The sequence below is a fragment of the Lentilactobacillus sp. TOM.63 genome (assembly GCF_030361045.1).
Classification (GTDB): Bacteria; Bacillota; Bacilli; order Lactobacillales; family Lactobacillaceae; genus Lentilactobacillus; species Lentilactobacillus dabitei.
This window is the reverse complement of record NZ_JAUCAP010000009.1, coordinates 1-57,671: the sequence shown is the minus strand read 5'-3', so window position 1 is coordinate 57,671 and position 57,671 is coordinate 1. Positions and strand designations below refer to the sequence as shown.

The following is a 57,671-nucleotide window of genomic DNA, read 5'->3' as shown; positions in this document are numbered from 1 at the left end:
AGCGTTAGATCACGAGCTTCACTGAGCATATCTGCTGTAATACCGAACGCTGTGTTCCCTTTTTCTGAACCAGCAATAGATTGGAAACAAAGTCCAACAGGTGCCCCACGCTTGAGAGCTTCCATTTGAGTTGTAACATGCGCTAAAACTGAACATTGTGTTGGGACATCCCACTGTGCCCGGAATTCTTCAAATTTGTTCAGGATCTTAACAACATTATCTACTGAGTCATCATTAGGGTTTAAGCCGATAACTGCATCCCCAATGCCCATACTCAATCCTTCCATCACTCCGGCCATAATACCGTCAATATCGTCAGTTGGATGATTTGTCTGAAGTCTTGAAGAGAATGTACCTGGACGACCAATCGTTGTATTAGCAGTCTTCTCAACATCAATTTTCTTTGCTGCAACAACCAAATCCATATTTGTCATTAGTTTCGTAACTGCAGCCGCCATTTCAGACGTAATCCCTTGGCGAATTCGTTTGATTTCGTGATCTTGCGTATTATCATCCAAAATCCATTCGCGGAAATCTGAAACCGTCCAATTCTTAATTTCTTCGTAGATGCGCTTATTAACACCATCAATAATAATCCGAGTAACCTCATCATCTTCATACGGAACAACTGGATTGTTATATATGTCTTGAAGTGTTAAATTACTCAACACGACTTTTGCAGCAACTCGTTCAGTTGCGTCTGTCGCAGCTACACCAGCTAACTCATCTCCTGATTTAACCTCGTTGGCTTTTGCCAGGACTTCCTTTACTGATCCAAAACTATACAAATGATCAAATAACTTCGTCTGTAAAATCATTCTGTTGCCTCCTTTTACTACTTAATATTTGTTAACCGAAAACTAAAGTCTTCACGATAACCGGCAATACCTCTCCCCCAGCAATTGGTTCTCCAATATCGATGTAATCGCCATTTTCAACTTTGACACTATCAATGCATACAAACGGGTAATGCGCCGGTAATCTCGCAAACATACTATGCCCTAAAGCCTTTGCCATATCTTCATGGATCATGATAATCAGTGGCTCATGTTTAGCTATCAATACCTGAGCGCCTTTAACAATCCCTGCAGCATAACGCTGAACATCATCGAATGATGGGCTATGTTTCCCAACTAATGCAATTGCCACGTTATTGAGTTCGTTTTCAACCTGATACCAGCTAATCTTTTCACTTATTTTTTCTGATAGGTCCTCAGACTCTAGTAGCTCATCACTCTGAGCAATTTTGAGAATTGGTAAATTCCGTAAGGGCAGGATACCGTCTGTATAAGCAATTGTGCTACCAGTTACGTCAGTTGTATGAGATCCTGCACCAACAACTGTTGCCCTAATTGTTTCAATCGATGGATAAACTGTTTTCTCTTTGAAAATGAGAGAATTGCGAACGCCACTTCCCAATAGCAACCCAATATCCCCATATCGAAACTCATCGGCAGGCATTGTTTCATTCAAACAATCGGCTACACCTCCTGAGAATGTAACGCCGTCAATCCTATTTTCAGGATGAAGAGGATGATTGGTGATGAACGTATCAAAGTATGGGCTCTTGGTTCCTAAGCCGATTGAATTTTCTAACACTTGAACTAAACAATTGATAATTGGCTTTAGCTCATCAGCAGTTACAATCATTTCTTCTTGGATATTTAATTCAAGAGAACTGATTAATTCCTTTACCTTAGGAGAAATATAGGTAATTCTGTGTTCTTTAGGTGTAACTTTTATAAGTCGTCCGCCAACGTCAAAGCACGCGGTATCAATAATGTCTTCATCGCTGAACAACCCCAGGTTACTTGTTCCACCCCCAATATCCATATTGACAATATTTTTTCGATGTTCTTTAGCTAGCAGGTTCGTACCAGCCCCTTTCCCTGCAATGATACTTTCTAAATCAGGTCCAGCCGTTGCAACAACAAAGTCACCTGCATATCCGCTCAGTGCTTGAGTGACTGCGCTCGAATTTTGTTTTCTCGCAGTTTCACCTGTTATAATGACGGCTCCCATTTGAATATCCTGCTTGTCAATTCCAGCTTTTTGATACTGATTAGCAACAAATCTCTTTATAGCATTTGCATCGATTTCAGTTTGAGTTGATAATGGCGTAAAGATAATATCGCTTTTATATATAACTTCTTTTTTTGAAATATTAATTCTTGGAACTGAAAATGCTGATGCAAAATTTTTAATCGTTAATCGAGATAATACGAGTTGCGTAGTTGATGTTCCCAAATCAATTCCAACGCTCAAAATTTGATCATCTTTCATTTCGCCCCTCCTTTCAAAAAAATGGAGCTCAAGATCAAGCCACTATTACTTCTAGAAGACATCTTCTAGAAGAATCGTAGGTTTGATCTTGAGCTCCATTGCTCCTTCGCAACTTCAGTGTTGCGTTTTTTGATCAAATGAGAAACTAACGTCCGTTCCCTTTTGTGATGATTCAATTTTCAAACGACCTAATAACTTATCGGAAACATAACTACGGATTATTGTTAACCCTAAACTACCAGTACGGGTGTGGTTCAAATCAAATCCAATTCCGTTATCTTTTACTCTTATGGTAATTATCCCATCGGCTTCTCGACCTTCAATTAAGACTCTGCCGGTGGAAATAGTCTTTGCTGAAAAAACGTGCGAAACAACATTTTGAAGGAGTTCATTAATGATGATCGAAACCGTCACAACTTGATCACTATCGATTTGAATTGACGGATCAACATCTAGTTCAATGTTCAGTTGATCTGCTCGATCATTTAATTGAACAAAGTGAGAAATTAATAGCTGAATCGATTCTTTTAAATTTGTCGCGTCTCCAAGTTGTTTGGACATCAACTCATAGGTCGATGCAATTGCCATAATTCGGCTAACACTTTCATTGAGAACTTTTTTTGCCTCCGCACTTTTCAGACGACGTTGCTGAATTCGTAACAGAGAAATAACAGACTGCAAGTTATTCTTTACTCGATGATTAATTTCGCGAAGCATTACTGACTTTGAAACAATCTCCGCTTCCTTAATTTTAACCTCCGTTCTGTCCTGAATCAGGATAACCAATTGCTTACTTTTTTTATTCCAAAATTTTCTAGACAGGAAAAAATAATTTAAATAATTAAAATTCGTAATCATTGGTTGACTAGCCTCTGGCATTTGTCGTAGTTGCTGATACACGTGGTCAAAAGTCGTGCCATCAAGAGAAAGGTTTTCGTAAGTTTGACCGATAACGTTTCCAATATAGCCAACCTTTTTATACAGAGCTAATGCAGTCTGATTGGCAAGAACCAATTTGCCACTCTGATCAAACCCCAAAATTGCATCACCCAGCTGATCAGCAACATTTCGATCTAAGCGCCCAAACATTTGAATTGCGGCCGATATATCGTTGTAACGTGTCTTTCCGTTTTCACCCTCAAAATCATTTAATACATCATGTGAAACATCGGACTCAACAATCGTTGTCCCAATAACTTTGTCACCATTCAGAATCGGAAAAATCTTTTGATGAATAAGCTTTTGTTCTTGAGTTTTTGCCAACAAATTTACTGATTTCAGCTTTGTCCCAAATGTATGGAATACGCCAGGCTCGTTTTCTCTCAAGGCAGCCTTGCCAACAACTACTTCGTGATAAAGGGAAGGCACATTTTGGGGAAGCTTATGATAAACAACCAATGCATTAGTGTTGAAATCATTTAAAACATCAATGAAGACATCAAAATCTTCAAAATTTCGATTATTTTCAATTGACTTGATCTCTGTTACTAATCGGCCAATATCTTTTTCGCTTAAACTTGTATATTCGCGACACATTTCTATTAGTTTATTCATTAGGCATCGACACTATCAATTCGGCAATATCATTCATTGGTCGTCGTTTACTCATACTTAATTTACGTAGCATTTGATAAGCAGCATCTTCTGACAAATGATTCTCCTGCATTAGAATTCCTTTTGCCCGTTCAATAATCTTTCTTTGCTCTAATTTCGTATGGAGTTGTTGAACCTTTTCATTCAATTTGTTGGAACGTTTACCATATGCAAGTCCAACTTGTATTGTAGTGAGCAAGGAGCGCTCTGATAGCGGTTTCACGAGATACCCGATTGCACCAATTTGACTTGCAGTAGAGGTGTCCTCCTCATCGCTATATGCAGAAAGGTAGACAATTGACTCTGCCAACTGTTCATCCAAAATCTTTCTCCCAGCCTTTAATCCATCAAGCAAAGGCATCCTAATATCCATAATCACAACATCCGGTTTTTCCTGTTGGCAAATGTCGATAGCTTCGAAACCATCCCCACCTTCACCAACAACTTCATATCCAGCTTGTTCAACTATGTCCCGGATATCCATTCTTGTGATTGGCTCATCATCTACAATAGCTATTTTTTCTTTCATGGTAAACACTCCTTATTGAAACGCCAATTTCTAAATGTACAACAACGCAATATCTTGGAATCCAATTGTTAACAATTGAGCAAAGCGAATTAAAACAAACCTTCGTAAATCCTTTTAAAGTATAAAGCATTTAGTACAATGGCGTCAATTAGGAATAACTTTTTTCTAGTATATCCAAAACTTGTTCTTGGCTCGGCTTTCTTGGATTAGTGACCGTTGTCCCATCTTTCAAAGCGGCAGCGGAAATTTCATTCTTCGTTTCATCAAACTTTTGTCGATCCAGTCCATACTCGGCAAAACTTGCTGGCATTTTAAGCCTCTTTCGTAATTGAACAATTGTTGTAATCAATCGTTTTACAGCAATTTTGGGATTATTAACAGGAATTCCAATCAAGCGAGCCAAATTTGCATACTTAGTGGCGGCTCGATTAGGTTGTTCCATAATTCCTTTATCCAATTCTGAATTAAAAGCAATAATTTGTGGCATCAGGATTGTATTCAACCGACCATGGGCAATATGATATTGAGCACCAGCAGCGTGGGCAATCCCGTGGTTCAACCCAAGATTAACTAGGTTAAATGCCATCCCGGCAATACGAGAAGCATCATGCATCTTTTGTCTGGCTTCCATATCTTTTCCATCTTTGCTGACACGCTCCAAGTACTTAAATACCATTTGGAACCCTTTTTCGGCGAGGGCATCCGAAAAATCGTTTGCATCAGTAGAAACGTAAGCCTCTAAGCAGTGGGTCAATACATCCATCCCAGTATCAACCGTAATGTTTTGTGGAGCCGAGGCAACAAGTTCCGGATCTAGCAAAGCAATTTTAGGTAAAATGTCATCCGTCACTAATGGATATTTAATCCCTTTATCGGTATTGGTAATGACAGCAAAATTCGTAACTTCTGAGCCAGTACCACTCGTCGTCGGAATAGCAATCAAATCCAAAGTTTGATCATCCTTGGCCATCTGTTTGGCAAAATATTTCATTCCTTTACTTGCATCAATTGCCGAACCACCGCCAACAGCTACCAACAATGTAGCACCGAATTTCTGAAGTGCTTCAATACCTTCAACAATTGTTGAAATTGATGGATCTGGATGAATGTCTGAAAAGATTTCGATTTTGTTGTTACTTTTCAGATGATCAGTAATTTGATCCAAATTACCTGATTTCACCATGAATGGATCTGTTACAACAAAGATTCTTTGATCATTAATCTTATTCAATCCAGCAAGGGACCCATCACCTGTCCAGATCTGAGTTTTAAACTGTATTTTTTCCAATCAGCAAACCTCCTTTATAAACATTTAGTTTATAAATAAAAACAAAACGACGCTTCGGGACACCTATGATCTAGGTATCCCAAAGCGTCATTGCTTTTTTAGTACGCCATTGTAATAGTATTATTTTTATTTACGAATGAAGTATAGCGCTTACATTTATGAATGTCAACAATTTCTCTTAACAAAAAAAGCCGCTATTTGGCGACTTCCCATAAACGCCGTTGTTTATGTTATTGCACGCCTTTGTACAATAATTTGTTGATATGAAAAGCACTCCATCTAGGCTCGAGACAGAATGCGATGCGGGCAACAAATAAAAAGATCTGACTTATAGCATATCGCTAATTACAGTGGCGAGACCGTACCGGAATTACACCGGTTTCCATTTATCCGTTGCACTTATTCAAATCAACAATCAAACGATATCATAATTAACATAATATAGTCAACATTATTTATCTAATCAACCCAATATCTCATCATAATTAAAAAGCTTCCATGAACTCGCAATATTTAAAGCTTGAATTATGTAAATGTAAGCGTTACACTTATCACAAATGTTTGGCAAAGGCGCCAAATAATCTACTCATGGTTGAGCAGGTTATTTGGCGTCTTTCTTTGCGTACTAAGGAGTGAACTTACATGCAACTATATACTAAAGTTGGCGATAAAGGTATGACTAAATTGGTCAATGGTAGCACTGTCAGTAAAGATTCCGATCGAGTTTGGGCATATGGAACTATTGATGAACTAAATACTTATATTGGCCTTTCTATTACTAAACTTGATTCAAATGAAAATGAAATCAAAGCAGAACTTCTTCATCTACAGCACTGCTTATTTGACTTGGGTACTGACCTGGCCAATCCAGATTTAACACCAGAAGCCATGCGATTTGAGCCAGATAATTTAAGTTGGTTAGAAAAGTTAATCGATAGATATCAAGATGAGCCGCCTGCTATTAAAAGATTCATTTTACCTGGTGGCAGCGAGCAGTCAGCTCTTTTTCAAGTGTGTCGAACAACCGCTAGAAGAGCAGAAAGGCAAATTGTTACATTAAATTGGAGTACAAAACTCCCAGCTGATTTATTAAAATTTGTCAATAGGCTGTCTGATTATTTTTATGCAATCGCAAGAGTCATCAATTATCGACTACACACCCCTGAAGTATTTTATGAACATGGTAACCAGGTCTTTAAATAAAGTCGTTTTAAGATGATTTAGGAGGATATCTTCATGAAAACCAACGTCATAAATATAAATAATTTGACAACTGCTAAATATCGTTCAATTGCCAACTTTTTAAACCTATTCTCAAGGGTAAGTTTAATTGATACGTACTTATATTTTACCGAGGGAGTATTCTTAAGCGGAGGTAACGCTTACAGCAGCAAGCTCTCCCTTACGGATCACATTTCATTCACGGAAAATGATGTATTTTGTTTAATACCAATTTCAGACGGTAATTCAGTCATTGGGTTTATTATCAGCAACTCAACCAATGTATCATCAAAACGAATTGAATTTATCCGACAAACATTTGTCAACTATTTTAACCACCATGATGAAATTGACCTCTCCATTTTGAAACCATTATTTATTCATGATATTGGGGAAATTAATAATCTCCCCAATTTCTTTTCTACCACAAACACTTCTTTTCAAAGACTAGAAACGAATTCTCGGTTTAATAATTCAGAACAAACAATTGATGTCGTCATTAAATTTGTCAACAATAATATCAATCGTAGTTTATCACTTCAAGCCATCTCAGATAAAGTCAACCTTGCTCCCACTTACATTACTACGGAATTTAAAAAAAGATTTCACATAAATATTACAGAATATATTACTAATCTGCGAATTAAAAATGCTTGTAATCAGCTTTTGACCACAAACAATTCCATTCGTGAAATTTCTGAAGAACTTGGCTTTGTCAGAACAAGCTATTTTTCAAGAGTTTTTAAAAATCATACCGGTTTATCCCCTCTTCAGTACCGGCAAATGAACCAATTAGCAGACAAAGCCTAGTTCAGAGCATAAATAATAAAAAAACAGTTTCGATGAGACCGGGACATATATTAATTTTAATCCGTAATCATTCACTTAGATCACCGTAGCCACTTAGATAAAAGCTGCGCCAAACGGCTGATCCTCGCCATTCAAGCAAAAAAAGTAATGCATTCTGATTTTGGAATGCATTACTTTTTTTCACTTAAATTCTGGGATCAAATCGCCTTTCATCCTAATCTCTTAATCTAAACATTCCCACAATATCACCTTTACTTTATAAATAGATCCATGAGGTTGATTAATGTTGTTCATACTTCTCAAACTGCGTCCTCAGATACCTGGTCGTCAAACTCTGAGGATTTTTAATCAATTCCTGTGGCTGGCCCTTCGCCACAATTTTGCCACCTTGATCACCACCGCGGGGACCCATGTCAATCATGTAATCCGCGTTGGCCATTAAGTCCAGATCGTGGGTGATCATCAACACCGTGGCGCCTTGATCGATTAGTTGAGAGAATACCCTTAGCAATACTCGCACATCCAGTGGGTGCAATCCCACCGTCGGCTCATCAAAGATAAATAACGTATCATTCTGGCTGCGTTTCATGTGAGAAGTCAGCTTCAAACGCTGGGCTTCCCCACCGGATAAGCTTGGAGTGGCCTCACCTAAATGAAGATATCCTAATCCCATCTGTTGCAGCACATTCAGGGTCTGAGCCACCGAAGAATTATCCTTAAACAGCGCAATTGCGTGATCAATATCGTAATCCAAGACATCTGCAATTGACATTCCCTGCCACTTCACCGCAAGGACTTTGTTATTGAACCGTTTCCCGTGGCAGGTTGGACAAACCTCAACCATATCCGGCAGATATTGAATATCCAGCGAAATCTCGCCGGTACCCCCACAGGTTGGGCAAGCACCCTGCTTATTGTTATATGAAAAATAGCTGGCAGAGTAGCCGGCCTTTTTGGCAGCTGGCAAGCCTGCGTACAGTTTTCGCAAATTATCCATAATATTCGTATAGGTAGCCACAGTTGACCGAGCATTTTTCCCGACTGGCGTCGCATCCACACTGACAATGTGTTTTAATTTTGCAGACTCAAACTTCGAAATGTAATCCGGCATTGACCGGTGATGGAACTTTGCTTGAAAGGCATCCAGTAACCCATCAAGGACCAAGGTTGTCTTACCAGCACCAGAAAAACCAGTGATGGCAATGAGGCGATTGACAGGGAACTGCGCAGTCACATTGTTTAAATTGAACTTGTGCGTAATCGTCAAAGAAACGCTGCCCTTGACAAATACATCATCTCTCACAATTTGGCGGGTTACCAATTTGCCCTCACCAGTCAAAAACGGCCGAACCAGCGACTGTTGACTGTGATGAATTTGTTTTGGCGTTCCTTGATCAATCACAGTCCCACCATTGGCGCCGGAACCAGGACCAATTTCAATGATCCAGTCGGCGGCATCAATAATCGCCGTTTCGTGATCGACGACAACCAGCGAATTACCCTGATCGATTAATTGATGAAAGATTTTGATCAACCCCGCCACGTTATCCGGATGCAACCCAACCGAGGGCTCATCCAATACATAAAGGACGCCAGTGGTCTGGGTCCGCAATGTCCGCCCCAACTGAATCCGTTGCAGTTCACCGGTTGAAAGACTGGCACCGGCCCGATCCATCGTTAGGTAATCGAGGCCCAGATCCAACAGTGGTTGAACTTGATTAAGTAACTCGGTAGTCAGATTATTCGCCAATTTTTGCATATCCGCCGGCAGCCAAGTCTTAATTTGGTTCACGAAATTTGGCAGGTCGCTCAATGGCATTTTACTTGCTTCAGCAATATTCTTGCCAGCTACCAGCTGATTGAGTCGGTCAGGGTTAATTCGCGTCCCGTGACAAACCGGGCACGTGAAGAACCGGTAAAATCGATTCAACCGCTTCAAAGCAACATCACTTTTAGTTGTTCGCATACTATCTTCGATGGCATTATAGGCATTTTCGTATAGTGCGTTATCCATATGAAAGACGCGGCCGTTTTTGCTGGGAATGTCGATCGCATAATGCTTCTGGCCACCATGCAAAACCATTTCCCGTTCCTTATCGGTCAACTGATTATAGGGAACGTCGATTCGAACCCCAGCTGCTTGAGCCACAATTGGCATGAAGTTACGCCCAGGGGTTCGCCATGCGGCAACTGCCCCATCCTTAATGGTTTTCGTTTCATCACCAATCAGCCGGTCAGGGTCAAGCTGTTTGGTGATCCCCAGCCCCTGACAATTCTTGCAGGCACCATCGGAATTAAAGGCAAAATCTTCCGCGCTAAAAGCATGAAATTTAACGCCACAAGTCGGGCAAGTGATGACGCCCATCGTGTCGTCTTGTTTATCCATTGCCTCGGCAATCTTGATTGTTGGTGGTACTTGATGGCCATTGGGACACTTTGGTGAGCCTAATCGGGAGTAAATCAACCGCAAGACATTGAAAATTTCGGTCATGGTTCCAACTGTCGACCGAGCACCTGGGACAGTTGGCCGTTGCCGCAGTGCGAGTGCAGACGGAATATGGCGGACTTCTTTGACATTTGCCCGGCCAACTTGACTGATCCGCCGACGAGTGTACGTTGCCAAGGAATCAAGGTAACGGCGAGCCCCTTCAGAATAGAGGATTCCCATCGCCAGTGACGATTTTCCTGATCCCGACAAGCCGGAGATCGCAACAAATCGATGTAACGGAATGTTGACCGAGATTTTTTTAAGGTTATTAACGTTGCCGCCAATGACTTCGATTTGAGTTGGTTGAGATTGATATGACATATTGGACTCCTTTCGAAAATTCATTTGGATATTGTTATAATCTAGGTTATCACTAGAATTTAATTCTCGCCAAAGATTCCACATCATTTTGATTTTCCAAAATGAGTTGACAAACCGAAATGAACCTGTTAGTTTTATCAGTGTTATCTCATTTGATTTTAATAATGTTATCTAAACAATTTGATTCGGAAAGTAATTACCAAGCATTGTTCAGAGAGTCGGCAGTTGATGAAAGTCGATCTTTGTGCGGGAATGAAAATGGCCGATGATTGGCTGACGCGATCGGCATCCTCGAAAACGGCAGACGGAGTGGTCTTCGTTAAGGGACACACCATTTCTTACATGAGATGGTTGAAGAGACTTTTTTAGGTAACTGATTAAGTGAACTCAGGATAGCATCGCGATCAAGCGCTTCTGTATTTATTTACAGAAGTGCTTTTTTTATTCAAAAAATTAAGGAGTGGTTAAGATGACAAAGTTGGCAATTGTGACAGGTGCAGGACAAGGAATTGGTGAAGGAATTGCTCACCGGTTGGCGAAAGACGGTTACGCAGTTGCCGTGGCTGACATTAATCAGCGGACGGCCAAGAAAGTTGTCAAAGATTTAAAGGATGCGGGCTTCAAGGCAAAAGCCTACTACGTTGACGTCGCCCACCGAGATGAAGTATTCGACCTGGTTAAAACGGCCGTCAAAGATTTCGGTGAATTAGCTGTTTTTATCAATAACGCTGGCGTGGCTTTTATCGATTCATTTGTCAACTCGCACCCCAATGACGTCGAACGCCTATTAGATGTTAATCTGAAAGGAACCTACTGGGGTGTTCAAGCAGCTGCAGAACAGTTTATCAAGCAAGGCCACGGTGGTCGGATTGTCAACGCCGCCTCACTTGCCGGCGTTGAAGCCTCTGCCCTGCAAAGCGCTTACTCAGCCTCAAAATTTGGTATCCGTGGTATCACCCAATCCGCGTCCAAAGAATTGGCAGAATACCAGATCACTGTCAATGCATATGACCCGGGAATTGTCCGCACCCCACTTCGAGACGGTATCGACAAGCGAAGTGCCGAAATTAATGGCATCACCGTCGAACAGCAACGGGCCAACTGCCTTTCGGAAATTTCCCTGGGTAGAGAGGCGACGCCGGCAGATGTTGCCGAAGTCGTTTCCTGGTTTGTTTCGAAGCACGCTGCCTATATCACCGGCCAGTCCTTGCTGGTCGATGGCGGTATGAGATATCAATAAAATAAACTCTAACTAAGGGAAGTGAAAATATGGCAGAAGCAACAAATCCAATTATTGACCTTCACGACGTCAGTGTAACGTTCCAATCAAATGGGAAGACCCTGCACGCCGTTAATCACGTTAACCTACAAATTGATCAAGGAGACATTTATGGCATTATCGGCTACTCAGGAGCAGGCAAAAGTACTCTAGTTAGAACGATCAATCTACTGCAACGGCCAACTACTGGTACCGTGACGGTTAGTGGCCGCCACCTTCAGCAGCTTACCAACCCAGATTTGCGAACAGCCCGCAAAAAAATTGGGATGATCCTTCAGCACTTTAACTTACTCAATTCCAGAACTGTGTTGAATAACGTTGAATATCCCCTCTTGAGCCAATCAATTAGTAAACATGATCGAAGAGCAAAGGCAAAAAAGCTCCTCGAATTAGTTGGGTTGGGTGAATTCGAAGCTTCTTATCCCGAACAGTTATCCGGCGGTCAAAAGCAGCGGGTCGCCATCGCCCGGTCGTTAGCCAACGATCCAGATATCTTAGTCAGTGATGAAGCCACGAGTGCTTTGGATCCTAAAACGACTAACGATATTTTGAAATTACTCAAGCATCTCAATGAAACCCTTCACCTCACCATCGTCTTAATCACTCACGAAATGCAGGTCATTAAATCCGTTTGCCAACACGTTGCTGTTATGGATCAAGGCAAAATCATTGAACGTGGTCCTGTGGCTGACGTGTTCTCAGATCCAAAACAAGCCCTCACCCAGAATTTTGTCGATTCATCCGCCAATGTTCCAGAAGCCCTTGCCCAAATCAAAGCTGACGAAAGCCTACAACAGCTCACCAATAATGAACGATTATTGTATTTAAAGTTCAGGGGAAGGGCCACCAGAGAATCGTTAATTTCCGATCTGACCGAATCATACAAACTGAAGGCCAATATTTTATTTGGTAACATTGAGCGAATCGGGTCCACTTCAATTGGTTACTTAATTATCATTCTATCTGGCGAAACCAAGCGTTTAGCCGACGGGATCAATTTCTTAAATCAAAACGGGGTTAGTGTCCAGCTGATTCCCACCGACAAGAAAGGAGTGAACAAGCATGTTAAAGCAAATATTTCCTAACGTCATTCATATTTGGCCTCAGTTTACCCAATCCATTTGGGAAACGATTTATATGACATTTTGGTCATCCTTGATTGCCGGTCTCTTGGGATTAGCAGTTGGCATTGTCTTAGTTATTACTCAAGAAGGCGGGATTGCCGAAGACAAAGCTGTGTATAGTTTGACTGATAAGCTCGTTAACCTGCTTCGATCGATTCCTTTCATTATTCTGCTAGCCGTCATGTTCCCAATTACCAACTTCATTGTCCACACAACCGTTGGGACAACCGCAGCGCTGGTCCCCTTAGTTGTTGGCATCTTTCCATTTTATGCCCGCCAAGTTCAGAATGCCTTACTTGAGATTGACCCTCAAGTGATTGAGGCTGCCCGCTCAATGGGGTCCAGTATTCCAGAAATTATTTTTCGAATTTACCTCAGAGAAGGGCTGCCCGATCTGATCAGGGCATCAATCGTCACGATTATTAGTTTAATTGGCTTAACCACGATGGCTGGAGCAATTGGGTCTGGTGGCCTTGGTGACATTGCTATCAGCATTGGTTATGCCCGCTTTGAAAACGACGTCACAGTCGCCGCAATGCTGGCCATTTTGATCATGGTCTTTCTCGTCCAAATCATTGGCGATTGGCTCGCCAGAAAAACAGTCCATTTATAAAGGAAAATGAAAATGAAAAATCATAAAGGAATTATCTATACCCTACTCACCATTGTCGTCATTATCGGTATCGTCTTTGGCCTCCACGCATTAACCGGCAGTTCTGCCAACTCAAAGAACGCAACGATTACCGTGGGATCGCAAGGATCGGATTATGACATTTGGAACCATATTGCTAAAAGTCCCCAGGCTAAGAAGCTCGGATTGAAGATCAAAGTCAAGCAAATCACTGATGGTGTTCAGCTAAACAACGCCACTGCCCAAGGTAGCGTCGATGTGAACGCCTTTCAATCTTATTCATATTTAGAAGCATACAATAAGGAACATAAAACCGCCCAATTGGCAGCACTAGGCACCACCTACTTAGAACCACTTGGAATTTATTCCGATAAATACAAAAAGGTGACTCAGATCCCCAACGACGCTACGATCGCCATCGCCAACAATCCGGCGAACACTGCACGGGGGTTGTTGCTGCTTCAAAGCGCTGGCCTGATCAAGTTAAAGAAAAACTTTGGCACGCTGGGTAACACTAATGACATTGTTTCAAACCCTAAGCATCTTAAATTCAAACAAATTGATGACACCACTGGTCCTCGAGTTCTCCACAACGTCGATGCCGTTTTGATTTCAAATACGGTGGCACTGGAAGGCCACTTGAACGTTTTGAAAGACTCGATCTTCCACGAAAGAATCGATACTGATACCAGAAGTAATATCAACGTATTGGCAACTGCCAAGAAGAACAAAAGTAACGCAAGCTACAAAAAGCTGGTCAAACTGTACCATGAACCAACAATTCAAAAATACATCAAAGATCAATATGCCGGAACAAAAGTCGAGGTGCAAAAGCCGCTTTCTTATTTGAAATGATGATCTAGATATAAAAAACAATCTAATATTCGTCAGCAAAGTGTTTATAAATGCAACTTGGTTTTCCATTCTTATATTGATAAAGCTTGCGATAAACGGCTGACCCCGGCTATTTAACAAAGAGGACCAACTATTCCAAAAATCCGGAATAATTGGTCCGCTTCGTTAAATTCTGGGATTAAATCGCCTTTCGTCCCAATCTTGCAATTCATGATTTATTTTTCAGTCGCTAGATAAATTAACGTTCCATTATTTTGACTATCATCCAACTGCTCAGAGGGATATGGGGTTGTGAAATATGAACTCGGACTGTCTTGGGCGCCGTCAAACGATGCAATTCCAATATAGTCGTTATTCATACTTTGGCGTTTCTCATCGGTATAACCGTTATCATTTAGGATGCTCTTGACATGATTAATTCTTGGTGTGATTGGTTTGCCGGCTGTTTTGCTTAAATACCACATGATGTTGTCACTGTTTTGACTTGCACCAGCAGGCTTCATCCCATCAACATCCACGTAGTTCGTGTAATTTGGGTCAAAGCTTGGTTTGTTGTCAAATCCAGTCACGGCAGCTTTAGATAAATCGAGCTTCAACTTGGCATTGGGAAACAGCTTTAGAATTGCTCTGGCCAATCGCTGTGATCGGTCTGTCTTAACATAATGAGTAAAGGCTGATTCAGAGGAAAAATCAGTTGGCGATTTTGCTAGCAATCGAGTAAGATAGCCACTCCAGACCCAACCTTTGATCTTGAAATTCGAACTGGCGCCCACATAATAGTAAACTGCTCGTTTGCCGTTGTAATTTTTAACCTGAGCGTAAAAAACGTACCAGTTTGAATTTGGATAATTCTTAATGTTATGCAGCCGCTTCGTATGACGGTAATTCCATAGATATGCCGATTTGTTGAGTGATTTGGCTTTGTACGGCACAGAACCCACTTGCGCCTTCTGATAGTCAAAAGTGTAATTGGTCGGAATCTTGCTGGCTTCGGTAACGCTGTTCATCATGATTGCAAAGCCGAAAATCGTTCCCAATAAAATCAACGTTAATTTTAATTTGTTTAACATAATTATCCCCTTTTCAGAATCATTCGATCTCTAAATAACCCCATTTTGCATTCAACAATTAATTATACCAGCAAATGATCGATGCCCGTCAACCATTGATTGAACGACCCGTGAATATTTTTATTTTGAAACATCTTCATTGTCACCCCATCGAAATTTATGTTAATGTGAATTCAACAATCCAAAAGTTTATTTAATCACTATGGGGGGGAATCTCTTAATGCATTTAATCAAAGCTCAACTGACAAAACAATTAGCAATCACTGCTGGCGCGGCGATCGCAATTCTCTGTTCTTCAGCAATTGCGGCTCATGCTTATACCGACTTAGGAAACGATATTCACATTCAATACGTGAAAGTTAAACGGCCAATTTTTACGGGGCAATACACTAAAGTTAATGGTAAAAAAGGTCACAAAATTATCACCCCGAAAGGCACCATTCTGAAGCTTGAAGCAACTGGTTCTACCAAAGAAGGTCCATCTTTTGGGCAACTAACCCGGGGCCTCGTGAGTTACCAAAAGCAGCAACACATTTATCAGGTTACCAAGGGCCCTGAATTGAATGTCAAACAGTACAATACGAAATACTTCACCCCATACAAATTAAAATTACCGATCCGAACACTGGCTCTGCAGGCCGGAAATGGCTACACCAACAATAAAGCCGGTAATTATCGACCAATCTTCTACATTACGCTAGATGGCTACCTGCAGTATTACACCACCGCCCGGCTGAAACATTACGGCGTTCTAAACAGTTGGCAATCCACCAAAGCGACCGTAGTGATAAATAATCCACTTTGGACGATTAAACCGAGTGCCTCTGTGAAAGTTAACTCATTCAAAGTTAAGGGAAATACTTCCTACATTTATTTTAAAAAACCAATTAAGGGGCTTGCTGCCAAGAAAGTTTCTGCAAAATACTATCGATTAGCAATCAAAAAGTTGCACAGCCAGCATCAAGAGTGGCGTTATGGCGATGAAAATTGGCAGGACGTAAGCTGGATCACCTACAATGTCGGTGACCATCCCTTCTATAATTTAGTGGATATGTCTGCAGGTGATTAATTTTCTGAGACATAGGAAGAAATTGGGACGAAAAGCGATTTGATCTCAGAATTTAAGTGAAAAAAGGCGGCTTGCAAAATTCGAATTTTGCAAGCCGCCTTTTTTTAACTATTCAATTGTCTTTAGCTTACCCCTAAATTCATCAAGGGTCTTGTAGCCTTTCTTTTCCATAATGGCTTTTAATTCTTTCGAAATCCGTTCAAAAATTGGCGTTCCGTCAAATCCAAAAGCCGTTCCGATTTGAACAAGGTTGGCACCGCACAGGACGTGCTCAAAGACGTCCTTACCGGATTTAATCCCACCGGTACCGATGATTGAAATTTCTGGTCTCAATCGTTGCCGTAAGGCTCTCACGTTGGCTAAAGCAGTTGGCTTGACGTAATCGCCACCCAAACCACCAAAGCCACCCTTAGGTTTGATGACCACTGATTCAGTTTCGGGATCAACAACTAAACCATTGCCGATCGAATTAATAACATTAATGTAAGTCACCGGAAAATCATTCAATACTTCGGCGATGCCGTCAAACTGGTTGAAGTCAAAGTATGGGGGTAACTTCAAGCCTAATGGTTTCTTGAAGAAACTAAAGGCTGACGTCAACACATCCCTAACTGCTTCAAAGTCATAACCTACTTGTGATTTACCAGCAATATTTGGGCAGGAGAGGTTCAATTCAGTCAAGCCAGCAAATGAACTGGCCTGAATTTTCTTGAGCATTTCAATGCTTTGGTCAATCGATAAACCAGCAACTGATAAAATGACTTGTTTGCCATTCTTGCCTTGATTGGCTTCAGCAAATTCCAAATAATAATCCAGCCCATGGTTAGGAAGTCCCATCGAATTGATGCAGCCCATCGAAGTGGCTTTCATCCGGGGACTTTCATTCCCTTTTCGAGGTTCTGGCGTGGCACTCTTCGTCACACAACCACCCGCATCAGAATCTAAGATCTTATCGAGCTCTTCGGTTGTGGCACAACGAATGCCAGCTGCGTTTAACAAGAGGTTGTCAAACTTGTAGTCACCAATTTGTGATGCGAGCGAAATATTACTTTGCATTTGCTTCCTCCCGTTTTGTCCAGTCCCAAGGGGCTTTATGCCAAGTTGATAATCGTGAGTACTGTTCATCTGAGAATTTGTTTTCTTTATGACCTTGTTTGATCAGTTCTGCGTAACTTAGAAGGGGTGCTAATTTGGTATCGGCAGCGGCAAAATTCTTGTCAGCATCAGGCAAGCCATAAGTAAATACTGAGGCCACGCCAATCACGTTAACGCCCTCGTTGCGAACCGCTTTGACAGCGCCCAACACACTACCACCCGTGGAAATTAAATCATCAATCAAAACAACCTTGTCGTCCTTGGTAATCCGACCCTCAATTTGTTTGCCGGCACCGTGATCTTTAGGCTTGGCCCGCACGTAGATCAGTGGCAGGTTCATTCGTTCGGCAACCCAAGCAGCATGTGGAATTCCAGCGGTTGCCACACCGCCAATAACCGTTGCATCAGGATAGCTTTTCTTGATATTTTCAGCTAAGCCATCCGCAATCATGTCGCGTAATGATGGAATGGAAATCGTCAATCTGAAATCAGTGTAGATTGGGGACAAAATGCCACTTGCATATCTAAATGGCTTTTCAAGGTTGATACTAACAATTTGATTATCAATTAATGATTGAATGATTTGATCAGTTTGCATAATTCCACTCCTCTAATAGTTTGTGATAAGCGGCGACTGGATCGGTTGCCCGGATGATTGGCCGGCCGACAACTAAGGCTGAACTGCCATATTCAGCGGCTTGCTTAGGCGTTGCAGTTCTTGATTGGTCATCCTTAGGAAAATTAGCAGGCCGAATTCCTGGGGTGACGTATAAGAAGTCATCGCCCACTTGTTTTTTCAATGAGCTAACTTCAAGTGGCGAGGTAATGACCCCATCGGCACCGGATTGCTTGGCGAGTTTTGCCAATGAAACCACTTGATCAACCATATCTAACCGACAGTTCTGCTCATTTTTTAAAGCATCATCAGTGATGGAAGTTAATTCTGTCACCGCCAAGAGCTTAGGGCTTGGAACCCCAGCTTCTTCACTGCCAAGCTCCAGGCCTTCCTTTGCGGCAGCAATCATTTCTGAACCGCCTAACGCGTGAACAGTCGTATAGGTGACGCCTAGTCGACCAATTTGCATCATTCCCATTTTAACCGTGTTGGGAATATCTTGCAGCTTAAGATCCAAGAACACTTTGAATCCTTTAGCCAAGAGTTGGCGAACAATGTCGGGACCTTCCCCATAGAAAAGTTCCATCCCAATCTTCACAGTCATGCCCTCATCGCTTGGAAACTGGTCGATGATTTTGAATAGGCCTTCCTTGTTAGCAACATCCAATGATACAATTAATGGTCCTCGCATAATTACCCTCCATCTAATGACATAAAAAGAGCCCGAGACTGCAGAATTCAGCACACTAACGCACTCATCCTCGCAAAATCACGGACTCTTGATTTAATTTTCGTCCGCTTTTGGCCTCTCTGAACCAAATTAAAGCTCTTTTATTTGTTAATAACTTTATCACGTTGACAGACGCAGTTCAAGTGAATTCTGTCTGCTTTTATTAAAGTCAAACAGACAATCACAGATATTCTGAATTGACGCCTTGCAATCCCCCAATATCCATGTAATAATGTGAACAACAAAAATAACGAATGTCAGCGAGCATTCATTTGGAGGAATTCGACATGGAAAATACCAAAGCATCACTTACGCACAGCCATACTTTTACCAAGAATCAGAAATGGGTTATTGCTTCTACCAGTTCTGGATTCGCATTGGAAAATATGGATGTGCTATTTTTATCGTTTGCGATGAGTTCAATGATCGGCCAACTACATCTCAGTGGTGGCGCTGCCGGATTAATTGGTTCAATCACCAACTTGGGCATGTTGTTCGGTGGTGTCATCTTTGGCTTGGTCGGTGACCGATTTGGCCGAGTTAAGACGTTTACCTATACCATCTTCATTTTTGCCTTCGCAACTGCCATGATGGCTTTCGCCAATAACATTACATTAATTTATATTTTGCGGTTCTTAGCTGGAATCGGTGCCGGTGGTGAGTACGGTGTCGGTATTTCACTGATTGCTGAATCGTTCCACAAGAACCAAATCGGTAAGATGACTTCAGTAGCCGCAATCGGTGGCCAAATTGGGGCTATTTTAGCTGCAGTTACAGCGGCCTTGGTCATCCCCACGCTTGGTTGGCACGCACTCTTCCTCCTTGGAATCGTGCCGGTTGTCCTGACATACTTTGTCCGTCGTCACTTGACTGAAACCACTGAGTTTGTCCAAGCTAAGAAAGCCGAAAAAGAATCAACTACCAGTGCCGTATTCAAATACATGTTCAGTTCACCAAAATTAGCTTATCAAAGTTTCGCCTTGATGATTATGACAACTGTTCAAATTGCCGGCTACTTTGGCCTGATGAACTGGCTGCCAATCATCGTTCAAAAACAACTTGGCTTAAATGTTTCCGGCTCATCACTTTGGATGATTGCCACAATCATCGGGATAAGTTTGGGCATGATGACTTTTGGTTCAATTCTGGATTACTTTGGTCCACGCCGCGCATTTGGTATCTTCCTGCTTGCTTCGGCTGCAATGGTCTTCACGATTACGTTGGCTCATAACACGGTTTCACTATTAATCATCGGTGCGATCGTCGGCTTCTTCTCAAACGGAATGTTCGGCGGTTACGGCGCAGTCATCAGTCGCTTGTACCCAACTGAAATCCGCTCAACTGCTAATAACGTGATTGTCAACATCGGCCGGGCAGTTGGTGGCTTCTCGTCAGTGATCATTGGTATCTTGATGGATCACTACTCACTGACAGTTGTCATGGGCTTCCTATCAATCCTTTACGTCATCAGCTTTGTCACAATGGTTACCCTACCAGGGTTGAAAAAGTTGAGCTCACGGCAAACGGCTTAAGCAATAGTTTAATCAATCATTCAAATATCTTTAGATCATTATGAAGTAAAGTTTCAACCGCAAAAAGGAGTTTCTGCCACTTAGCCTAATGCTAAGAAGTAGAAACTCCTTTTAGTACTTTCATAAATCACCAGTTAAAGTAATGGTCCACCCTTCCCGTTTAAAGCGGCGTTTTGCCAATCATCCCAAGTAATTTGTTTGTATGCCGCATCCCAGAAATACCATTCCAGCAGGCGGCTCTTTAGAAAGGTTTGCTTGGCCTGTTCCTGCTCACGAGGAGTAGCAGATTTGGCTTCATAATCGATGATATTAAAGAACTGCTGAATGAACCCGTTCGGACCGAGAAAATCATCGCCACCCATCGTTAGGAAGCTTTGAAACGGCTCTTTTTCGACCCGGGCTTGCTTAGAAACGAATTTGCCTAACTCAATGTACATCCATTCCCCAGCCGCAAACGAAGGCAGAATTTGGAGAACACTGTGCGTTTGAATGGTCGCAGCCATATGTTGGCGATAGAGTTGATTAATTGGTTGAATCGGCGTCTGCTTCAGCGTTTCCCAGTTGTGAGGCATTGATTCCGGCTCGCGGTGCAGCCAATCCCGCAACATCGTCAATTGAAGATTCTGGCGTTTATGAAATAGCAGCGCTTGTTCAGTTGTCGTGCTGTTGTCGATCAATGCATTAATAATCCCGACTTCGTTATACTCAAAGGCAATATCCTGTTCATCGTAATACTGCAACTGTTCCGGCGTTAACGTAGCATGGATAATTCCTCGGACAAATGGATGCTTTTCGTTGGCGACTAAGTAAGGTTCGGCTTCAAATAACATATCTTGAGATAATGACATTGGCAATTTCCCTCCTGTTGTGGCGGAGGGGGCTACTCTGCTTTGAAATGACACCATTGATTCAGCCGTCGCCTATCCTCACAACAACAGCTCACTTGGGTCTTCCTGCGACAGTCCTAACTGTATCAGGTTCTATGGGTATCATCTCAGCCATTAAAGCACCCCAGACCACGGATTAATTTATGTGATAGTCTCATTATAATTGGCTGACATCTAAAAACAACTGCTGATTGAGTTGGCTTCTAATGATTTAAGTTCCCACGCAGAGAGCTGTTTTTGAACCGGCTCCCCTTGTATCTTGCGTCTGCGTGGTTAATAATAGATAGTAACGGTCAATTAGGCTATTACATTTATCCTGAATAAGAAGGAGTCACATAAAATGAAAAAAATCATTGCTTTTGATATGGATGCCACCACTGCCGAAACGTTCCCGGTTATTTTTGATTCGTTCAGAAAAACCGTCCATGATTATACTGGAAAATGGATCAGCAACCAGGTCATCCTTGCCCAATTCGGTGCCAACGAAATTGGGATGCTCAAAGAACTAATTCCGAACTATTCAGATGAAGTTTTAGAGACCTTCCATAAAAATTACCGCAGCGCCCACATGTTACTGCGGAAACCCTTCGATGGGATCAATGATCTTTTACATATGCTCCACGAACACGATGTCATCACGCCAATGATTACCGGCAAGGGTGAGCAAAGTTTACAAACCAGCCTGGATGCCCTGGGATTAGCCGACCAATTTGAACCGGTAATGTCTGGCTCTCCTGATGGCTCAATTAAATCCAAACAATTCGGTGATGTACTCAAAAAATATGATCTGCCAAAGGATCAGATGGCTTATATTGGTGATGCCACTAGTGACGTTGAAGCCTGCAAAGATGCCGGCATCACGTGTTATACGGCCGCTTGGTCAATCAACGCCAAGCCAGCCGAAATGGAAAAGCTTAATCCTAATGAGGTCTTCACCTCAGTTGAACAGCTTCGCAATCGATTATTAGAGAATTAAAATAATTTTAATTTGCCCGCTGTACCACTGAAAACGCGTAGTATAATCGAACCCAATGAACCAAGTTTATTTATGAGGAAGGATCTGTTTAACTTATGAACATTCAAGAAGGCTATATGCCCTTTAAAAGTTACAAAACGTATTACCGGATTGTCGGTGACCCAACTCCAGGCAAAGCACCACTCCTGCTCATTCACGGTGGCCCCGGCTCATCTCATAACTACTTCGAATTACTCGACGACTATGCGGAAACGGGCCGGCAGTTAATCATGTATGACCAGGTTGGTTGCGGCAAATCGTCCATCCCTGACGACGAATCAATTTACGTGAAGGAAACTTGGGCTGAAGAATTGATTGCCCTGCGGAAATATCTCCACCTTGATCAAGTCCACATGTTAGGCCAATCCTGGGGTGGCATGTTGGAAATGTTGTACCTCACCCACTATAGTCAAGACGGCGTGAAGAGTGTCATGATTGACGGCTCACCGGCTTCTATTGAATTGTGGCGCCAAGAACAACATCGCCTAATCAAATACTTAAGTCATGAAGATCGTCAGGCCATCGCTGAAGCTGAACGGACTGGTGATTTCACGAATGTTAAATACTTAGCTGCCAATGATCGCTATATGGAACGCTACTGTTGGGATGATCCCGATGAAAATTCACCGGAACCGCTAAGACGCCCAACCAACGGCAAAAAGGCCAGCTTAATTGCAGAAGGTCCAAATGAATTTACCGAGAATGGGACCATCGGCGACTTTGACGTCACTGACGATCTCAAGAACATTCACGTCCCAGTACTGGTTACCAATGGCACTGACGATCTCTGCACGCCCTTGATTGCCAAGTCGGTTTACGATCACATCCCTGGTGCTAAGTGGCATTTGTTTGCAAATAGCCGACATCTCGCCCTATTGGATCAGCACGACGAATTTATGAGTGTGCTGGACAAATGGCTGAAGGAAAATGATTAATCATTAAGGATTACAAGCTCAAAGTGCACCACGATGGTTAAACCTAACTATCGTGGTGCACTTTTGCCTTTAACCATTTACCAACCCCCAGCTATACCCCTGCTCACCAGGTTAATAATAAAAAGATACATATAAAAGCCAACGTACAAATCACATTAATGATTGTAATGGTAATCAAGCCGTTTGGATTATATGGATTGATTCTTTTTCCACTGGGTACCCTGACCCAAAAATCAGTGTGCTCTTTGTACTCGCCTCTATGTTGACGAACATTGTAAATTGTCAATCCATACAAATACCAGAAAAGGATTGCCAGAAAGAGCAGCTGAATACCCACGCCATCATTAACGGGAATAATCCTTGTTTGAATGAGCATGATAGAACCAATTACGACAACAATCACCAAAAATATCAAGGCATATAAGACTCGTAAGGGTTTAATTGCTTGTTTCATTCAGCAGACTTCCTTTCGCCAGACATTCAGATTTGAATTAATTATAGTCTTATTTCAAATTTCCACATCATTTATTTGGAACTAATCTCCTGTTATTTGATGGTCCTTTGCATCTTATTGAAACCAGCAAACGGCTACCCAGATCAGCAACCTCATGATTAATTGAATCAAAATCATGGGAATTACCTCTCAGTAGCCGTTTTTTAGTGATAAATGTATTGATTAAGATTGAAGATCCCGAAAGCCAATATCCTTCCGATAATAAAAGTTCGATAGATTAATCCGACTTAACTCTGCATAAACTTTTGCTTGGGCACACTCCAAGGTTGCCGCATGGTTATAAATTGTGAAAATCCGGCCACCAGAACTGTAGAGCTTGTGGTTTCTTTCGGTGACCCCTGCGTAGAAGACGTTATTGGGTAAGTTAGGTAATTCAATATCTTGTTGCGGCGAGGCTGGATAACCAGGAGCGGCGATCACAACCCCCAGGTAAAATTCACCGGTCTGCCATTTCACTTCTGGCAGCTTATGATCAATCAAATCAATTGTCATTTGGTAGAAATCAGATTGCAATTGAGGCAGCAGCACTTGAGTTTCCGGATCTCCCAATCGCAGGTTATATTCAATCACTTTGGGGCCCTCCTCGGTGAGCATGCAGCCAATGTAGATCACCCCAGCAAATTCTAAATTTTCCTTGGCAAGGCCAGCCATCGTTGGTTCAACAATCTTTTGAATGGTTTCTTTTTGAACTTCTGCAGTAATATGAGGAACCGGCGAGTAAGCGCCCATCCCACCAGTATTAGGACCAGTTTCGCCTTCGTGAATTTTCTTATGGTCTTGTGATATTGGGAAGAGAACTTTTTGATCACCACCCACAAACAACATCAGTGAAAATTCTTCCCCAGAAAGGAATTGCTCAATCAAAATTTCGTCAGACTTTTGAAAACTAGCGTCAATTGCGCCACGAAGATCGTCAATATCTCTCACAATTGAAACCCCTTTGCCGGCTGCCAAACCATTTTCTTTGACAACCATTGGTAGTGAAAGGGTGCGGGCATAATTTTCGGCCGTGTCAGCATCCGTAAATGTCTTAAACTGAGCCGTTGGAATTCCGTTCCTCATCATGAACTTTTTGGCAAATGTTTTATCACTTTCAAGCCGAGCTGAACTTTGGCTTGGCCCAAAGGCTTTTAATCCAGCTGCTTGAAATTTATCAACAATTCCCATCGCCAACGGGACTTCCGGGCCAACAAAGGTTAAATCAATTTCCTTACGCTGAGCAAAAGTAGTCAACTTGGCAAAATCCAGTTCATCAATATCGACAAGCTGAATGGCATCTTTTTTCATGCCTGGGTTGCCTGGAGCACAATAAACATTTTCAACCTGGTTGCTTTTTAACATCGTTGCTGCAATTACGTGCTCGCGGGCACCAGAACCAATAACCAAAACGTTTGCCATGAGAAGGTCTCCTTGTTTACTATTTTAAATATGTATGAAAGGCTGACAACCAGCCTTTTTTGTTTGCCGAAATTAGCTTGTGAGTTGAGCTTGAGGATGTGGCTTGGCTACATAGATTAGGACTGCTCCGCCAAGCAAAAACTTCCACATAAGCACCTCAACCACAAATTCCAAACCCAGGAATTTCCTAGGTTACATAGATTAGGACTGCTCCACCAAGCAGGAATCTGCACATAAGCACCTTCTTCAAAAATTCCCAAGACCAGGAATTCTTGAAGAAGGAGACTTATGCTCCGATCACTAACCGCTTGGCTCCGCACACTTTTTTAATGCCTAAAATGCCTTACTCCCGTCATCACCATCGCAATGCCGAACTTATCAGCCATTGCAATCGAGTCCTTATCCTTGATGCTGCCACCTGGTTGGATAATTGCTTTGATATCATGTTTAGCCGCATATTCCACACAGTCATCCATTGGGAAGAAGGCATCCGAGGCCATGATGGCATTTTCGTAACCGTCCTTTGGCATTGCCTTTTGGATCGCAATCTTGGCCGAATCAATCCGGTTTGGTTGGCCCATGCCGACACCCAGCGTCTTGGTATCAGTGGTTACAACCACGGCGTTACTCTTAACGTGTTTAACCACGTGTTGGCCGAATTGCAGCGCCTTTAATTGTTGTTCCGTTGGTTGAACTTTGGTAACGACCTTGAAATCAGGAATCTGATCAATTTCGTGATCACTTTCTTGAACCAACATCCCGCCACTCACAGTAACCTCTTCAAAACGATCTGGCTGCTCTCGGTGACTGAGGTCTGCCTTGAGCAAGCGGATATTTTTCTTCTTAGCCAAAATTTCAAACGCTTCATCTGAATACGATGGCGCGATGACAATTTCCAAGAAAATTTTGTGCATTTTTTCGGCAGTTGCGGCATCGATTTCACGGTTAACGGCAATAATCCCGCCAAAAATCGACATTGGATCAGACTCATAGGCTTCATCCCAAGCCTTTTCAATCGTATCCGCCACACCGACACCACATGGGTTCATGTGCTTCATTGCAATGACAGCCGGCTGATCAAATTCAGCCACCATGTTCAACGCGGCATTAGCATCCTTGATGTTATTGTAGGAAAGTTCCTTACCATGAAGTTGATTAGGAATAATCGATAATTTAGAAGGAATTGGCTTGCGATAAAAGGCAGCTTTTTGGTGACTGTTTTCGCCATATCGCAAGGATTGTTGCTTTTCGTAAGTTAACGTCAATCTTTCTGGGAATTCTTCCTCAGTCATGTAATTTGAAATCAACGCATCATAGGCGGCAGTGTGTCTAAACACCTTGGCTGCCAGGTGCTTTCTGAAATCAGCATCGTCTTTGTGAGCTTTTAACGCGTCCACAACGGGTTGATAATCAGCTGGGTCAACGACGGTCAAAACTCCGGCAAAATTCTTAGCAGCTGCCCGTAACATCGAGGGGCCACCAATGTCAATTTGCTCAATTGCTTGTGCTTCAGTTGTTTCTGGTTTCTCAATTGTCTGCTTGAATGGGTAAAGGTTAACCGCAACCAAATCGATTGGCGTAATGCCCGCATCCTGCAACTGCTTCATGTGATCAGGATTATCCCGCTTAGCCAAAATACCAGCGTGAATCTTGGGGTGCAAGGTCTTAACCCGGCCATCCAACATCTCTGGAAAGCCGGTGACTTCTTCAACACCAGTTACGGCAACGCCACCATCTTCAAGCGCTTTTTTGGTACCGCCAGTGGAGACAATTTCAAAATCTAGTTCCTTTAATTGTTTAGCAAAATCAACCAAATTACTTTTATCAGAAACACTTAGCAGCGCTCTTCTTGACATTAAATTTCTCCTCTTTCTAATAATTGTTTGATGACTTCTGGATAAAGTTTGTGCTCAGTTGCGTGAATCCGCGTTTCAAGATCACTTAACCGATCGTCCTGATGCACCGGAACTTTTCGCTGAGCAATAATTTTGCCGGAATCGATTCCAGAATCAACCCAGTGAATGGTGACCCCAGTGGTATCAACGCCAGCTTCAAACGCATCTTCAATCCCGTGGCGCCCAGGAAATTTAGGTAATAGTGCTGGATGAATATTCACAATTTCACCCTCATATTTGGCAAGTAGCGTTGGGCCAATGATTCGCATATATCCAGCCAAAATGATGAAGTCAATTTGCTCATCAGCCAATTTCTGGGCGATCACCTTTTCAGCTGCAGCCTTATCAGGATAATCCTTGAAATGGATAACAAATGTCGGCACAGATTCTTTGGTTGCCCGGTCAAGCACATGAACTTTTGAATGATCACACACTAACAGCTTGACGTTAAGCGGCAGCTTTTCTCTTTTGAAATACTCGGTCAAGGCTGTGAAATTTGTCCCTTCACCTGAAGCAAATATTGCGATGTTTTTGACGTCTGATTTCATCATTAATCCTTTCGAATAAGTACTTCTTGGAAACCGGAAACAAGTCGGCCAACCTGGTACACCTGTTCTCCAGCTTCGCTTAACGCTGCTCTTACTTGGTCAACGCTTTCTGGGTGAACAGCCAAGACCATCCCCAAGCCAAGATTGAAAGTATGTTTCATATCATCGAATGATAATTGACCAATCTCTTGAAGATCATTCATGATTGGTGGAACCGGCCAGCTGCCATAATTAAACTCAGCAGCTAAATTATCCGGCAAAATCCGGGCAACATTTTCGGGCAGGCCACCACCAGTGATATGGGCAATTGACCCAATTAACCCTTGTTCAACGAGTGGCAAAACCGATTTGACATAAATTCGAGTTGGTCGAAGTAACTCATGCTTAAGATCTTGATCAAGGCCCGGCAACTGATCGGCCAACTTGTAATCATGCTGCTTAAACAGAATATCACGGACTAAACTAAAGCCATTTGAATGCAGCCCGTTTGACCCTAAGCCCAGCAAAACATCGCCTTGGCGAAGAGCTGCTTTATTCAACAATTTATCTTTATCGGCAATTCCCACGGCAAATCCAGCTAAATCATAATGCCCGTTCGTATACATATCCGGCATTTCGGCGGTTTCGCCACCAATCAGCTTGGCGCCTGCTTGCTTCACACCCTCGACAACCCCAGTGACAATTTTCTTGGCATTGTCCGGATCTAGATGACCAATCCCTAAATAATCCAAAAAGAAGAGTGGCTTGGCTCCCTGGGCAAGAATATCATTGACACACATTGCCACAAGGTCAATCCCGACGGTTTCATTCAAGCCAGCTTGGATGGCAATCAACAGCTTCGTACCAACCCCATCAGTTCCAGACACCAACACGGGATTTTTATACTTCCCGAGTTCCAAGGGAAACAGCCCGCCAAATGCACCCAACTCGCTATTTTTGGATAAATTTTTAATTTCATCGACTAGTTTGTAACCAGCGTTAATATCGACGCCGGCTTTTTTATAGGCATCCATCAAAATTACCTCATCTCATTTGTTGTAGCTGGGCTTGATCACGATCATATTCTTCTTCGTAATCGTATAACGGTGTTGGATATTTACCGTCGAAGTAGGCAACACAGAGGCCCTTGTTAGGGGCGTCAGTCTGAAGATTAACCGAATCAACCACCCCTTCAACACTTAAAAAGCCTAACGTGTCACAACCGAATAATTTGCGCATTTCTTCAATGCTTTTATTAGCGGCGATCAGCTCACGAACATGTTGGATATCGATCCCATAAAAGCATGGGTAGCGCAGTGGCGGCGAAGCAATTCGGAGATGAACTTCAAGCGCTCCTGCGTCTTTGAGCAATTTAACGATTCGCCGACTGGTAGTTCCCCGAACAATTGAGTCATCAACTAAGACGACTTTCTTCCCCCGAACAACCCCTTTAACGGCCGAGAGCTTCATGTTAACCCCTTGCTCACGTAATTCCTGAGTAGGTTCGATAAAGGTTCGGGCAGAATACTGATTCTTCACCAAGCCCATTTCATAAGGCAGACCAGATTCTTGGGCATATCCCATTGCGGCAGACAGCGAAGAATTCGGCACACCAATCACCATGTCAGCGCCAGGAACCGGTTGTTCACGGGCTAACCGCTCGCCCATTCGTTTTCGGGCAGAGTGGACGTTTACACCGTAGATGTCTGAGTCAGGCCGAGCAAAATAGATGAACTCCATCGAGCAAATTGATAGCTGGGTATCGTTAGTATATTGATCCACTGTAATCCCAGAGTCATCAATTTTAATGAGTTGGCCGGGCTGGACATCAAACTTAAAGGTTGCGCCAACGGCATCCAATGCACAAGTTTCGCTGCAGACCACGTAAGCACCATTTGGCAGTTGACCAACCACTAACGGTCGAAAACCGTTGGGATCCAGCGCCGCATACAGACGATCCTTTGTGATAACCAAGTAAGCAAATCCACCCTTGATGATGTTCAGGGCTTCTTTCATTTGGTCATCGAGGTTATCTGCCTGACTCAGCCGAATTAAGTGCATTAAATTTTCACTGTCAGAACTGGAATGATAAATTGCGCCGCGATCTTCCAAATTTTTTCGAATTGAAATTGCATTGGTCAAGTTCCCATTGTGGGCCAGGGCAAACTGGGTATCACTAAAATTGAACGGGAGTGGCTGAATATTTTCAAGGAGATTACTACCGGCAGTCGAATAACGAACATGGCCAATGGCAGCCTTCCCAGTCATATCCTCAACGGCGTTAGGAGAGTCAAAAACTTCCGTCAATAAACCAAATCCCCGCTTGGTCTGAAGATGACCGTCATTATTAACTGTAATGCCAGCCCCCTCTTGACCACGATGTTGAAGGGCGAACAAGCCGATATAGGTGAGTCTGGCAGCGTCAGGAGTTCCCCAAACGCCAAAGATCCCACATTCTTCATTGAGACTTTTTACTTCAGACGGCATTGTAGTGCCCCTTTCCAAATATTGAACGCGGCGTCAACATCGATATCAAAGTAACCATCCGTTGCTTGAACAAACAAATGATTATCAGCAGTTACCTTTCCGAGTAACTCTGCTTGGCTGCCCGCAATTTGTTCAAATTGTGCTTGGCTCTCTCGTGGCATTGAAACCAAGAACCGTGATTGAGTTTCAGAGAAAAATTGGTTAACGCTCAGTAAACCTGAAAGGCTAACCCCAAGTTGATTGCCAAATGTACTTTCAGCAATCGCTGTGATCAAGCCACCTTCTGAAATATCATGAGCACTATTCAATAAGTTTGCTTGAATTGCTTTTGTGATTAACTGCTGAATTTTTAATTCATAATCTAAATCAAAGTCAAATAGCTGACCAGAAATATTGCCAGTCTGCATCTTTTGAATTTGCGAGCCATTAAAGCCGTCACCCGTTTTACCAACAACGTAAACCAAATCCCCAGCCTGTTTGAAATCTTGAGTGGTCACATGGTCAAGGCCTTTGATCAAACCAACCATGCCGACCATCGGTGTTGGATAAATTGGCACATTGTCATATTCATTATTTAATGAAACATTTCCGGAAATGACTGGTGCTTCAAATTTTTCGCAGGCTTCACTCATTCCCATTACGGCTTGATCCAACTCATAAAATTGATCTGGCTTTTCGGGATTACCAAAGTTAAGGCAATCAGTAATTCCTAGTGGAACAGCTCCTGAAGCAACGATGTTTCGGGCAGCTTCAGCGACTGCCATCTGACCACCCACCCGCGGATTCAAATAGAGGTAGCGTCCGTTGACATCGGTGGTGATTGCCAAGGCTTTGTCATGATGCCGAACTCGAACCACGGCTGCATCTGAACCGGGAGCAACCACTGTATTGGTCTGAACCTGCGTATCGTAAGTTTCGTAAATGTCTTCTTTGGAAGCAATGGTTAATTGATCCAGCATTTGTTTTAAGGTTTCAGTTGGATTGGCAATTTGAGGTTGATACTGTTTCGGTTCAGCGTCCCTCAAATGTTCAGGGACTGCTGACTTCCGATGATAAACGGGGGCTTGAGAAGCCAACGAATCAACTGGGACGTCTGCGACCACTTCACCATGTTGGCGCAATTGATATTGGTGGCCTTCAGTAACGTGACCAATAACGACGGCGTCAACCCCATGATCGGCAAACACTTTCAGCACTTCGTCTTCTTGGCCAGCCTTCACACATAACAACATCCGTTCCTGTGATTCGGAAAGCATCAACTCAAAAGCAGACATGCCAACTTCTCGTTGGGGTACTAAATCAAGATCAAGAACCATGCCGTTACCACCAGCCTTGGAACCCATTTCTGCGGATGATGAAACGAGACCGGCAGCGCCCATATCTTGAATGCCAACTAGCGCATCCGAATGATTATTAATCACGTCAAGGCAAGCTTCCATGACTAATTTTTCAGTAAATGGATCCCCAACTTGAACGGCAGATCGTTGGCTTTCGTGTTCTGAATCGAATTGGAATGAGGCAAATGACGCCCCATTAATGCCATCCCGACCGGTTTTGGCGCCAACGTAGATAATACTGTTCCCAACTCCGGCTGCGGCCCCAACTTCGATTTTATCGAGATCCATCAGACCCACACACATTACGTTTACTAAGGGATTGTGTTCATAGGCGTCATCAAAGGCAGTGTCACCACCAACCGTTGGTACGCCAATACAATTACCATAAGCACTAATGCCGGCAACGATCTGCTGGATAAAATACTTATCACTGTCAGTCTTAGGAGCGCTGAATCTTAAGCTGTCCAGATTGGCAATTGGTCGAGCACCCATCGAAAAGATATCCCGTAAAATACCCCCAACTCCAGTCGTTGCGCCTTGGAATGGCTCAACTGCTGAAGGGTGATTATGACTTTCGGCTTTAAAAACAACGCCTTGATTGTCACCAATATCAATGATGCCGGCACCCTCACCAGGACCCTTCACAACGTGTTTACCTTTGGTGAAGAACTTTTTTAGGACTGGTTTGGAATTCTTATAAGAGCAATGTTCGCTCCACATACCAGAGAAAAGCCCAACTTCGGTGTAATTAGGCAATCGATGCAAAACATCGTCCTTGATCAAGTCATATTCGTGATCGGTCAAACCCATTGATAAGTACAACTTGTGATCCCTAATTTGTTCCGGTGTTGCTTCAGTTTGAGTTTGTTCCGCGACTTTATTCATAGATAACCCCTCGACTCTTAATATGCTTGACGATCGACTGAAAGACCCCCTTGCCGTCACTTGAACCTAAGATATCTTCGACGGCCCGTTCTGGATGGGGCATCATCCCTAATACATTGCCTTGTTTGTTAACAATGCCAGCAATATTATCAACACTACCATTTGGATTGTTGGTATATTTGAAAACAATCTGGTCATTGGCAACTAAATCCTTCAATGTTTCTTGATCTGCATAATAATTCCCATCACCATGAGCAATTGGCAACGTAATCAATTGGCCCTTTTGATATTCAGAACTGAAAATGCTGTGATCATTATTGACGACCAAGGTTTCATCTTTGCAAATGAACTTGGCAGATACATTTTTCTGCAAGCTGCCAGGTAGCAGGCCTGCCTCAGTCAAAATTTGAAATCCGTTGCAAATTCCCAATACTGGTTTGCCACTCTTGGCGAATTCTTGGAGAGCGGGAATGATTGGTGAGAAGCGGGCAATTGCCCCACTTCGTAAATAGTCACCATAAGAGAAGCCTCCGGGAATCAGAACAGCATCAAACCCAGCTAACGAATCATTCTTATACGAAACAAGTTCAACATCTTCTTTGATGATATCTTTAATTGCGTTATAGAGATCCATCTCACAATTTGATCCGGGAAATGCAAGGACAGCAAATTTCATTGGGCAGCCTCCGTTTCTTCAATTTCATAGTGATAATTTTCCATATTGTAGTTAGCCAGCAGCTTATCACAAATCTCATTAATTTCGGCATCTAGGTCAGCTTTTGATTTGCCATCCGCAACCGTTAATTCAAAATACTTGCCGAGTTTGACAGCTTCAACGTTCTCATAACCTAATCGTTGGAGGGCTTTGTGAACAGCCTCTGCTTCAGGGTTCAAAATTGATTTTTTATAATTAACATAAACTTTTACAAGCGCCATTAGTTAACACCTTCCACTTTTTCGAGGCGACCAAGGATTTCTTTATAAACTGGGACTAGTGCGCCCAAGCCCTTTCGGAAGACATCCTTATCAAGCGACTTCTTCGTATCACGATCAACCAAACGACAACTATCAGGGGAAATCTCGTCGGCGAGAATTAAGTGACCATCGGCGTCAATACCAATTTCGACTTTGAAATCAACCAAGTCAATGTTCATCTTGCCAAAGATTTCTTTCAGCCGATCATTGACTTTCAAGGCAATTGCCCGAATTTGGTTCATTTGATCTTCGGTGGCAATCTTCAAAGCCGCGACTTCAAAATCATTAATGAATGGGTCGTCGAGTTCATCGCTCTTGTAATAGAATTCGGTAACCGGTTTGTCGAATTTCATCAAATGCTTAACCGCAAATCGCTTCTCAAAACTACCTGAAGCAAAGTTGCGGACAACGGTTTCCAACGGAATAATCTGAACGCGTTTGACTAATTGATTGTTGGAATCAAGCTGCTTGATGAAATGATTTTCAATGCCATGTTTAGCCAGGTCAGTGAAGATTAAGGAAGAAATCTCACAATTAGTTTGACCCTTACCGGCCATTTGGACTTTTTTCTTGCCATTAAACGCCGTTACTTGATCCATGTAATGAACCCACATGATGTCAGGATCGTTGGTGGTAAACATTTCTTTGGCTTTTCCTTTGTACAAGAGGTCTTTTTTCTCAATATTGTTAATATCAGTCATTTTAATTTTCTCCCTTTAACATGTCGGTGGATTCAAGCAAGTCATCAATATTGTCACCAAGCACGGTAACGTGGCCCATTTTCCGTTGTGGCCGAATTTCTGCTTTACCGTAGTCGTGGAAATGCCATTCTGGATGATCTTTGAGTAAGTTGCGGGCAAGCGTTAGGTCAGTTCCCAGCAAGTTGCGCATGACCGCTGGCTTGGTTTGAGTAACGGCCGGAATTGGCAAGCCGCAGATACTTCTAATATGTGCCTCAAATTGAGAGATGTTGCAGGCTTCGATCGTATAATGACCGGAGTTATGTGGACGTGGTGCTAATTCATTGACCATGATATCTTGATCATCAATCACAAATAGTTCAATTCCCAAAACCCCATACAAATCCAGCTTATTGGCGATAATTTCTGCATATTGATGTGCTTTGTCATGAACCGTCTGCGAAAATTGTCCTGGGGCAATGGTTGTGTGTAAGATGTGATTCTTATGGCGATTTTCAACCAATGGGAAGGTGATCACTTTCCCATTGAGGTCGCGAGTAACCATGACGGAGGCTTCAGCAATAAACTTTTGGCGGGCTTCCAGAATGCACTGCGTCTTATCGTATAATTCAGCAGCGCCATCGATATCAGCCGCGCTATTAAGGTCCATTTGCCCGTGGCCATCGTACCCGCCAGAGGTTGTTTTCAATATTGCGGGATAGCCAACTTCATCAATTGCCTTCTCAAGTGAGCGTTTATCGTTCACCGCTGCAAACTTCGTCACCGGCAGGCCACAATCACGGATGAAGTTCTTTTCATTGAGTCGTTCGCCAGTGATATGCAGTAAATTGACCCCTTGAGGAAGTTCAGCCACCTTTTTGGCTTTAAGTAAGGAAGCTTCATCAACGTTCTCAAATTCATAGGTCAATACATCCGACTTTTCGGCTAACTTCATGAGTGAATCGACGTCGGCATATTCAGCAACGATTTGAAAATCCGCCACCTGACCCGCTGGTGATTGTGGCGTTGGATCCAGAATGCCAACGTGATAGCCCATCGATTTGGCAATGAGCGCCATCATCTGTCCTAATTGACCACCGCCAACAATTCCGATTGTGGCTGGCGGCAGGATTGTTTTAATCGAACTGCTGCTCACTATTTTTGGCCTCCACTTTCTGCTCATGTTTCAAATCGAGCAACTTCTTTTCAATTGTTTTGTCAGTCGTTGCTAAAATCTGAGCTGCGAGTAACGCCGAATTTTTAGCGCCAGATTCACCAATGCTAACAGTCGCCACTGGTGCGCCAAATGGCATTTGGACAATTGAAAGCAAGGAGTCAATACCATTTAATGTTCGTGTTTTGATGGGTACCCCGATAACGGGTAATGTCGTGTTTGCCGCAATCATGCCTGGTAGATGGGCCGCCCCACCAGCACCGGCAATAATGACTTTCAAACCATTATTTCTGGCAGATTTACCAAACGCTTGTAGTTCGTCTGGCATCCGATGAGCCGAGATAACGTGCTTTTCATACGGAATCCCCAGCTTTTCAAGTTGTTCACATGCCAGCTTCATTGTTGGCCAATCAGATATCGATCCCATTGCCACTCCGACGACGTTTGCCATTTCAACACTCACCTTTTCGAATTTATTTGGTGTCTAAATCATACTGGCATCGATTTTAATTGTCAACCGCATTGTTCGTGTTTTAAACCATTTTTGTCCCTTTTTTACAAAAAATAGTTCATATTTTATGCTTTAACGTTTTAATTTCGATTGACTTTACTTCTTCAATCGAATCCAGCCAAGAAACAATTATTCAGCTCAAAAAATGTTAAACTTAAAGTAACGTTAACAACAATTAGGAGGCAACAATCATGAAATTCCGGACACTTGGAAAGACTGGCTATTCAATCAGTGAAGTTTCGCTTGGAACTTGGCAGCTCGGTGGTAAGTGGGGCACCCCATTTGACCCCAAAGATGCTGAAGAGACTCTTGCTGAAGCCTATGATCACGGGGTTAATTTCTTCGATACTGCTGATGGCTACCAGGATGGCAATAGCGAAAAGACGGTGGGCAAATTTGTTCAAACCCACCCAGATGTCCATTTCACAACTAAAATTGGTCGCAAAGAAATGCCATTAACCGTTGACCATTTCAATCCTGAACACCTCACCCGCTACGTTGAGGAATCCTTAACGAACATGGGAGTCGATGCATTGGATATGGTGTTACTCCATTGTCCGCCAATGCAGACCTATTACATGCCGGAAACTTTCTTCACAATGGATAAGCTCAAGAAAGCGGGTAAAATCAAAAATTACGGGGTGAGCGTCGAACGGGTTGAAGAAGGGATCAAAGCGATGTCGTACGACATTTCCGCTGTTGAGATCATCTTCAATATGTTCAGATTACGGCCAGCCGATTTATTCTTCGATCTCGCCAAGCAGCATAACATTGGCATTTTGGCCCGGGTCCCCTTGGCAAGTGGCCTATTGACCGGCAAATTCACGGCAGATACCAAATTTGCTCCGGAAGATCACCGCACAACCAATCGAAACGGTGAACAATTCGATAAGGGTGAAACCTTCTCCGGTGTCGATTACCTGACTGGTGTGAAAGCCGCCAACGAGTTAAAGGAACGCTTAGGCACCGACAACCTGGCTGCAACCGCCCTTCGCTTCATTCTAATGTACGATGCCGTTTCTGCTGTCATCCCCGGTGCCAGCAACCCGACCCAAATTGATCGTAACACGACTGCAGCTGACCTTCCTGCGCTTAGCGATGAACAAATGCAGATCGTCCGCGATGTTTACAATCAATATATTAAGAACCCCGTTGAGTATCTCTGGTAATCAAGAGCCCGAAGATCTCATTATTTAAAGTCAAAAAAAGTGGGCCAAAAACCGACAATCAGAAGCTGAAACTTCCATTGTTGATTCTTGGTCCACTTTTTTAATTTTAAAGTTATTTTACTTTGATCTCAGTAGCACTGACGAAATGGATTAAATTAAGCAGCCATTCAGCCACCAATAAACTGATTGCTAACTGTTCTTCATGACAATTGTCCGAGCGCATCGGCTGCAATTGATGGAAACAACGTGATCAGACGAGCAAGTTGATCAGCGCTGAATTTGAACTCAATTGCCGGCAGCAAAGTGTTAATTGCATTTTCTGCTTGATCGCTGATTTCGGTTGCTCCGACTAATTGATGCTGCTGATTATAAATTAAGGTGTTATCACCGATTTTTTCCTTAGTGACTTTCCGGTACCAATCATCTGGCAAATGATTGGTTTGAATATCGAAATTATCACTGTTCTTGGCGGCTTCCGGGGTTACCCCGACTTTGGCAATTCTTGGTGAGGTGAAGACAACTGAAGGAATCGCCGGATAGTTAATCGGTGCATCGCTATCCCCAGCGAACTGATGCATCAGGTAGGTTGACTCAAAAATGGCGGTGGGCGTTAACTTAGGTTGATCTTTATCGATCACATCCCCAGACGCATAAATATTATCAACACTGGTTTGCAGATGATCGTTCACGGAAATACCATTCCGATTATACTTAATCCCGAGCTTGTTTAAGCCAAGACCATCGACATTAGGGTTGCGGCCGGTTGCATCAAGCACCCAGCTGGCAGTAACTTGTTGATCATCATTGTAATGAACAACGAAATTATCGGCGGCTTTTTCAACTTCGGTCACCTTAGCATCATAAATAAACTGGACCCCACGAGACTTCAGGTCAGCCACCACTTGATCAACATAAGGCTGATAGAACTTTCGCAGCACCCGGTCGCCATGAGTCATGACTGTGACTTGAGCGCCAGCAGCGTTAGCAATTGTGGCAAATTCCAAACTAATATAGCCGGCACCGATAATCACAATTTGCCGGGGCAGCCGCTTTAAGTTCATGAACTCTTCGCTGTCATGCACCAGATCGTTTCCTGGCACTTCCAAACGGTGGGGATGCTGACCGGTTGAAATCACAATCTTATCGGCAGTTTTCGGTGCCCCGTCAACCATCACCGTATGATTATCAGCTAAGACGCCATAGCCCTTAATGATATCAATATTGACCGACTTCATTAATCCAGCAATCATGGTCGGCAATTCATCAATCACCTCATGCATGTGCTGTTCATTTTGTTCCCAATTAATCGAAATGCCACCAGAAACAATGCCGTCCAGTCGCTCAGTTAACCGAGCTAATTGAACAGGGGCATCCAACGTGATTTTGGCGTTACAACCCCGATTTGGACAAGTTCCCCCAATTAAATCGGTCTCAATTACCCCGACCTTTTTACCTGTACTTGCGAGTGGAATAGCGCCATCAAAGGTTCCGTGACCGCTGCCAATATACAAAACATCATAATCATATTGATTTGCCATAAATGTCCCTCCATTTATAAGTGAGCGGATCCAAGCGGTTAGTAACCGAAGCGTAAGTCTCCCCAATCAGAAATTCTGGTTTTTAGAATTTTTGATTGAGGTGCTTACGTGCAGGTTACTGCTTGGAGGAGCTGTCCTAAATCTCTGGTCGATTACGTTTCATAAGTAATCGTAACCCGGACGGAATTCACAAGCAAACAAATTGCCTATTAGGCTCTCACACCAAGTAATGAAGCGATGATATATAGTAGCCAAATATGAATCGGATAAAATGCATAGAAGAAGCCCTTCATACTTCGACCCAATTTGCCGTTATACATCACTAAAGGAATAATCGCAAAAGCCATCATCCACTGCGTGTTTTCTGATAGCAACGAGCTGAAATTAAATCCGGTTGACAGGAAGGCAAAGGCTGCAAGTGCCAGCATCTGCCAGCTGCGTTTGTTTCGCAACAGATACATCACTGGACCAAGATACAAAAAGAATGAGTTCTCAGCTGTGATTGGTGTTGGAATTGCAATGACGATTGCTTTATAGAAAATGCTTGGATTGCCTGTGCCAATGAATCCGATTAAGATACCGGCAAACAGCAGCGGCAATATAATAATACCAATTCCTAATAGGATGTTCCCCAACCGATGATCCCGGTGACCGTCGGCAATGGTTTGAAGACCGTACATGGTTAAAACACCGATGAACAAGTCACTAAAAATATTGTTCATCAGGCCGAAATTTCCCATACTGAAGAAATGCTGGACAACCAAGTTACCAATTCCCATTACCCAAAAGCCGATCAATAATCGTGACAGGTAGCGTCGCTGATCATGAGTGTGGGTAAATCCTTCAACGCTTAAAAACATAAAGATGGTCGCAACGGGTCGGCCAAACCAATCAAGCCAGTTCGGGGCCCCGGCCGCTGCAAACATTTCATGAAAATGGTCAATAAACATTAACGTAATCCCAAGTACTTTAATGTCAAAATTGGTTAGACCTCTTCTTCTGGTGGCGGTTAAATTCATGACTAATCCTCCAAATTCTTTCAAATCAATTTGTTAGCTGGTTAATTATATGAGTAACTAACTATGACGTTAAATTTAACCCTAACGCTATTATTTGTCAACGACAATATTTCTCATCGACAATTTAAAAACAGTCGACATTAACCAACTCCCCCCCACAAAGCAAAGAGGTTGGGACATTAATCGGCAAATTATTTATAAATGCAACTCAAGCTCACCATTTCATATTGATAAAACTTGCGACAAAAGGCTGCTCCCATAATTTAAGCAAAAGCGGCAGCGCATTCCAAAATCAGAATGCACTGCCGCTTTCACTTAAATTATGGGAGCAAATCGCCCTTCGTCCCACTCTCGATTCGCTTGTAATTGTTAATCAAGATTTAGTTCAATTGAAATGTGCTACTAAAAGTCTTCTTCGTCCAATCCTTCTCGAGGATCATTTCCAAGGAGTGCCTGCAGTTCAGCAATATTATGATTGTTCGTAGCCAACAGCTTTGTGAGTACCGCTGCCAAAACTGGCCGATCCTCTTTTTGAGCTAATTTAATGGCTCGGGTAATAAACAAGTTTTCCGTGTCATAATCGTGGACAAAACTATCGATCAACCACTCTGCAGAGTGATACTTGTTTTCACCATTTTCAGTTAACATCGCATACTCGCTGAACTCTTTTTGCGTAGTTGGCGTCAATAGATCTTCATCAATCAGAGTTGTTCCCAATGCATCCCTTTGCTTGTTGGCTTGTACCAACAATTCACCAAAGTAAGCCTTCAGAGAGTGAGCGTTCATCCCTTTGACATACCATTTGGCTTGCTGAAGCTTATCGGCTAACACCACTAAGTTTGATACAATGTGGCCAACCATTGCCCCCGCGGTTGGGGTGTGGTGATCAATATCTGCCTGCTTCACTTCTGCTGCAAATAAATCTTTTGGGGTTGTTTCAGCATTTTTAGTTGTCATTTTTCTACCTCATTCCTTCACTTTCATTGATTGAACTTCGTAACCTAAATCTGTCACTGTATTGGACAGATCATCAGCAGAGATTTTGGCACCATCAAACTCCGTCTTAACTTTGGCAGCGTTGAACATGACTTTAACGTCTTCAACGCCATCCTGTTTTGCCAATGCCCCTTGAATTTTTTGCATGCACGACGGGCAGGATAATGCGTCTAATTGTAGAATTGCTTTACTCATAATAATGACCTCCATTTATTGATTAGTGTATTTGTAAAGGGTAAGCTGATCGTTTTGTCTCTGGCTTGGATTAAAACGCTTGGATCCGCTCACTTATTTAGGACAGCTCCGCAAAGCAGGAACTTCCATATAAGCACCTCCAACAAAAATCCCTAAAAACCAGGGATTTCTGTTGAAGGAGACTTATATTCCAGTTCCTAACCGCTTTGCTACGCTCACTTACTGTCTTAATGATAATTCCGATTCCTGCAAAGATAATTGATCTGGATCAAGTTTTGCCACTTTTGTTCGATATTTAATCAATCTCATCGCATTGAAGATCACGACCAAGATACTTGCTTCGTGGACAAACATCCCACTTGCCATATAAATGTAGCCAAGCATTAACCCGATCAGTAGAAATACAACGGTGGCGATAGCGATAAAGATGTTCTCCTTTGTATTGGCAACCGTTTTTTTAGCAAGGCCAAACGCGTGAACCAGCTCTTCAAACTTCGAAGCCATCAACACAACATCGGAAGTTTCAACTGCGACGTCGGTTCCGCCACCCATGGCAATCCCAATATCTGCCGTGGCAATTGATGGGCTATCGTTAATCCCATCGCCGATGAAAGCAACCTTGTGCCCTTGAGCTTGATACTTCTTCACGTAGGCCACCTTTTGTTCTGGCAGCAGTTCAGCATGAACCGTATCGATGCCAATTTGCTGGGCAACCGCTTGGGCAGTCGCTTGATTGTCGCCCGTTAACATAATCGTTTGCTTGATTCCCAACTTTTTAAGCTGGCGGAGACTCTCGGCAACCCCTTGGCGAATCACATCAGAAATTCCTAAGATTGCACTCACCTGATGATTAATGGCAACAATAACGGATGAACTCCCCTGATTTTGAATGGTTTCCAGATCAGCTCGCTGCCGAGAAGAAAGATGAATCTGATGATCAGCCATCAACGCAACATTGCCAATGAACACTTGCTGATCTTCAATGTCAGCTTGAATGCCCCGACCTTTAATCGTATTGACTGAGCCTGTGGTAGCTTGATCACGGTGAACCCCTTTGCCGCTCGCAAATTGAACAATCGCTTTGGCCAATGGGTGATCGGAATGCTGCTCAATTGAGGCCGCCATTGCCAAGCCATCTTCATTAGCAGCATAGTTCTTAAATTGGGTCACTGCAGTTTTGCCTTCAGTTAAAGTGCCAGTCTTATCAAAGACTAAGGTATCAACGTTGGCAAAGGTATTCATCACCTCGCCGCCTTTAATCAAGACACCGTTCTTGGCACCATTACCAATCCCGGCAACGTTAGAAACCGGGGCGCCAATGACCAACGCCCCTGGGCAGCCAAGAACTAGCACGGTAATTGCCAAGCGAAAATCTTGAGAGATCAAACCCACCACTAGTGCAATCACTAACACAGCTGGAGTGTAATATGTCGCAAATTTGTCAATAAACTTTTCAGCTGGGGATTTAGTATCTTGGGCATCCTCAACTAACTCAACGATCTTGCCAAAAGTGGTCTCATCACCAACCTTAGTGGTCTCAACTTTGACGGTCCCGTTATCCAAAATCGTTCCTGAGTATACTGGGTCATCCTCAGTTTTGGTCACCAACTTGGATTCACCAGTAATGCTGGCTTCATTGAAATGACCAGAACCGGCCACAATTTTACCATCAACCGGAATTTGACCGCCGGCTTTGACTAGCACCACATCACCGACATCCACAAAGTCAACGTCGGATTCTGCCGTGCTGCCATCGTCATTCACAATCGTTGCAGTGGTTGGCGCCATTTCAGTTAAATCCTTGATGGAATGGCGGGTCTTAGCCAACGTCTTATCTTCCAGAAAGGTTCCAAAAAGAAATAAGAAGGTCACAATGGCGGACTCATTGTACTCACCGATGATAAAGGCGCCAACAACTGCGATACTGACCAGCAGTTCAATACTGATCGTTTTAAACCTTAACGCCGAGATCGCCCTTAGCAAAATTGGCACCGCAGAAATGATTGAAGCCAGGATAAATGCCCCTGTATAAAGCAGCGGCGACCCTAGTACATTTCCAAGCAGCCCAATTCCAATCAGAATCGCTGTTATTAACGTAATTTGATTAATGTGTTGATTAATAAATCGTTGTATTTTCATCATGTTTTGCTCCCGTCCTTTGATTATGCCTTAAGTATAGAGAGCAATCCCAAATAAATAATTGATCTGGATCAAGTCTTGCAAATTAAAATCATAACGCTTTGTGTATGCGACCGTTTTTATCTATAATTAAGTTAACAAATATGTTAGGAGGCTCCCCATGAAAATTATCGTGATTGGCGCAACCGGCCGAGTTGGATCGACCGTCGTTTCGAAGTTAACGGCTAATAAGGACATCGAAGTGTATGCAGGTGCCCGCCACCCCAAGAAAGTTCCCGTCGCCCCAAATGTCACGCCGTTTAAAATCAACCTACATGACACCAAGGACGAAATCAAAGAAGCGCTCCCGGAAGCGGGCAAATTGATTTTCGCTGCCGGCTCTGGCGGTAAAGATTTACTGCAAGTCGACCTCAACGGGGCTGTCAAGGTGATGAAAGCCGCCGAAGAAAAAGGCATCTTACGATTTATCATGCTGAGCTCAAAGGGTTCCTTAACCCCAGATTTATTTAGCGGTAAAAAACAATCCCCGCTGGCTGATTACTTAATTGCCAAGTATTATGCCGACGAATGGTTAATGAACAATACCCATCTGCAGTACACCATCCTGCAGCCAACGGCATTAGTCGAGAAACCGGGGTCGGGCAAAGTCACTTTGGGCGATTACACCACTAACGAAAATAGTATCGATAACGTCGCCGAAGTCCTCATCGGCTTAGCTGAGCACAATTCATCGATTGGTGAAGTCATTGAAATGAGTGCTGGCAATGAGCCAATTCCAGAAGCGATTAATCATTTAAATTAAGCTGATTTTAAATCTTAACTGAACGATTCATCATCACGTCACCTCGAGTGCTGTTGGATCGCTTTTTGTAACTTATGTTAGTTTTGATTACATTAATCACTTTGAATTTCAAAATAATTAACTCATTTTCGCCATCGGTTGGTTGCCCTTCCAACAACTGTGGTGACGTTTACAAATTCGTTTATCGTTTTCTCATTTTCTAACCATTTTCAAAAACTGCTGGAATTATCGCAAAGATGATGTTAGAATTTATGACATTAAGAAAAAGGAAGCGATGTTATGAATGCTGCAAATACCTCTTTTATGATTTTATCCAGTATTTTAGTATTGTTCATGACTCCTGGACTGGCGTTTTTTTATGGGGGTCTCGTGTCAAAGCGTAACGTGGTTAACACCATGTTGTCCGTCTTCATTATGACTGGTGTTGCAATTGTTTTATGGGTTGTGATTGGTTACTCGCTATCATTTTCAGGTGACATCAGTGGGATCATCGGTAACGTGAAGAACTTCTTCATGAATGGTGTTGATTTAACATCTCTGACGGCTACCAAGATTCCAACTGGCATATTTGCAATCTTTGAAATGATGTTTGCTATCATTACGCCGGCTTTGTTCGTCGGTGCCGTGGTTGGCCGAATCAAGTTTAATTTCCTGTTAGTATTCTTAGTTCTTTGGTCAATCATTATTTACTACCCAATGGTTCACTTGGTTTGGAGCCCCCACGGAATTCTTTACGGCTTGGGTGTTCTCGACTTTGCTGGTGGAACCGTTGTTCATATCAATGCCGGTGTGACTGCGTTTGTCCTTTCCGCTTTCTTAGGCAAACGAATTAAGTTTGGTGATCGGCCACATAACCACTACAACTTGCCTTGGGTCTTGCTTGGCGCAACGATCCTCTGGATTGGTTGGTATGGCTTTAACGCCGGATCAGCACTGGGCGTTGATAACATTGCTTCTCAAGCAACAATCACGACGACCATGTCAACAGGTACCGCGATGGTCACCTGGATGGTCCTCGATATGATCATTAGCGGCAAGCCGACTTTGGTAGGCGTTTGTACCGGTACCCTCTGTGGATTAGTTGGCATCACCCCTGCTTGTGGGTTCGTCACCATCGCCGGTTCGTTTTGGATCGGGATATTCTCAACCTTTGCCAGCTACTTCTTTGTTAACTATCTAAAGGATCGAATTGGCGTTGATGATGCCCTTGATGCCTTTGGTTGTCACGGCGTTAGTGGGATCGTTGGTAGTATCGCAACCGGTTTGTTCGCAACGAAATCTGTTAACCCAGTCGTTACCCACAATGGTATGTTCTACGGCGGCGGTTTCCATCAATTTGGCGTCCAGTTACTCGCTACTGCCGTTACCATCGTATTCGTCGTCATTGCCGCTTCAATCATCATCAAAGGCCTCAGCCTCGTGATGCCAATACGAGTTGATCGGAAGGAAGAGGAACTTGGCCTTGATCAAGGTGAACACGGTGAGGAAGCTGATTACACCGTTGAAATGAGTGATAACCTTGACGAATACCGCTCAGATCTGAATCTTTATTCAAAGGAATTTAGAGGTCAGATGGCCAACTTAACACCAAAGGATCCACCAGTAAAATAAATTGTTTCTTCTATATACAATCATATGATAAATACAAAACTAGCTGACTGCTTGAACAAGCTGTTAGTTAGTTTTTTGTGTCACTGCACATAGCCGTCACTATCACTTGTCATTTAATCCTAAGAAGGATAACATTTTAATATGGATAAGGAACATGCATTCTTTAGCCAAGGAAAGCTTGTATCATATTTTGAGGAGGAACATTGTTGGAAGAAAAGAATTTTTTACAATTGCCGAAACAGCTCAAAGAACATCTGGGCATCAAATCGGGCAATAACGTGGAGGTGACAATTACTCAAGATGGGCTCATCGTCAAATCTCCTCAAAAGCCGACTGAAATTCATGAACGTCGGGTGAGCACAATTATTTTAATTATCCTCATGACAATTGCGTTTCTAGGTTATTTTATTGTGCGAAAAATCCACTACATCCCGTTAACCGGAACTGAATCAGTTGCGACCCTTTCTTTGGGGCTCACAACTTTTAGCGGCCTGATTAGCTTTTCGACTTCATTCATTTTGCTCAAGCACAAAAAAGCCGCGGTGGTTCAAGCCGTTTCTTGGCGGAATTTTCCAACGGTTGCTTTAGCTGGCGCCTTAATTAGCTTCATGTTAATGGCCGGCCTATTCTGGATCGCTGGCAACCTGTTCAAGGGTGCTACCTTTGATTTGGCAACATCCACGGCCATTTTTGCCATGATTACGTTGATCGAGACCCAGACAATGGCTAACCTGGTCCCGAGGCTTTCATCTCGATTGCTGACGAATACCTTTATTGCTGTCATTGTGAGCGGCATGGTTCTGGCAATGATGAGTAACCAAAACCTCTACTGGTGGAAGCGCAATTTAAGCTTCCTGGGAACCACTAACGCCAAATCTGCTTGGGAATTCAACCTGACACTCATTTTTTCAGGCCTCATCCTAATCGCCTTAATCGATTATTTATTTGTGTCATTAAAGCGCGTTTTCCCCCAAAACAAGCAATTATTGATTTTAAGGATTCTCTTAACCCTCTTAGCCGTCGATTTAGCTTCAGTTGGCGTTTTTCCTAACAACGTTCAGCTACATCTGCTCCACGGCAAAGTGGCCGGCTATCTAGTATATCTGGTCTTGGCATTGATCATTGGCATTCGGTGGCTGCTCCCCAATGTTTCGCCAGACTTTCTTCACCTATCCTGGTTGATTGCCGGCGCGCTGCTCGCCGGTGAAATTCTCTTTCAAGTGGTCGGCTATCTATCACTAACCGCGTTTGAAATTCTGGCATTTATGTTGGCATTTACCTGGCTGGTCATGCTGTTTGAACGACTCAATGATTATCTAGAGCCAATTCAAACCCGCAATTACGTCGTTAAATAATTTTGAAAATGAGGTGGGCAAATGACTTATTCCCGAACGGAACATATTGAAATGGTTAACATGTGCATGATTTATGATCAACAGGCAAATAAAGTGTTGGTTGAAGATAAAACCGACGTTGCCTGGAAGTTCGGCCATACCTTTCCCGGTGGGCATGTTGAGAAAGGTGAGAGCTTGTACGACGCAATGGTGCGCGAAATCTTTGAAGAAACCGGCTTACATATCAGTCAACTGGAATCATGTGGCACCGTTGAGTGGTTCAGCGAGGAACCCGCTTATCGTCGGATTGGCTTTTTATACCGAACCAGTCATTTTACAGGTCAATTAAAGCAGTCAGACGAAGGGAAAATCTATTGGCTGCCAATTGATGAGTTAACCGAAGAAAATACCGCTGAAAGCTTTATGAAAATGCTCAAAATCTTCACCGACCCTCACGTGGTTGATGCGACTTCGCCAGTAATGAATGACTCGCTAACGATAATCCCCAAACACGACTTAACCGATCAATAATCATATAATAATAGTGACAAACTAACTACATTTATAGGAGGTGCGCCATGCAAAACTATCTGATTATCTACAATGGGGCAGCTGGAAAAAGTAATAATGAAAAGATTGCCAAGCAAGCCCAAACATTTTTGGAAACCCACGGCAAGCGGGTTGAATTGGCCAAAACGCAATCCGAAGAGGAGGCCATTTCAAAGGCGGCAGAAGCGCCTAATCAATTTGACTGTCTCGTCACGATCGGTGGTGACGGCTCAATTAATACCGCTTGTAAAGGCTTCCTGCAAACCGGGAAGGCCATCCCTTTGGGCATCATTCCCGGTGGAACCGTCAATAACTTTGCTCGCGCGCTAAATGTGCCATTGAATACCAGCGACGCGATCACTAATTTATTAGCTGGCACCTGTGTCGCCGTTGACCTTGGGACAGTTGGCACAACGCCAATGATTAGCAGCCTCACGCTGGGGCGATTAGCGGATATCGCCCGAGACATTAAAGACGACGAGAAGAAAAAGTTCGGTAAGGTCATCTATCTCATTAAGGGATTCAAGGAACTGTTCACCCATCGATCCTATAAGCTGCGAATTTCTGCTAACGACAAGGTCGAAACTTTGCGGGCCCAGATTGTCCTCATCACCACAACCAATTCAGTTGGCGGTTATGTTGAATTTAACCCCGAAGCCACTTACGATGACGATCATCTCCACGTGTTTATCCTGAAAAAGTTTACTTTGCCGAAATTGCTTGCGTATCTATCCTACTTTCTTTCGGGCAATTTGAAAGATAATGCCGACGTCAAGTATTTCAAATGTAAAACGGTTAAAATTGAAGGTTTATCTCGGCGAGAAATCCAAGCCCGTATCGATGGTGATCCAGCGATGAAGTTGCCGATTACGGTTAAGACCAAGGCAGACTTTTTGCAAGTGATTGTTCCAAAACAACAATAGGCTGGCGCATCGGACAATTTCTATCCAGATTTAACGATAAAGGACAACCATTCCCGGCACATTGGAATGATTGCCCTTTATCGTTAATTAGCAGCGAACAGCCGCCTGGTTTTTACCGCTGCTTCTTTGATGCTTGATACTGTTTATATAGTGAGAGGCCTAATTGACCAATTGCCAGGATAATCGATAACTTTGACCAAAAGCCAGCTGTTTTGTTCATCTTGCCACCTCCAGTTCAATTCAATCTTTGATGGGGATTATTTTACCGTCCGGCCTCTCAGCAAACAATTTTAAACTCTGGCAGATTCCCGCCTGCTATTTGGAAATTGCCGGTCATGGCTCACCGGCTCCCTTTTACTTAAAACCATACGCAAAAAATTCGCCAGGGATCATGACTCCCTGACGAATTTTTACTTGAAATCACGCGCATCGATTAAACATAGCGCGGATTATTTTGTTTTACTTAATTTTTTAGGTTGTGGATCCGTTGCGACTAATCCACCGGCCAAATTGTTCATGTTTGGTTTAGCAGTCTTGACAATTAATTGTTGATTAATGAAGGCTTCTTCACCAATGTGGCTCATTTCACGGCCGTAACCTGAAAGTTTAACCCCACCAAATGGTAATTCTGGCAATGTTGACATGAAGTTATTGACAAAGACCATCCCAGTTTCGATTTGAGAAGCAACTTCAGCGCCGTGATCTTCATCACCAGCAAAGACAATGCCGCCAAGCCCATAAGGGTTATCGTTGGCAAGATCAATGGCTTCTTGCTCGCTGTGAACCTTGTAAACACAAGCAATTGGGCCAAACAACTCGGTGTCATATGCTGGATTGTTTTTGCTGATGTTGGTCAAGATTGTTGGCTTGAAGAATTGGCCTGGCAAATCAATTGGTTCATTTCCATATTCAACCTTAGCACCGGCCGCAATGGCTTCATCCAATTGGCCTTGAAGCTTATTCTTCGCTTTTTCGGTGTTCATTGGTGCAAGTGAAGTTGCAGGATCCAGTGGGTCACCTGGTTGAACTTTACTGAATTTATCTTTAAGGGTATCGACAAATTCATCGTAAACGTTATCCATGACAATGAACCGCTTGGATGACGTACATACTTGACCAGTATTATAAAGACGTGCGCGCCATGCGATATCAGCAACATCGTCCATATTAGCATCCCCGAGGACAATGAATGGGTCCATGCCACCAAGTTCCATTGTGTTCTTCTTCAGGTTCTTACCAGCGGCCTCAGCAACGGCAGTACCACCACGCTCAGAACCAGTTAACGCAACACCCTGAACTCGTGGATCGGCAATTGCTTCGCCAACTTGATCATAACTTAAGAATAAATTGGTCAATGAACCCTTGGGTGCCCCAGCTTCGGCAACAACGTCGCAAAACATTTGAGCTGAAGTTGGCGTGTTAGCAGCATGCTTCAAAATCATGGTATTGCCAACCATGAAGTTAGGCGCAAATACCCGCATAATTTGGTAGTATGGGAAGTTCCATGGCTCGACCATCATGATTACCCCAGTTGCATGCTTTTGAATCTCGGCATGACCAGTTGCGATCGTGTCCACTTCTTCTGGCTGAAGCAGTTCCTCACCATGATCAGCAAACCAATCAGCGATAATTGCAACTAATTCAACTTCACCTTTTGATTCACCAATTAGTTTTCCCATATCAATGGTACAGGCTCTGGCAAGTTCATCTTCATGTTCACGTAACTTGGCAGCGACGTTATGAAGGATTTTTGCCCGTTCAGAAATTGGCTGCTTCTTCATTGCCCGATAGGTTGCGTCACTTTCAGCAAGTGTTTCGCCAAGTTGAATATCTGTTGCAAAAGGATACTCCTTAACAACTTCATTATTGTAAGGATTAACAGTTCGATATGCCATTGTACACCCTCCTAAAGTAAGTGAGCGGATCCAAGCGGTTAGAGATCGGAGTGTAAATCTCCTCGAACGGAAATTCCGGTTTTGGGAATTTTCGTTTGAGGTGCTTACATGCAGATCTCTGCTTGGAGGAGCTGTCCTATTATATTGGATAACCTAATGGAAACGTCAATAACGGCAAAGCAGCTCATTGAAACTTGAACAGCTGCTCTGCGGGAATGAAAAGCGACTGACGTTTTATCATCCACAAAAAGATTACCACAAAATGAAAAGGGGTACAATTGAATGCCTTGTGATTTTCAAAACAATCACGTTGTTCACTTATACATTGATTTTGTATTGAAAACTGCTTACATTTCACAAATAGCAACTATGCCGTGGCTTTCACCGTATCTTTAATTTTGAATACTAAAAAGATTGCAATGATTTCAATAATTAAAAATGTTAAGAAAACCCCATTAAAATTTTGATTCCCTAATACAACCGTTGCGATCACAATAGCCGTTGAACCCATAACCTGACGCACCGTGGCGATGACTGATGAGCCATGGGGAATGAGGTCATTTGTCAGTGAATTAGCTCCAAGCGTTGTTGCCGGCATCATTGCAAAGGCATTACCGGATTCAATGACCATGGAACAAATAATGGCAATCCAAATGTTCTTAAGTCCTGAACACAGCAGCAAAGCACCCCAGCCAACGATAAACAGCCCAAAACCAATTAAAATGACTGGCTTAAAACCAATCCGATCGGCCAAGCGACCACTGCGGCGATTTAACCATGACAAGAATGCAGCGGCCGGCACAAGTGACAAGCCAGACCAAAGAGGTGTTAACCCAATAACTTGCTGGTAATACAGTGGCATAATGATCGTCACGGTGATCAGTGACATATATGATAATGAGGTTAAGGCAACCCCAAGATCAAAATTAGGAATCGCCAAGATATCCAGTCGTAACAGTGGTGCTTTCATGTGCAGCTGGCGTCGAACAAACAAATAGAGCAAGATGAGCGATACTAATAAAATTCCCCAGTTGAGGTAACTTGCCATTGTCATATGCGAAATTTCGTTGATAAAATACAGCAGTCCAATGATGCCAAGCGACATAAAGACGGAAATAAAATCAAACTTAGTTGATTTTATTTTCATCGGGCTTACAACCGTCTTGATAGCAAAAATGAAAACAACTGCCAAAACGACTAAAAAGAAACCAAAGATTGCTTGCCAATTAAAAATCTGTAGTAGGACACCAGATACGATTGGACCAACAGCTAATGCGGAACCCATCACCAGGCCGACCGTTCCCATAACGGTTCCCCGTTTAGAAGTTGGCGTAATTTCGAGAATGATTGATTGATAAGATGGAAACAGCACGCCAACACTAAACCCTTCCATTAATCGGCCAACCATCATAATCAAGAAGTTGGGCGCAAAAATAATAATCAGCGTTCCGATCACAAAATTGATCAATAAAGAAAGGTATAACGGCTTAAATTTGAAATTATTCATCAGCCATGGCGATAGCGGCATAACTACAGACATAATTAGCATGAAACCGGTTGTCAGCCAAGCAATTGTGCTAGCTGGCAAATTAAAGTATTTCATAAAAGTTGGATAAGCCGTTGATAGTGATGACTGACTAATCGACATCGTAAACGTTCCAAGTAATAGAGTTGCCACGAACCACTTGCGGCGATTCTCTGTAAGTTCCAAGATACAACTCCCCCTTTCGACATTTTTACGAAAACAGGACCGGAAATAAGAATTTCCGATCCTGTTTTCGTATTATTCTGGACTCGGTAATCGGCCTAACGAACAACCATTACTGAAATCGGTGCATACTTAGCCATATAGGCAGCTTGTGAACCGAAGTACTTTCGAACACCAGTCTTTGACATTGATCCAACAATTAACAAGTCAGCTTTAACAGCAGGAATAATTGTTTTAACAATTACTTCGCCGGGGTTGCCTTCCTCAATAACCGTGTCGACAGCCTTAACGCCTGCGCGAAGTGCTAAATCACGATATTGATTGATATGTTCTGCCAATTCTTTACGTTCACCGTGGACATAATCTTTACTAAGTGCTTGGTAAACATTCATGTCTTCGGGTTCCAAAACGGACGCAATGACCAATGAGGCCTCAGAAAGTCGGGCTTCAGAAATTGCATAACGAAAAGCCAATTGTGCGTCAGGTGAATCATCAACACCTACTAAAATTCTTTTAAACTTGGTATGTGGCATTTCATTTTTATCCATACTAACAATGCCCCTCCTCTCAATTCTCTATACTACTCTTCTGACTGTTTACTTTCATCATAATATTCTTCAGTTGTTTCAAAACGCTTTGGCATTTTGTTACGACTTTGATATAGATCATAAACTGTCCATAGGAGAAGCAAGACAATGGCAACAATGATTCCATAAGCAATGCCATGAGCCAGAGCCAAAGTTCCTGCAGAAGGATTGGCACCGAAGAAACTAGCAATGTTATCTGGCAAGCCTTTCATGTTAAGGAATGTCAAACTTAAAACTGAAATCCAACCAAGAATCTTAACCCAAAGGGTGTTCTTGAACCGATCACCCATTTCCTTCGCATTATCCGTCATCATTAATAATGGCAACATTGAGAACGGTAGGGCAAACGCTAGGAAGACTTGAGAGTTGTTCATTAAAGTATTGAGCGCCTCATGTTGTCTGATTGGGGATTCACCGCTAGTCATCGCAACACAAATTAAAACAGGAATAACTGAAATCAAACGGGTAACCAAACGACGAAGCCACAATGGCATCTTCATATGGATAAATCCTTCCATGATAACTTGACCAGTTAAAGTACCGGTAATGGTTGAATTTTGTCCTGAAGCTAACAGCGCAACAGCAAACAGAATTGAAAGAATTCCAGACTTGGCAACCGCAATCAGGATTCCATTACTCAACATTGAAGTATTTGATAAAGCATCAAATAATCCGAAGAATGATGGATCCTTTACAGCACCAGTCTTAAATACGGCAACACCCATGATCAACAGCAAGGAGTTAATAACCCAAGCACATGACAATTGAATGTTTGAATCCCAAGTTGAGAAACGGACTGTACGCGCAACATCCTCTTGGTCGTTATGATCAACTTTACGAGTTTGTGAAATAGCTGAATGCAAGTAAAGGTTATGAGGCATAACAGTCGCACCAATAATTCCCAAGGCACCAGTTAATGGTGTATCACCGTTAACATGATCTGCACTTGAGAATGTTTGACCTGTTGGGATCAAGCCTTTAAGCATAGCGCCAATGTTTGGTTCTGACAAAGCAACTTCATAAACGAAAACAAACAGAATTACTAAAATCAAACAAACAACGATTGCTTCAATTTTTCTAAAACCAACTTTAGTCAATAATAGCAAAAGCAAAACATCAAACACAGTGATAAACACGGCGTAGACAAGTGGAATATGAAACAGCAGGTATAACGCAATCGCCGCACCAATAACTTCCGCAATATCAGTCGCCATAATCGCCAACTCAGTTAATATCCAGAGGACATAACCAAGTGATTTACTCGTTCGGGCTCGAATTGCTTGAGCCAAATCCATCTGAGACACAATACCCAGTTTAGCCGCCATATATTGTAGCAACATCGCAATTAAACTCGACATTAAGATAACAGACATCAGTAAATACTCAAAGTTTTGACCACCGGTGATTGAAGTCGACCAGTTACCGGGATCCATATATCCAACGGCAACTAGTGCACCAGGTCCAGAATACATGAATAATGTTTTCCAGAATCCTCGTCCTTTTGGAACTGCAATCGTCCCGTTAATCTCTTCCAAAGAAGGTCCATTTGCATAATGAATCAAATGTTGCTTCTTTGGCCCTTTTTCTTTTGGCATCAAAGTACCTCCTCATATTTTAGTACAGATTTATACTATCATAGTTTTAACCATTGTAAATCCTTAAATTTGGGAAACCTAACTTTGTTTTAAACAAAAATAAAAAGAAATTTGTTTATATATAAACAAAGTAAGCGGTTGTAATTTTCTATCAAAATAAAAAGTTTATTTTTTATAATTGGCGTAATTCATTTAGTTTTTTCAAAAATTCTCTCACAACCTGAAGATCGGCTAGCGTAAATTGGTCGGTTAATTCTTGAAGTTTGTCATTCATTTCCTGATGATACCGTTCATGAATGGCGTTGATCTTCTTTGCAAGACTGGTTAATTGAAGATACGTTTCTTTTTTATTCGCTGGTTTATGAGCCTTGGTCAGCAATCTCGCATTGGCAAGCTTATTCACAATTTTAGAAACCGCGCCTTGCGTCAAAGGCAGCCCAGCCGCAACATCAGAAATCATGACATCTTCGCCATGTGCCACTACCTGAATAACGTGGAGATCATTAATTGTTAATCGGCTGGCCAATTTGGTGTCGATTAGTCCTGTTCCTTTAACCTGATTAAGGATCGTCTGATCAATATCCCGGCTTCGAAAAATTTCGAGTTGGGCTTTAATTTGGTTTGTTAAACTAGTTGGTTTCATTTTAAATTCCTCGGAATATATTTTGACATTTTTTAATGTTCTGCTATACTCATTATATTCCTTGGAATGTATTTTGAAAAGCTACTCGATTAGTATTAGGACAGCTCCTCCAGGCAGCAACCTGCACGTAAGCACCTTTGGCAAAAATCCCAGAATCGGGGATTTCTACCAAAGGAGACTTACGCTCCGGTTGCAAAATCGCCTGGATCCGCTCACTTTTATTTAAAGGACATTTTATTATGAAAACAATACTTATTTTTGACCATCCATATACTTTGGCAGCTAGTGAAAACCAGCCACACTTTAGAAGCTATAGTGCCGCGGTTCCCCAACGAACCATTAGTTATTTGCAAGCAAACGGTGATACCGTTGATGTCATTGACTTACACAAAGACAAATTTGACCCCGTTATGCATGCCGCCGATCTTTCAAACTGGCGAACCAGGCACTCACTTAACGACCAAGTGGATGGCTACTTCAACCGACTGGCAGCTGCGGAACGAATTATCTTTGTCTTTCCTATTTGGTGGGAGGTCATGCCCGCCATGACGAAGGGATTTATTGACAAGGTCTTTAGCAAAAACCGGATTCCAAAGGACAGCCCTAAGAAGCTCTTCGCCAACCAACCCCGCATTCATATTTTTACAATTGCTGGAACCCCCACTTTTCTTTATCGGTTGAAGTACGGTAATCCGGTTATCAAATCACTTAAGCGAGGAACGTTTCAAAAAGTTGGCGTTAACAATGTCCACTGGCATAACTTCAACGCTGAAGATGAATCAGCCGCTAAACGGATAGCCGATTTGGCTCATATTCAAAAGTTTCTTAGATAACGTCAAAAAGTTAATTAATTGACGATACCCATGACTATTCATTCATTTTTATCATATAATAATTATGTTGACATAATTATTATATTTAGGGAGATTGGGTAAGTTGAACATTAATCTTAAGCAGGTCGCATCATTCACTATGATTACAGCCGTATCGTTTGGGCTAGGGGTATCAATCCCTCATGCAAGCACAGACTTAATTGCCTCAGGAACTCATCCGAAGCAGACTAACGAGCAAAAAATCGATAATCAAATTAAGCATATGACTCTTAATGAAAAAATTGGCCAATTATTTGTAACCGGAGTATCAAATAATAAATCCATAACGAAACACGATATCAAGAAATACCATCTTGGTGGCATTATTTTGATGGGAAACAATTTCGTTGGTAGCAAGACTTCTTTCAAACACCGTCTTAAGAGTTACCAACACAGCGCCAAGATCCCCTTAACCATTTCAACTGACCAAGAAGGTGGCACTGTCTCTCGGCTGAGCGCCAACAAACGAATTTCTGGTCACAACTATTATTTGTCACCACAACAGGCGCTTCACCGCGGCGGGATGAAGAAAGTCTTGTCGATGTATCGTTACCAGGCCAAACAGCTCCACGCCCTGGGAATTAATTGGGACTTTGCGCCGGTGGCCGATGTTTCGCTGCACAAAAGTAGTTTCATTTATGATCGAACAATCGGCAAAGGTTATGTCAAAACGTCTAAGTATATTGCCGCAAGTGTGCCGGCAATTCAAAAACAGCACGTGGCCGCAACCCTCAAACATTTTCCTGGCTACGGCTCGGCCGCTGATACCCACACTGGATCCGCCGCGGTCAGCCGGTCACTTAAGTCATTCGAATCAAAAGACTTCCGGCCATTTAAGGCGGGAATTAAGAGCGGCGTTGATTCTGTCATGGTGACCCACATCATTTTGAAAAAAATTGATCCACACAAGCCAGCCTCGCTTTCGAAAAAAGATATTCACATACTTCGCAAGGATCTTGGCTTTAAAGGGGTCATCGTCTCAGATAGCTTACAGATGCAAGCTGTTGGTAATTATGCCCGATCACATCATGTTTATCGGGATGTGGCCGCATTTAAAGCCGGCAATGATGTCCTGTTAACCAGCGATTATAAACGGGGAATTCCTCAGCTAAGACGAGCTGTGGCAAAGAAGCAAGTTTCGGTCAAGCAAATCAACGCGTCTGTTAAGCGAATTTTGACAATGAAAGACAAAATTGGGTTGAACATTCATTAATTTTTCTGGGGGGGGATCAATATGAATGATCATCATTTCATCCGAATCACATTATTTGGAGTTATTTGTCTTAGCTGGGGATTATTACAACCGACTGATGTTAAGGCCAGTGCCCAAAAGGTTTATGGCACCCCAATTCATTTAGCAGGCACTGTCAATACTCACGATTTAGGCGGCATTGTAGCCAAGAACGGTTGGCACATTAAGCCAAACCGGCTCATCCGTTCGGCTGCTTTGACTCATTTATCGAAAACTGACCAGTGGAAACTAACCAAGAACGTTAATTTAAAAGTGGTTTGCGATTTTCGCTCTACAGGTGAAATCAAAACGGCTAAGGATACTAGGATATCGGGGGTTAACTATCGTCACGATAGTGTCATGGCAAATAAAAACTTTGGGGTGCACACCACTCGCCAATACGCAAACCAGTTGGCAAACAAGCAGCCAAATAATATGCAGCTGTTTTATCAAAAAATGGTTACAAGTTCCCATAGCATCAAAGCCTACCGTTCGTTCATGAACCAACTCCTGAAACAAAAACACGGCGCTCTTCTATACCATTGCACCTATGGAAAAGATCGGACCGGAATTGCCACGATGCTGATTCTTGCCTGCTTGGGCGTTTCCAAGCAAACGATCATGAAAAACTACTTGGCTTCGAATCACGATTTACAAAACACAGTTCACAAGGAGTACCAGCAGTTGAAACGAGTGACTCATAACAAACGGGCCCTGGCCAATTTTAAACGATCCAAAACTGCTAAGGCGGCTTATCTTAATGCTGTCTACCATGCAATCGATCAGCGCTATGGCTCAATGAGACATTATCAGAAGACCGCATTAAGATTATCCAACAGTGATATCCAAAAGTTACGGACGATGTACCTAACAAAATAATGCAGAGACATTTAGCAAATTTGATGGCAGAAAATAACGAAGCAGGGCAATCATTCCCAGGTCCGGGATGGTTACCCTGCTTCGTTATTTTGAGACTGGGACAATAGGCGTTTTGATCCCAGAATTTAACGAAAAGAACCAATTATTCCTGATTTTGAAGTGAACCCCAATAGTTGGAGATAATATTTAATAATTTTTAGGCACATAACTGGTCGTTGTGAATCCGGTATTC

52 protein-coding genes and 2 riboswitches (1 of these 54 running past the window's edge) are annotated in these 57,671 nt (G+C 42.7%); of the genes, 19 read left to right on the top strand and 33 right to left on the bottom strand.

All coding sequences use genetic code 11. The features are described 5' to 3' along the window. From QUF07_RS03155 to QUF07_RS03135, 5 genes are all read right to left on the bottom strand, one after another. A protein-coding gene (locus QUF07_RS03155; protein ID WP_217341530.1) for an ethanolamine ammonia-lyase subunit EutB crosses the window boundary here: on the bottom strand, positions 1-818 show its 5' portion. 547 nt of this gene lie to the left of the window's left edge; only the first 818 of its 1,365 coding nucleotides appear in the window; the start codon lies at positions 816-818; its stop codon lies beyond the left edge, outside the window. 31 nt (positions 819-849) lie between these two features. After that, positions 850-2,283 (bottom strand): ethanolamine ammonia-lyase reactivating factor EutA, encoded by a 1,434-nt coding sequence (gene eutA, locus QUF07_RS03150; RefSeq protein ID WP_217341529.1) that lies wholly within the window; start codon positions 2,281-2,283, stop codon positions 850-852. A 114-nt stretch (positions 2,284-2,397) separates the two neighbouring features. After that, positions 2,398-3,837 carry a histidine kinase N-terminal domain-containing protein gene (locus QUF07_RS03145; protein ID WP_289426772.1) on the bottom strand — a complete coding sequence of 480 codons (1,440 nt, stop codon included), beginning with the start codon at positions 3,835-3,837 and terminating at the stop codon, positions 2,398-2,400. Beyond that, on the bottom strand, positions 3,830-4,405 hold the full coding sequence (locus QUF07_RS03140) for an ANTAR domain-containing response regulator (protein WP_217341527.1): 576 nt from the start codon (positions 4,403-4,405) through the stop codon (positions 3,830-3,832). Before QUF07_RS03140 ends, QUF07_RS03145 begins: the two co-directional genes overlap by 8 nt. 148 nt (positions 4,406-4,553) lie before the next feature. Next, entirely contained in the window at positions 4,554-5,693 is a 1,140-nt protein-coding gene (locus QUF07_RS03135) for a 1-propanol dehydrogenase PduQ (protein ID WP_289426771.1), read from the bottom strand. Positions 5,694-5,960: 267 nt separating this feature from the next. Beyond that, positions 5,961-6,104, bottom strand: a riboswitch (adenosylcobalamin (AdoCbl) riboswitch). Positions 6,105-6,335: 231 nt separating this feature from the next. Between QUF07_RS03135 and QUF07_RS03130 the strand changes: the two genes are divergently transcribed. Together QUF07_RS03130 and QUF07_RS03125 are read left to right on the top strand one after the other, a co-directional pair. Next, positions 6,336-6,896: a cob(I)yrinic acid a,c-diamide adenosyltransferase gene (locus tag QUF07_RS03130; protein ID WP_289426770.1), complete on the top strand. Its 561-nt coding sequence runs from the start codon at positions 6,336-6,338 to the stop codon at positions 6,894-6,896. Positions 6,897-6,929: 33 nt separating this feature from the next. Then, the gene (locus tag QUF07_RS03125) at positions 6,930-7,724 is read left to right on the top strand and encodes a helix-turn-helix domain-containing protein (RefSeq protein ID WP_289426769.1); all 795 of its coding nucleotides are present in this window, start codon (positions 6,930-6,932) and stop codon (positions 7,722-7,724) included. A gap of 280 nt (positions 7,725-8,004) precedes the next feature. Here QUF07_RS03125 and QUF07_RS03120 read toward each other — a convergent pair whose 3' ends face one another. Further along, entirely contained in the window at positions 8,005-10,533 is a 2,529-nt protein-coding gene (locus QUF07_RS03120) for an excinuclease ABC subunit UvrA (protein WP_289426768.1), read from the bottom strand. Between the two features lie 469 nt (positions 10,534-11,002). Between QUF07_RS03120 and QUF07_RS03115 the strand changes: the two genes are divergently transcribed. The 4 genes from QUF07_RS03115 to QUF07_RS03100 are packed head-to-tail and all read left to right on the top strand — an operon-like array spanning position 11,003 to position 14,422. Continuing rightward, positions 11,003-11,773, top strand: coding sequence for an acetoin reductase (locus QUF07_RS03115; RefSeq protein ID WP_289426767.1), 771 nt, complete (start codon positions 11,003-11,005; stop codon positions 11,771-11,773). Positions 11,774-11,802: 29 nt separating this feature from the next. After that, positions 11,803-12,897, top strand: a complete 1,095-nt coding sequence (locus tag QUF07_RS03110; RefSeq protein ID WP_217162056.1) for a methionine ABC transporter ATP-binding protein — start codon at positions 11,803-11,805, stop codon at positions 12,895-12,897. Continuing rightward, positions 12,875-13,549, top strand: coding sequence for a methionine ABC transporter permease (locus QUF07_RS03105; RefSeq protein WP_217162057.1), 675 nt, complete (start codon positions 12,875-12,877; stop codon positions 13,547-13,549). The genes QUF07_RS03110 and QUF07_RS03105 overlap by 23 nt, the downstream gene beginning before the upstream one ends. Before the next feature lie 12 nt (positions 13,550-13,561). Then, positions 13,562-14,422, top strand: coding sequence for a MetQ/NlpA family ABC transporter substrate-binding protein (locus tag QUF07_RS03100; RefSeq protein WP_217162058.1), 861 nt, complete (start codon positions 13,562-13,564; stop codon positions 14,420-14,422). 215 nt (positions 14,423-14,637) lie between these two features. On the opposite strand, the gene QUF07_RS03095 is transcribed toward QUF07_RS03100, so the two are convergent. After that, complete coding sequence (locus QUF07_RS03095) at positions 14,638-15,492, bottom strand: D-alanyl-D-alanine carboxypeptidase (protein ID WP_289426766.1); 855 nt, start codon at positions 15,490-15,492, stop codon at positions 14,638-14,640. Between the two features lie 220 nt (positions 15,493-15,712). On the opposite strand from QUF07_RS03095, the gene QUF07_RS03090 reads away from it, so the two are divergent. After that, positions 15,713-16,561: a hypothetical protein gene (locus QUF07_RS03090; RefSeq protein WP_289426765.1), complete on the top strand. Its 849-nt coding sequence runs from the start codon at positions 15,713-15,715 to the stop codon at positions 16,559-16,561. 108 nt (positions 16,562-16,669) lie between these two features. Here QUF07_RS03090 and QUF07_RS03085 read toward each other — a convergent pair whose 3' ends face one another. Genes QUF07_RS03085 through pyrF form a run of 3 tightly spaced genes read right to left on the bottom strand, consistent with a single transcriptional unit; the run spans position 16,670 to position 18,963 of the window. Continuing rightward, complete coding sequence (locus QUF07_RS03085; RefSeq protein WP_289426764.1) at positions 16,670-17,617, bottom strand: dihydroorotate oxidase; 948 nt, start codon at positions 17,615-17,617, stop codon at positions 16,670-16,672. Beyond that, positions 17,607-18,254, bottom strand: coding sequence for an orotate phosphoribosyltransferase (pyrE, locus tag QUF07_RS03080; RefSeq protein WP_289426763.1), 648 nt, complete (start codon positions 18,252-18,254; stop codon positions 17,607-17,609). The genes QUF07_RS03085 and pyrE overlap by 11 nt, the downstream gene beginning before the upstream one ends. Then, complete coding sequence (gene pyrF, locus QUF07_RS03075) at positions 18,244-18,963, bottom strand: orotidine-5'-phosphate decarboxylase (protein ID WP_217162066.1); 720 nt, start codon at positions 18,961-18,963, stop codon at positions 18,244-18,246. The genes pyrE and pyrF overlap by 11 nt, the downstream gene beginning before the upstream one ends. A gap of 326 nt (positions 18,964-19,289) precedes the next feature. Between pyrF and QUF07_RS03070 the strand changes: the two genes are divergently transcribed. After that, positions 19,290-20,534, top strand: a complete 1,245-nt coding sequence (locus QUF07_RS03070) for an MFS transporter (protein ID WP_289426762.1) — start codon at positions 19,290-19,292, stop codon at positions 20,532-20,534. 134 nt (positions 20,535-20,668) lie between these two features. On the opposite strand, the gene QUF07_RS03065 is transcribed toward QUF07_RS03070, so the two are convergent. Further along, entirely contained in the window at positions 20,669-21,382 is a 714-nt protein-coding gene (locus QUF07_RS03065) for a thiaminase II/PqqC family protein (protein ID WP_289426761.1), read from the bottom strand. Between the two features lie 85 nt (positions 21,383-21,467). Continuing rightward, positions 21,468-21,558: riboswitch (TPP riboswitch) on the bottom strand. A 203-nt stretch (positions 21,559-21,761) separates the two neighbouring features. Between QUF07_RS03065 and QUF07_RS03060 the strand changes: the two genes are divergently transcribed. Beyond that, complete coding sequence (locus QUF07_RS03060; RefSeq protein WP_289426760.1) at positions 21,762-22,397, top strand: HAD family hydrolase; 636 nt, start codon at positions 21,762-21,764, stop codon at positions 22,395-22,397. A gap of 95 nt (positions 22,398-22,492) precedes the next feature. Continuing rightward, positions 22,493-23,371 carry a proline iminopeptidase gene (pepI, locus tag QUF07_RS03055; protein WP_289426759.1) on the top strand — a complete coding sequence of 293 codons (879 nt, stop codon included), beginning with the start codon at positions 22,493-22,495 and terminating at the stop codon, positions 23,369-23,371. Between the two features lie 103 nt (positions 23,372-23,474). On the opposite strand, the gene QUF07_RS03050 is transcribed toward pepI, so the two are convergent. The 12 genes from QUF07_RS03050 to purE all read right to left on the bottom strand — a co-directional run bounded on the left by QUF07_RS03050 (position 23,475) and on the right by purE (position 35,694). Then, positions 23,475-23,825 carry a hypothetical protein gene (locus tag QUF07_RS03050; RefSeq protein WP_217342137.1) on the bottom strand — a complete coding sequence of 117 codons (351 nt, stop codon included), beginning with the start codon at positions 23,823-23,825 and terminating at the stop codon, positions 23,475-23,477. A 222-nt stretch (positions 23,826-24,047) separates the two neighbouring features. Next, positions 24,048-25,283, bottom strand: a complete 1,236-nt coding sequence (gene purD / locus QUF07_RS03045; RefSeq protein ID WP_217162077.1) for a phosphoribosylamine--glycine ligase — start codon at positions 25,281-25,283, stop codon at positions 24,048-24,050. Positions 25,284-25,609: 326 nt separating this feature from the next. Further along, complete coding sequence (purH, locus tag QUF07_RS03040; protein WP_289426758.1) at positions 25,610-27,139, bottom strand: bifunctional phosphoribosylaminoimidazolecarboxamide formyltransferase/IMP cyclohydrolase; 1,530 nt, start codon at positions 27,137-27,139, stop codon at positions 25,610-25,612. Then, the gene (gene purN / locus QUF07_RS03035; protein ID WP_217162081.1) at positions 27,139-27,726 is read right to left on the bottom strand and encodes a phosphoribosylglycinamide formyltransferase; all 588 of its coding nucleotides are present in this window, start codon (positions 27,724-27,726) and stop codon (positions 27,139-27,141) included. Before purN ends, purH begins: the two co-directional genes overlap by 1 nt. A 2-nt stretch (positions 27,727-27,728) precedes the next feature. Next, positions 27,729-28,739, bottom strand: coding sequence for a phosphoribosylformylglycinamidine cyclo-ligase (purM, locus tag QUF07_RS03030; RefSeq protein ID WP_217162083.1), 1,011 nt, complete (start codon positions 28,737-28,739; stop codon positions 27,729-27,731). Between the two features lie 10 nt (positions 28,740-28,749). Next, positions 28,750-30,192: an amidophosphoribosyltransferase gene (gene purF / locus QUF07_RS03025; RefSeq protein ID WP_289426757.1), complete on the bottom strand. Its 1,443-nt coding sequence runs from the start codon at positions 30,190-30,192 to the stop codon at positions 28,750-28,752. Continuing rightward, complete coding sequence (gene purL, locus QUF07_RS03020; RefSeq protein ID WP_289426756.1) at positions 30,177-32,414, bottom strand: phosphoribosylformylglycinamidine synthase subunit PurL; 2,238 nt, start codon at positions 32,412-32,414, stop codon at positions 30,177-30,179. The genes purF and purL overlap by 16 nt, the downstream gene beginning before the upstream one ends. Beyond that, positions 32,407-33,090, bottom strand: coding sequence for a phosphoribosylformylglycinamidine synthase subunit PurQ (purQ, locus tag QUF07_RS03015; RefSeq protein ID WP_289426755.1), 684 nt, complete (start codon positions 33,088-33,090; stop codon positions 32,407-32,409). Before purQ ends, purL begins: the two co-directional genes overlap by 8 nt. After that, a complete protein-coding gene (gene purS / locus QUF07_RS03010) occupies positions 33,087-33,350 on the bottom strand; it encodes a phosphoribosylformylglycinamidine synthase subunit PurS (protein WP_217162096.1) in 264 nt (87 codons plus the stop codon). The genes purQ and purS overlap by 4 nt, the downstream gene beginning before the upstream one ends. Beyond that, positions 33,350-34,090 (bottom strand): phosphoribosylaminoimidazolesuccinocarboxamide synthase, encoded by a 741-nt coding sequence (gene purC / locus QUF07_RS03005; RefSeq protein ID WP_217162097.1) that lies wholly within the window; start codon positions 34,088-34,090, stop codon positions 33,350-33,352. Before purC ends, purS begins: the two co-directional genes overlap by 1 nt. Position 34,091: 1 nt before the next feature. Then, positions 34,092-35,225 (bottom strand): 5-(carboxyamino)imidazole ribonucleotide synthase, encoded by a 1,134-nt coding sequence (gene purK, locus QUF07_RS03000; RefSeq protein WP_217162100.1) that lies wholly within the window; start codon positions 35,223-35,225, stop codon positions 34,092-34,094. Beyond that, positions 35,206-35,694, bottom strand: coding sequence for a 5-(carboxyamino)imidazole ribonucleotide mutase (gene purE, locus QUF07_RS02995; RefSeq protein WP_289426754.1), 489 nt, complete (start codon positions 35,692-35,694; stop codon positions 35,206-35,208). The genes purK and purE overlap by 20 nt, the downstream gene beginning before the upstream one ends. A gap of 251 nt (positions 35,695-35,945) precedes the next feature. On the opposite strand from purE, the gene QUF07_RS02990 reads away from it, so the two are divergent. Next, on the top strand, positions 35,946-36,923 hold the full coding sequence (locus tag QUF07_RS02990; protein WP_217162103.1) for an aldo/keto reductase: 978 nt from the start codon (positions 35,946-35,948) through the stop codon (positions 36,921-36,923). 200 nt (positions 36,924-37,123) lie between these two features. Here the strand turns inward: QUF07_RS02990 and QUF07_RS02985 are convergent, their stop codons facing one another. The 5 genes from QUF07_RS02985 to QUF07_RS02965 all read right to left on the bottom strand — a co-directional run bounded on the left by QUF07_RS02985 (position 37,124) and on the right by QUF07_RS02965 (position 42,810). Beyond that, positions 37,124-38,461 carry a dihydrolipoyl dehydrogenase family protein gene (locus QUF07_RS02985; protein ID WP_289426753.1) on the bottom strand — a complete coding sequence of 446 codons (1,338 nt, stop codon included), beginning with the start codon at positions 38,459-38,461 and terminating at the stop codon, positions 37,124-37,126. A gap of 209 nt (positions 38,462-38,670) precedes the next feature. After that, positions 38,671-39,480, bottom strand: a complete 810-nt coding sequence (locus QUF07_RS02980) for a TraX family protein (protein ID WP_217162108.1) — start codon at positions 39,478-39,480, stop codon at positions 38,671-38,673. 402 nt (positions 39,481-39,882) lie between these two features. Further along, entirely contained in the window at positions 39,883-40,437 is a 555-nt protein-coding gene (locus QUF07_RS02975; protein WP_217162110.1) for a ferritin-like domain-containing protein, read from the bottom strand. Between the two features lie 9 nt (positions 40,438-40,446). Further along, positions 40,447-40,671 (bottom strand): heavy-metal-associated domain-containing protein, encoded by a 225-nt coding sequence (locus tag QUF07_RS02970; protein WP_217162112.1) that lies wholly within the window; start codon positions 40,669-40,671, stop codon positions 40,447-40,449. 219 nt (positions 40,672-40,890) lie between these two features. Beyond that, entirely contained in the window at positions 40,891-42,810 is a 1,920-nt protein-coding gene (locus tag QUF07_RS02965; protein ID WP_217162151.1) for a heavy metal translocating P-type ATPase, read from the bottom strand. 160 nt (positions 42,811-42,970) lie between these two features. On the opposite strand from QUF07_RS02965, the gene QUF07_RS02960 reads away from it, so the two are divergent. The 5 genes from QUF07_RS02960 to QUF07_RS02940 all read left to right on the top strand — a co-directional run bounded on the left by QUF07_RS02960 (position 42,971) and on the right by QUF07_RS02940 (position 48,029). Continuing rightward, positions 42,971-43,612: an NAD(P)H-binding protein gene (locus tag QUF07_RS02960; RefSeq protein WP_217162113.1), complete on the top strand. Its 642-nt coding sequence runs from the start codon at positions 42,971-42,973 to the stop codon at positions 43,610-43,612. Between the two features lie 279 nt (positions 43,613-43,891). Then, on the top strand, positions 43,892-45,223 hold the full coding sequence (locus tag QUF07_RS02955) for an ammonium transporter (RefSeq protein WP_217162114.1): 1,332 nt from the start codon (positions 43,892-43,894) through the stop codon (positions 45,221-45,223). Positions 45,224-45,429: 206 nt separating this feature from the next. Continuing rightward, positions 45,430-46,578 carry an AbrB/MazE/SpoVT family DNA-binding domain-containing protein gene (locus QUF07_RS02950; RefSeq protein ID WP_217162115.1) on the top strand — a complete coding sequence of 383 codons (1,149 nt, stop codon included), beginning with the start codon at positions 45,430-45,432 and terminating at the stop codon, positions 46,576-46,578. Positions 46,579-46,599: 21 nt separating this feature from the next. Beyond that, entirely contained in the window at positions 46,600-47,088 is a 489-nt protein-coding gene (locus QUF07_RS02945) for an 8-oxo-dGTP diphosphatase (RefSeq protein ID WP_217162116.1), read from the top strand. A gap of 47 nt (positions 47,089-47,135) precedes the next feature. Next, positions 47,136-48,029 (top strand): diacylglycerol/lipid kinase family protein, encoded by an 894-nt coding sequence (locus QUF07_RS02940; protein ID WP_217162118.1) that lies wholly within the window; start codon positions 47,136-47,138, stop codon positions 48,027-48,029. A gap of 449 nt (positions 48,030-48,478) precedes the next feature. Here QUF07_RS02940 and QUF07_RS02935 read toward each other — a convergent pair whose 3' ends face one another. The 5 genes from QUF07_RS02935 to QUF07_RS02915 all read right to left on the bottom strand — a co-directional run bounded on the left by QUF07_RS02935 (position 48,479) and on the right by QUF07_RS02915 (position 54,457). Then, a complete protein-coding gene (locus QUF07_RS02935) occupies positions 48,479-49,924 on the bottom strand; it encodes an NAD-dependent succinate-semialdehyde dehydrogenase (RefSeq protein WP_056981822.1) in 1,446 nt (481 codons plus the stop codon). Positions 49,925-50,291: 367 nt separating this feature from the next. Beyond that, positions 50,292-51,635, bottom strand: coding sequence for an MFS transporter (locus QUF07_RS02930; protein ID WP_217162122.1), 1,344 nt, complete (start codon positions 51,633-51,635; stop codon positions 50,292-50,294). A gap of 95 nt (positions 51,636-51,730) precedes the next feature. Continuing rightward, positions 51,731-52,180, bottom strand: a complete 450-nt coding sequence (locus QUF07_RS02925; RefSeq protein WP_289426752.1) for a universal stress protein — start codon at positions 52,178-52,180, stop codon at positions 51,731-51,733. A gap of 32 nt (positions 52,181-52,212) precedes the next feature. Next, the gene (locus QUF07_RS02920) at positions 52,213-53,814 is read right to left on the bottom strand and encodes an Nramp family divalent metal transporter (RefSeq protein WP_289426751.1); all 1,602 of its coding nucleotides are present in this window, start codon (positions 53,812-53,814) and stop codon (positions 52,213-52,215) included. 172 nt (positions 53,815-53,986) lie between these two features. Continuing rightward, positions 53,987-54,457, bottom strand: a complete 471-nt coding sequence (locus QUF07_RS02915) for a MarR family winged helix-turn-helix transcriptional regulator (RefSeq protein WP_217162135.1) — start codon at positions 54,455-54,457, stop codon at positions 53,987-53,989. A gap of 239 nt (positions 54,458-54,696) precedes the next feature. On the opposite strand from QUF07_RS02915, the gene QUF07_RS02910 reads away from it, so the two are divergent. From QUF07_RS02910 to QUF07_RS02900, 3 genes are all read left to right on the top strand, one after another. Beyond that, entirely contained in the window at positions 54,697-55,290 is a 594-nt protein-coding gene (locus QUF07_RS02910; protein ID WP_217342334.1) for an NAD(P)H-dependent oxidoreductase, read from the top strand. Positions 55,291-55,393: 103 nt separating this feature from the next. Beyond that, on the top strand, positions 55,394-56,542 hold the full coding sequence (locus QUF07_RS02905) for a glycoside hydrolase family 3 protein (protein WP_289426750.1): 1,149 nt from the start codon (positions 55,394-55,396) through the stop codon (positions 56,540-56,542). A gap of 21 nt (positions 56,543-56,563) precedes the next feature. Further along, positions 56,564-57,439 carry a tyrosine-protein phosphatase gene (locus QUF07_RS02900; RefSeq protein ID WP_217342332.1) on the top strand — a complete coding sequence of 292 codons (876 nt, stop codon included), beginning with the start codon at positions 56,564-56,566 and terminating at the stop codon, positions 57,437-57,439. Positions 57,440-57,671 lie beyond the last annotated feature (232 nt).

Bases quoted from the DNA above. Each gene is read 5' to 3' on its own strand.
- eutA (WP_217341529.1), bottom strand. From the start codon at position 2,283: ATGAAAGATGATCAAATTTTGAGCGTTGGAATTGATTTGGGAACATCA.
- QUF07_RS03145 (WP_289426772.1), bottom strand. From the start codon at position 3,837: ATGAATAAACTAATAGAAATGTGTCGCGAATATACAAGTTTAAGCGAA.
- QUF07_RS03140 (WP_217341527.1), bottom strand. From the start codon at position 4,405: ATGAAAGAAAAAATAGCTATTGTAGATGATGAGCCAATCACAAGAATG.
- QUF07_RS03130 (WP_289426770.1), top strand. From the start codon at position 6,336: ATGCAACTATATACTAAAGTTGGCGATAAAGGTATGACTAAATTGGTC.
- QUF07_RS03125 (WP_289426769.1), top strand. From the start codon at position 6,930: ATGAAAACCAACGTCATAAATATAAATAATTTGACAACTGCTAAATAT.
- QUF07_RS03120 (WP_289426768.1), bottom strand. From the start codon at position 10,533: ATGTCATATCAATCTCAACCAACTCAAATCGAAGTCATTGGCGGCAAC.
- QUF07_RS03115 (WP_289426767.1), top strand. From the start codon at position 11,003: ATGACAAAGTTGGCAATTGTGACAGGTGCAGGACAAGGAATTGGTGAA.
- QUF07_RS03110 (WP_217162056.1), top strand. From the start codon at position 11,803: ATGGCAGAAGCAACAAATCCAATTATTGACCTTCACGACGTCAGTGTA.
- QUF07_RS03105 (WP_217162057.1), top strand. From the start codon at position 12,875: ATGTTAAAGCAAATATTTCCTAACGTCATTCATATTTGGCCTCAGTTT.
- QUF07_RS03100 (WP_217162058.1), top strand. From the start codon at position 13,562: ATGAAAAATCATAAAGGAATTATCTATACCCTACTCACCATTGTCGTC.
- QUF07_RS03095 (WP_289426766.1), bottom strand. From the start codon at position 15,492: ATGTTAAACAAATTAAAATTAACGTTGATTTTATTGGGAACGATTTTC.
- QUF07_RS03090 (WP_289426765.1), top strand. From the start codon at position 15,713: ATGCATTTAATCAAAGCTCAACTGACAAAACAATTAGCAATCACTGCT.
- QUF07_RS03085 (WP_289426764.1), bottom strand. From the start codon at position 17,617: ATGCAAAGTAATATTTCGCTCGCATCACAAATTGGTGACTACAAGTTT.
- pyrE (WP_289426763.1), bottom strand. From the start codon at position 18,254: ATGCAAACTGATCAAATCATTCAATCATTAATTGATAATCAAATTGTT.
- pyrF (WP_217162066.1), bottom strand. From the start codon at position 18,963: ATGCGAGGACCATTAATTGTATCATTGGATGTTGCTAACAAGGAAGGC.
- QUF07_RS03070 (WP_289426762.1), top strand. From the start codon at position 19,290: ATGGAAAATACCAAAGCATCACTTACGCACAGCCATACTTTTACCAAG.
- QUF07_RS03065 (WP_289426761.1), bottom strand. From the start codon at position 21,382: ATGTCATTATCTCAAGATATGTTATTTGAAGCCGAACCTTACTTAGTC.
- QUF07_RS03060 (WP_289426760.1), top strand. From the start codon at position 21,762: ATGAAAAAAATCATTGCTTTTGATATGGATGCCACCACTGCCGAAACG.
- pepI (WP_289426759.1), top strand. From the start codon at position 22,493: ATGAACATTCAAGAAGGCTATATGCCCTTTAAAAGTTACAAAACGTAT.
- QUF07_RS03050 (WP_217342137.1), bottom strand. From the start codon at position 23,825: ATGAAACAAGCAATTAAACCCTTACGAGTCTTATATGCCTTGATATTT.
- purD (WP_217162077.1), bottom strand. From the start codon at position 25,283: ATGGCAAACGTTTTGGTTATTGGTTCTGGTGCCCGCGAGCACGTAATT.
- purH (WP_289426758.1), bottom strand. From the start codon at position 27,139: ATGTCAAGAAGAGCGCTGCTAAGTGTTTCTGATAAAAGTAATTTGGTT.
- purN (WP_217162081.1), bottom strand. From the start codon at position 27,726: ATGAAATCAGACGTCAAAAACATCGCAATATTTGCTTCAGGTGAAGGG.
- purM (WP_217162083.1), bottom strand. From the start codon at position 28,739: ATGGATGCCTATAAAAAAGCCGGCGTCGATATTAACGCTGGTTACAAA.
- purF (WP_289426757.1), bottom strand. From the start codon at position 30,192: ATGCCGTCTGAAGTAAAAAGTCTCAATGAAGAATGTGGGATCTTTGGC.
- purL (WP_289426756.1), bottom strand. From the start codon at position 32,414: ATGAATAAAGTCGCGGAACAAACTCAAACTGAAGCAACACCGGAACAA.
- purQ (WP_289426755.1), bottom strand. From the start codon at position 33,090: ATGAAATTTGCTGTCCTTGCATTTCCCGGATCAAATTGTGAGATGGAT.
- purS (WP_217162096.1), bottom strand. From the start codon at position 33,350: ATGGCGCTTGTAAAAGTTTATGTTAATTATAAAAAATCAATTTTGAAC.
- purC (WP_217162097.1), bottom strand. From the start codon at position 34,090: ATGACTGATATTAACAATATTGAGAAAAAAGACCTCTTGTACAAAGGA.
- purE (WP_289426754.1), bottom strand. From the start codon at position 35,694: ATGGCAAACGTCGTCGGAGTGGCAATGGGATCGATATCTGATTGGCCA.
- QUF07_RS02990 (WP_217162103.1), top strand. From the start codon at position 35,946: ATGAAATTCCGGACACTTGGAAAGACTGGCTATTCAATCAGTGAAGTT.
- QUF07_RS02985 (WP_289426753.1), bottom strand. From the start codon at position 38,461: ATGGCAAATCAATATGATTATGATGTTTTGTATATTGGCAGCGGTCAC.
- QUF07_RS02980 (WP_217162108.1), bottom strand. From the start codon at position 39,480: ATGAATTTAACCGCCACCAGAAGAAGAGGTCTAACCAATTTTGACATT.
- QUF07_RS02975 (WP_217162110.1), bottom strand. From the start codon at position 40,437: ATGACAACTAAAAATGCTGAAACAACCCCAAAAGATTTATTTGCAGCA.
- QUF07_RS02970 (WP_217162112.1), bottom strand. From the start codon at position 40,671: ATGAGTAAAGCAATTCTACAATTAGACGCATTATCCTGCCCGTCGTGC.
- QUF07_RS02965 (WP_217162151.1), bottom strand. From the start codon at position 42,810: ATGAAAATACAACGATTTATTAATCAACACATTAATCAAATTACGTTA.
- QUF07_RS02960 (WP_217162113.1), top strand. From the start codon at position 42,971: ATGAAAATTATCGTGATTGGCGCAACCGGCCGAGTTGGATCGACCGTC.
- QUF07_RS02955 (WP_217162114.1), top strand. From the start codon at position 43,892: ATGAATGCTGCAAATACCTCTTTTATGATTTTATCCAGTATTTTAGTA.
- QUF07_RS02945 (WP_217162116.1), top strand. From the start codon at position 46,600: ATGACTTATTCCCGAACGGAACATATTGAAATGGTTAACATGTGCATG.
- QUF07_RS02940 (WP_217162118.1), top strand. From the start codon at position 47,136: ATGCAAAACTATCTGATTATCTACAATGGGGCAGCTGGAAAAAGTAAT.
- QUF07_RS02935 (WP_056981822.1), bottom strand. From the start codon at position 49,924: ATGGCATATCGAACTGTTAATCCTTACAATAATGAAGTTGTTAAGGAG.
- QUF07_RS02925 (WP_289426752.1), bottom strand. From the start codon at position 52,180: ATGGATAAAAATGAAATGCCACATACCAAGTTTAAAAGAATTTTAGTA.
- QUF07_RS02920 (WP_289426751.1), bottom strand. From the start codon at position 53,814: ATGCCAAAAGAAAAAGGGCCAAAGAAGCAACATTTGATTCATTATGCA.
- QUF07_RS02915 (WP_217162135.1), bottom strand. From the start codon at position 54,457: ATGAAACCAACTAGTTTAACAAACCAAATTAAAGCCCAACTCGAAATT.
- QUF07_RS02910 (WP_217342334.1), top strand. From the start codon at position 54,697: ATGAAAACAATACTTATTTTTGACCATCCATATACTTTGGCAGCTAGT.
- QUF07_RS02900 (WP_217342332.1), top strand. From the start codon at position 56,564: ATGAATGATCATCATTTCATCCGAATCACATTATTTGGAGTTATTTGT.